The sequence below is a fragment of the Paenibacillus sp. FSL R10-2736 genome, from assembly GCF_038000245.1.
Taxonomy (GTDB): domain Bacteria; phylum Bacillota; class Bacilli; order Paenibacillales; family Paenibacillaceae; genus Paenibacillus_AQ; species Paenibacillus_AQ phytohabitans.
Genome location: NZ_JBBOBN010000001.1, coordinates 2,823,871 through 2,881,541, shown reverse-complemented (window position 1 = coordinate 2,881,541; position 57,671 = coordinate 2,823,871). Strand labels below are relative to the sequence as shown.

The window sequence follows — 57,671 nt, the reverse complement described above, 5'->3', positions numbered from 1 at the left end:
ATGGGACAGCTCATCAATATCAATTCCGCGGGCGGCGATATCTGTAGCCACCAGCACACGTGTCGCGCCACTCTTGAAGTTTCTCAGCGCATTCTGGCGGTCATTCTGCGATTTGTTGCCGTGAATGGCCTGAGCGGTAATATTGATCCGGGTCAGATCGCGGGTTACCCGGTCAGCTCCACGTTTGGTGCGGGTGAAGACGAGCGCGGACACGATCGAAGGATCCTGCAGCAGACGGTTCAGCTGATTCTGCTTATTGCCGTTCTCCAGCAAATAAATCGATTGCTCGATTCTGTCTACGGTCGAAGATACCGGAGTAATCTCAATTTTCACCGGGTCCACCAGCAATGTCTTCACCAGCTGAGAGATCTCTGCCGGCATCGTTGCCGAGAAGAACAGCGTTTGCTTCTTGGCTGGCATCTTGGCAATAATCCGCTTCACGTCATGAATGAAGCCCATGTCCAGCATGCGGTCCGCTTCATCCAGCACGAGAATCTGCACATGCTGCAGATCCACATGTCTCTGGCTGATCAGATCGATCAGTCTGCCCGGTGTAGCAATCAGAATATCTGCGCCCTGGCTAAGCGCTCGTTCCTGGGCCTTCTGGGATACCCCTCCGACAATCGCTGTCGAGCGGATCGTTGTGAACTTGCTGTACGCCTGAATATTCTCGGAGATCTGCAGAGCTAGCTCTCTGGTCGGGGTCAGAATCAGGGAACGGATACGTTTCGCTCCGCCGGTTCTGGCCGGCTGCTGACTGAGCAGCTGAATAATCGGCAATGAAAAAGCTGCGGTTTTCCCGGTACCCGTCTGGGCGCAGCCCAGAATATCTCTGCCGGCCAAGGCCGCAGGGATGGATTCCTCCTGAATTGGAGTCGGGGATGTATAGTTTTCCAGGCTCAGTGCCTTGAGAATCGGGGGAATCAAGTTCAAATCGTTAAATGTCATTTTATCTCCTTAATTTTGAGTACATATATTAGCAAGCCATTAATCACTGTATATATCATCTGCGGCGTCTCCACATAGCGCTCGTCAAAGTCATAACACATAATGATAACACGTTTAGCCATTAAAAAGAAGCGATACTTTCATCGCTCCTCTTCAAAACCAATATTTATCTGTTACAACCGGACTTTTTTCAGCTGTTCTTTAATGCTTTTCACCGGGTCGCCGAGGAATATCCGGGTGTAGTGTATCTCACTCCCTTTATTCGACAAAAGCACAAAAAAAGCAGAGGATTTCTCCCCTGCCCGTTGCCTTGCAATAATATTATAAGACTAATCTACGATTTCTGCAGTATCGCCGTTATTGGCACCTGCAGCGTTAGCTTCGTCGGTGTCGATATGCATATCAAGCTTGAAATTGTCGGATACACGGGCGATTACGTTCTCCAGCACCAGGCCGCGTTCGCCGCCAAGGCGTACCTTCAGGAGCTGCTTGTCGGCAATGCCCCAAGCTTCTGCTTCAGAAGTGTGGAAGTGGATGTGACGGGCTGCCACAATGACACCTGTCTCCAGTTCAACTTCACCGGCTGGACCTTTGATAGTAATGCCTGGTGTTCCTTCAATATGGCCGGATTCACGTACAGGTGCCTTCACGCCGAGGCTGAATGCGTCTGTGCGCGATACTTCCAGCTGGGAAGCCGGACGGGCCGGGCCGAGAATTCTCACTTTGTCGAACTTACCTTTGGTACCGATTACTGCTACTTGCTCATTTGCTGCGAATTGTCCTGGTTGGGAAAGGGGTTTGAACTCAGTCAATTGGTAACCTGCGCCAAACAATGCTTCCACATGCTCCTGCGTAAGGTGAATATGTCGGGCCGACACACCTACGGATACAGTCTTGCTCATTTTTAAGTCACTCCTTGTATTTTCTCTAGTATCTGTACAAGCCACTGAACATTATACATCTTATTACCCATAAAAAAAAAGACCCTCATCACAATGAGCGCCTTTTTTTCGACATTTTACGATCCGATAAACGGATTGTCATAGTTTTGCCATTTTATAACCCCTCTGGTGGGGACAGCGGATTCGATCCCGCAGAAGAAGGCAGATGCGTTCTTAGGAAAGTCAGCGCATTCCCGCTCAACCAGCCTTTCACCTCATCCTCGGGATAGTACCTCAGCAGCAAGTCGGTAAACTCCGCATATTTGCCCGGATGCTCAAGGCCCTCGACCCACATCTCAATGCCGTCAAAATCTGAGCCGAACATGAGCTGCTTCGAGCCTCCCAGCGCGCAGACATGTTCAATATGCCTCCGCATATCATCAATTTTCGCCCTTCCCCCGTCACGTACAAACCAGGGGACAAAGGTTAATCCCATCCGCCCGTCCACCGCAATCAGCGCCTGGATCTGCCCGTCGCTCAAATTGCGGGGATGGCCGCAGATGGCCGCGCTATTGGAATGTGAAGCTATGAACGGGCGTTTACTACGTTCCGCCAGCTCCCAGAAGCCTGCCGGTGCCAGATGGGACACATCCAGCAGCATGCCGCTTCCATTGCACCACTCGATCAGCTGCCTCCCCTTCTCCGTGAAACCGCCGTTGCGCTGCTCCAGCACACCATCCGCAGCCCAGTTAGCGTAATTCCAGGTTACCCCCAGAAAACGTACTCCCAGCTCAAAGCACAGCTGTGCATAGAACAGATTGCCCTCCAGACCGTCCACGCCCTCCAGAGAGAGCATCCCGAAGGCAGGACCTGTAAGTATCTGTTCATCTGCCTCTTCCTTCCAGCGGAGCCACTGCAGGCCCCCTGGGCCAACTACCTTCTGCCGGAATAATTCAATTTGCCCGAGAACATCCTCAAACTTCGCTCTCCCGCGGTCCGCCGACAAATAAACCGCAAAAACCTGAAGTTCGACATTCCCCTCCACCAGCCGCTCCGCTGTCACGTCCAGACGGGGGTCATTCTTGAAATCTATCTCCGGACTGGCCTGTAGCTTGCTTAAGGCATCGCAGTGGAAATCCGCCACTCTCAGCTTCTTGACACTCACTGTAAAGATCATCTCCCTTCTCTTGAAGAACAGAATAACGGTGGAATCTCTTATTTATAAGTGTATGCCACAGCATCAGGGATGAGACGGGACAGTAAGTGGAAGCGGCTACAAAGCATATACATTCTTATATCAAAATAACCCCACAAAGTGGGGCACCCCAAAAATACAAAAACCTGTTTACAGTGTAAACAGGCTCAATCTAAAAAGGTCATATAATTATCTGGGTTCAACAATAAGTTTGATCGCCGTCCGGTCTTCCCCATCAATCACTATATCCGTAAAAGCCGGGATACAGATCAAGTCGACTCCGCTAGGTGCGACAAATCCCCGGGCGATGGCAACTGCTTTGACTGCCTGGTTCAGTGCTCCTGCTCCAATAGCTTGTAGCTCGGCCGATCCACGTTCGCGAAGAACACCTGCTAGTGCGCCAGCAACGGAATTTGGATTGGATTTAGCTGATACTTTTAATACATCCATAGTAAGTACCTCCCCTGGGAAAATGATGGTGTTCTTCTTCCACTACAGTAGATGTTATTCGCGAGAGAAGATTTAATTCCTTCTTTTTGCGGACCTCTCTGGAGAAATTAGTTCAAAAGATACTCTTTTTCGATATAATAAATATCACACTTTACCCAAAACAAGCGACTTTTCCCGAAAACCCTGATTCTTTGTAAATCCTCTAGCTCATCACCCATTCATCTTCACGCAGCCGGATCTTCTCCAGTCGTGTCGCCTTACCCGTAGCTTCATCAAGTTCTGCAAATAAACCGTGCAGCTGCCATTTGCCTTCGTCGACTACAAACCGGGAGGGAAGCTGAGTTGTAAATTTATAGATGATCGCATCCTTTTCCATACCCAGAATTCCTTCTCTTGAACCAACCATGCCCGCATCTGTCAAATAAGCCGTGCCTCCAGGCAGGATCACATCGTCATTGCTCTGTACATGAGTGTGCGTGCCTACAACGATTGAGGCGAGGCCATCCATGAAATAGCCCATTGCTATTTTTTCGGAGGTGGCTTCAGCATGGAAATCAACCAGAATACATTTATGCTCTCTGCGCAGCTCTTCCACAATCTCCTCGCCAATGCGGAAAGGATCATCAATCGCCGGAAGGAAGGTGCGGCCCTGCAGGTTCACAATTGCCAGCTGTTTGCCGTTGCCTTTAACGACTGTGTACCCTCTGCCCGGAGTGCCCGGCGGAAAATTAGCCGGACGGATGATCCGCGGCTCGTCATCAATGAACTCAAAGATATCCTTGTTGTCCCAGGTGTGATTGCCCATCGTAATCCCGTGCACACCCCAGTTGAAAAATTCATTGGCTATAGCCGCTGTGATCCCTCTTCCGGCTGCTGCATTCTCACCATTGGCAATAATAATATGCGGCTGATATTTACTTTTCAGAGATGGCAGCATTTCACGCAGTGCCTTTCTGCCCGTATTGCCAACGATGTCACCGATAAATAAAACTTTAATGATTTTCTCCTCCTAAAAGTTTAGTAAGCATCAGCTTCTTGGATTTTCACTTCGTACAAAACTCGCATCGAAAGCATACTCTTAAGTTTTGTAAGCATCAGCTTTTGGAATACTCCTCGTACAAAACTTATTTATAAGTTTAATTTCACCGATTCTGCATGGTTCCAAACTCAGGGCTTACCCGCCTGACTATGGTTCAACTCATGCGTCCGCTAGCGGTATGCAAGAAAAAAGGCCCCGCAGGGGGGCCGATTTCCTTGCTTATTTAGCGTATTCTACAGCACGTGTCTCACGAATAACGGTAACCTTGATATGACCCGGATAATCCAGCTCACTCTCAATCATCTTCGTAATGTCACGGGCCAGACGGAAAGCTTCCGCATCATCAATCTTCTCAGGCTGTACCATTACGCGGACCTCGCGGCCTGCTTGTATAGCATAGGATTTCTCAACGCCTTCGAAGGACTCGGAGATCTCCTCCAGCTTCTCCAGACGTTTGATGTACGTTTCCAGGGTTTCGCGGCGTGCGCCGGGACGTGCAGCCGACAATGCATCAGCAGCTCCGACCAGCATAGCAATCACCGAGGTAGCTTCGACATCTCCATGATGGGACGCGATACTGTTGATAACCACCGGATGTTCTTTGTACTTTTTCGCCAGTTCGACGCCGATTTCAACATGCGAGCCTTCTACTTCATGATCAAGCGCTTTGCCGATATCATGCAGCAGTCCGGCACGTTTTGCAAGCACGATGTCTTCCCCAAGCTCACCGGCCATAAGTCCAGTCAAATAAGCAACCTCCATGGAGTGCTTAAGTACGTTTTGACCGTAGCTCGTACGGAATTTCAGACGGCCCAGAATTTTGATCAGATCCGGATGCAGACCATGAACGCCAACCTCGAAGGTAGCTTGTTCACCGTATTCACGAATCCGCTCATCCACTTCTTTGCGGGATTTCTCCACCATTTCTTCAATCCGTGCCGGATGGATACGTCCATCAGCCACCAGTTTCTCAAGTGCTGTACGGGCCACCTCACGGCGGATCGGATCAAATCCTGACAGTATAACCGCTTCCGGCGTATCATCAATAATGAGATCAATCCCCGTAAGAGTTTCCAGGGCGCGGATGTTACGGCCTTCGCGGCCAATAATCCGGCCTTTCATCTCTTCATTCGGCAATGTAACAACAGAAACCGTGGTTTCTGCCACATGATCAGCTGCACAGCGTTGAATAGCCAGTGTAATAATCTCGCGGGCTTTCTTGTCCGCTTCTTCCTTGGCCTGCTGTTCTATTTCCTTAATCATCTGAGCAGTTTCATGGCGAACTTCCTGTTCTACATTGCTGAGAATGATACTTCTGGCATCATCGATGCTCAGATTGGAGATACGTTCCAGCTCAGTAACTTGATTCTTGTAAATAACATCAATCTGCTGTTGGGTTTCATCAATTCGTTTCTCTTTGTTAGCTACTTGTTCTTCTTTTCGTTCAAGCGATTCCATTTTTTTATCCAGCGATTCTTCCTTTTGCAGCAAACGTCTCTCTTGCCGTTGGATTTCATTCCGACGTTCACGAGTTTCTTTCTCAGCTTCGGTACGGATTCTATGAACTTCGTCCTTAGCCTCGAGTACCGTTTCCTTCTTCAGCGCCTCCGCCTCTTTCTTCGCGTTCTCCACGATGACTACGGCTTCTTTCTCTGCGCTTGAAATCTTAGCTTCTGCAAGGGATTTACGAATAAAATAACCGAATCCAAAGAATGCTGCAGCTACAACGAGAACGATAATGACCCAGATCACTGTTTCCATCTGTTCACCTCCTCGTTGATATCCTCCAAGGCTTACCCTTGGGTATTTGTGCAGTTGTTAAACTATCCGTTCATCACCATACAAAAAACCGGTAATACACCGATTGCCATACTGCACATGCTGCACATGCACACTGCCCGCCTTATCCGGCGATTACATTTCATATGAGTTGTACGCGAACCGGATCATAAGAGTCTGCTTTTTGGGAAGGAAAAAGGATTCTTAGTTTATGCCGATTCATGTTATATTTTATTATTTATAAAAAGACATTGTCAAGAGAGTCGATAAACGCATTAAAGTCAAGAGAATCAATCCAGATCGAAAATCTCCTCTTCTTCCCCCGCAGAATCCTCTTCCGCACGTAGAATCTGGATCACCTGGCGTACCATTTCACCGGAGAATCCTCTGCGCATCAGAAAGGCTCCCGTCTTGCGCCGCTTCTCATTTATATCTCCCCGGAGCAAATTCCATTTCTTCCGCCCGGTCTGCAGTGCGCTCTCCATTTCCTGCTCAGGGGTGATCTGATCCAGTGCTTCAGAGATCAGCGATTTATCAATCCCCTTCTCGCGAAGCTCCTGGCGGATCCACATTTTGCCCTTACGCTGGTTCGTTATGCGCTGTTCCGCCCACTGCTTGGCATACAGGGGGTCATCCAGAAGCCGCTCCTCCTGCAGCCGCAGCAGAACTTCGGCAATAACAGTCTCCCCTATTTCCTTCTCCCGTAAACGGCGGGCCATTTCCTGTGCCGTTCTGGGCTTGCGTTCCAGGTATTTCAGACCTTCTACATAGGCCCGCTGGCGTTCATCGGCAGCAACAATTTCCTCCAGATCCGCCTTCACAAACGAGCTTCCGGAAATCATCCGGTATTTAATCATGACATCTTCATGAACAGTCACGTTATAGGCACCGAAATGAATCAAATAACGGTAGTTCGACTTCTTCAGACGCTCTACACGCGTAATTACCAGTTCCTCATCTTCGGGAAAATCGGCCAGAATCTGTACATCCTGTTCATCCGGCTCAGAATCCAATTGTATCACCATAACTGTCACTCACCTCGTTAACATAGACATAATGCCCGATTAATTTACGAAAAAGCGCCCTGCTCATTCATCACAGGGCGCCTTATATCTTATCTTCATTATTATAATTAAATTGCTAAGGACCTGCAGCTTACATTATTCAATCTCAAGCAACAATTTCTCTTCTTCCTCTTGCTCTGCAACCACATCAGCTTCTGTTGGTGCAGCTACCAGAGTAGATAAGTTACTTGCTTCGCGGATCTTATTCTCAATCAACAGAGCAATATCCTGATGTTCTTTCAGGAACTGCTTAGAGTTCTCACGGCCTTGGCCAAGACGCTCGCCCTCATAAGAATACCAGGCGCCGCTCTTGTTGACGATATCCATCTCAGTACCGATATCCACAAGGCTTCCCTCTCTGGAAATTCCTTCGCCGTACATGATATCCACATCCGCTTGCTTAAACGGAGGCGCTACCTTGTTCTTCACGACTTTGATCTTGGTGCGGTTACCCACAACATCGTTCCCCATCTTAATGCTCTCTACCCGGCGTACATCGAGACGAACGGAGGAGTAGAATTTCAGAGCGCGTCCACCCGGAGTGGTCTCAGGGTTACCAAACATAACTCCGATCTTCTCACGAAGCTGGTTAATGAAGATGGCAATCGTGTTGGATTTGTTAATGGCACCCGAAAGCTTACGCAATGCCTGGGACATCAGACGGGCCTGCAAACCTACGTGGGAATCTCCCATGTCGCCTTCGATTTCGGCCTTCGGTACCAATGCTGCAACGGAGTCCACAACGATGATGTCTACAGCTCCACTGCGAACGAGAGCTTCAGCAATTTCCAGTGCCTGTTCGCCCGTATCCGGCTGGGATAGCAGCAATTCATCAATGTTAACGCCAAGCGCATTCGCATACTTAGGGTCAAGGGCATGCTCCGCATCGATGAAAGCAGCTTGTCCGCCAAGCTTCTGTACTTCTGCGATAGCATGAAGTGCAACGGTCGTCTTACCGGATGATTCCGGTCCGTATACTTCAATAATGCGTCCTTTGGGAAGTCCGCCAATACCTAGTGCAATATCAAGTGCCAAAGATCCGCTAGGTACAACTTCCACTTTCATGTGAGTGGATTCTCCCAGTTTCATGATCGAACCTTTACCGAATTGTTTTTCTATTTGACGAAGCGCCATATCAAGCGCTGCACGACGATCTGACAATCAGACCACTTCCTTCACTGTTTATAGTATTATAATAACGTGTTTTGGAGGTCTTGCCAAGCTTTTTTTCGAACATACATTCGTTTTTTTTGTCTCCCGGGTTAATACTCCCTTTTATTGTAAGCCTCCTTCCGGATGATAGACACACAAGCTTAATCCTCAAAAGGTCTCACGCGGTGGATCATAGAGGTCACGCCAGCGGGGAATATAAACAAAGAACCGCAGCAGAGAATTTCTATGCCACGGTTCTTCCGTATGAACAAATTATATACCGGCCCGGTTGATTATTGCAAGGCCGATCCTTCAAGCGGGGTTGCCACCTTGCGTTCCTCCAGCCGGCGCCAGAGGCGGTACAGCAAAGCCTTGACTGTACGCAGGCGGATATTCTCGCGGGTTCCCTTGAGATTCAGCTCGTATACCTCCGTCTTCCGGCCGCGTTCGGCCAGTCCGACGAACACAAGCCCCACAGGCTTCCGTTCGGAATAGCCCGGCCCGGCTACACCGGTAACAGACAAGCCAAAGTCACTATCCCCGATCATCCGCACCTGCTCTGCCAGCACTTCGGCTACCTCACGGCTGACCGCACCGGGTGCATCAGGACCCTCCAGCATAGCTGCAGGCACATTCAGCAGCTTCTTCTTCAAATCGTTCGAATAACAGACGATTCCACCGGCGAACATGGATGCACTGCCCGGGATGTTCGTAATGCTCTCCATCAGCAGTCCGCCCGTGCAGCTCTCAGCAGCACTAAGCGTCAGGCCTGCATCCGCCATCCAGTCGACAATCAGCTGTTCCAGCGGCACATCAATATTGGCATACAGATTCTCCGGCAGAATATCGGCAATCTTCTTCTCCAGCACATCAAGCTTAACCATAGCCTCACGCTCAGACGGAGCTTTGGTGGAAATACGCACTGTCACTTCGCCTTCCTTGGCGTAAGGAGCAATCGTAGGATCGCTCTGGCCGCGGATCAGGTCAATCAGCTTGTCCTCCAGCAATGATTCGCCAATGCCTGCAAACTTAAGCATCTTGGAGTAGATCGGCATTTCGCTGGTCAGTGCATGCTGCTGCAGCCAAGGCTTGGCTTTATCTGTGAACATCGGCTTCATCTCCCGGGGAGGACCCGGCAGTACGATGTAATACTTGTTATCTTCTGCAAAAGCAATACCTACCGCAAGGCCGATTTCATTAGACAACGGTGTCGTTCCTTCAATCACCAGCGCCTGCTTGCGGTTATTCTCGGTCATGACAATCTTGCGGTCATCGAAGAAGCGCTGCACATGATCCATAGCAAGCTGGTCGATATGAAGGGTACGGCCAAGCGCAGCAGCAAGTGCATCTTTGGTCAGATCATCCTCCGTCGGTCCGATTCCGCCGGTGAACAATATAATATCCGCACGGTTCCGTGCAATCTCAATTGCTTCCAGAAGACGGTTCTTGTTGTCCCCGACTACGGTCTGAAAATATACATCAATCCCTAACGCAGCCAGCTCTATTGAAAGAAACTGGGCATTGCTGTTAACTATCTGTCCAAGCAAAAGTTCTGTTCCAACGGCAATAATTTCCGCTTTCATAGCTGGCGTTCTCCTCCTGATTGTAGAAATCATGCAAAATTCAAGCAGCTTGGCAAACTTCAGGCATTATGAAGCTGCAGCAAGTCCTTGTTCTTCACGAAATAATCAATACCCGAATAGATGGTGATAATCGCTGCAGCCCAAATCGCAATATCATCCACCGGGATGCTGACGAACTGGAACGGGAAATTGTTAAGCAGAAGCAGCGAAATCGCGACAATCTGAGTGACTGTCTTTATCTTGCCCCATTTGCTCGCGGCCACTACTTTACCTTCAAGCAATGCCACCTGGCGCAGGCCGGTCACAGCAAATTCACGGCTGATGATGACAATGGCAATCCAGGAATCACATCTTCCCAGCTCTACCAGCGAGATCAATACTGCAGAGACCAGCAGCTTGTCTGCAAGCGGGTCCAGCAGTTTGCCGAGATTGGTGACCATGTTATACTTTCTGGCTATGTACCCGTCTATTCCATCTGTACTGGCGGCAAGCAGGAAAATAACAGCTGCAATCAAATGATTAATTGAAAGCTGAAATGAGCCCCAATGTATCGGTTCCGGATAGAAGCTGAAATCCACCAGCAGAAAAAACATCATAATCGGGATAAGACAAATACGTGCTAGCGTGATGCGGTTGGGCAAATTCACTGAAGTTCCTCCCCTGATCCATACGAATCCGATATTCCACAATTTTCTTCAAAACTGCTTTAGCTAGTATATTATAGCCATAAATAAGTGTCAAAAAAACATAAAACACCCCGCAAAGTAAGGTGCGTATACACTGCGGGGTACGTAAGCTTACTTTAAATTGTTAAACTGCAGATCGAGCGGCAAATCAGCTTTGCGCAGGAGCTGGATAATTTGCTGGAGGTCATCGCGGCTTTTACCGGTAACACGGATCTGATCCCCTTGAATGGTGCTCTTCACCTTTAGTTTGGAGTCACGGATCAAGATATTAATCTTCTTCGCGTTCTCCTGATCAATTCCCTGCTTCAGGCCCAGACGCTGGCGTACAGTGCCCAGTGAGGCGGGTTCTACTTTGCCAAAATCCATATTTTTCAGTGTAATTCCTCGCTTAACCATTTTCGACTGCAGGATATCAATAACCGCATTTAGCTTGTATTCATCCTCTGAAGCGATGATCAGCGCATCTTTTTCCAGCTTTAGACTGCTTTTGCTGTTCTTGAAATCGAAGCGGTTATCAATTTCCTTCTCCGTCTGATGGACCGCATTGGTCAATTCCTGCATATCCATTTTGGATACAATGTCGAATGAACTTTCCGAACTCATGATTCCACGTCCTTTGCTTACATTTAGTCTGTTCCTATTATATGAGAAAGGGACTCCTAAGTCTAATACTGGAAAGAAAAGCACCACAGGCATTACAAAACAACCCCACAAAGTGGGGCCCTGGCTTCCAGAGATAGAACGTAAAAGAGATAGAGCGTATAACTATGTATTAAGGATTACATTATAAAAAACACGTCTCCCGAAGCAAACTCCGGGAGACGCTCACATCCAGGTATTATCTGCTGCGTGCAGGAGCCCGGAACATATCCAGAATCCCGAGCACAATATGTGCCAGTCCGAAGCCCAGAATACCATAGCCCCAGGCACTCGGTGTCAGATAATAACCGAGGAGACTGACAATAATGCCAAGTCCTGTTACGATCCAGCTGACGGTCATGAGAGAATACACCTCACTTTGGAGTAAGAACTGTAAATCATTCCTAGGTTCTCCAATCCGCCGAAACCTATACATTGGATTTGCTATTCGGTTGTGGCACTCTCACCGTCAGAAGCAGCATTAGCTGCATCATCAGTGCCGGAGGCAGAAGTTCCGTCATCCAGCTCCAGGAGCAGCCGGGACGATGTTTTGCCATCGGTAATAACTTGTCCGTTTACTGAAATTGTGGTAGCCGGGGAGTAGCCGGATTTGATGTACATTCCTGCACTTCCGAGCGTAAAGCTCATATTATCGCCAGCCTTAGTGTTCCCGAAGCTTAGCTTCTCCCCCTTGGAGTTCTCGCCCTGGTAGACTTCAAGCCAGCTGACTCCCGTCGCGGCAATCTCTACCTGAACCGAGCTTCCCGCAGGTGCCGTAACCTTATAGATTGTCGTTTTGCCCGACTTGCGGTCCTCTGTAACCGTTATGGACTGCGTGGACGGAGTCGGGGAAGGCACCGGAGTAGCAGTTGGTGCAACAGTCGCATTTGCTCCAGTATCCGTAGTAGCTGTAGCTGCTGCACCGCCGCCGGCCGCTGTGGCTGAAGGCTGAACCTTCGCCGGATCTTGCGTAGCGGCAGTCAAACTCCCCGAATCCGTTTTGTCCGCCTCTTCTTTATTCATCGTTGAAGATGCATACAGATAGATGACCACAAGGATTAAGACAGGAAAGGTCCACATCAGCAAGGTAGGCAGCCACTTGGCATTCCGTTCGGTTTCAGGCTTGCGGCTCCGCTTCTGGATCACTGTCTCCATGGTGGTATCGACGGGAGCCGCAGGCACATTGCCGTGCTCCTCCATCAGTTCATCCGGGTTTACCCCGACCGCTTCAGCATAGGTTTTGATAAAGGCCCGGACATAGAAACTTCCCGGAAGCACTTTATAATCACCTGCTTCGATGGCTTCCAAATATTTTTTGCGGATCTTTGTTACTTCCTGGACATCATCAAGACTCATCCCTTTTTGCAGACGCGCCTCCTTCAAATGCCGGCCCAGTTCCGACATACCATCACCCCCTAAAAATATAGTATATATTAAAGATCATCACTGTAGCTTGTCGTAAACGACTCGTACAATATCTCTTCGTTCGGCGTATTGCGCAGCTCGATAATGATATCGAAATCATCAAAGGTGTATTCGGATTCCCGCACAAAAATATCCGGATGCTCAATCACCTTGGTGCTCGGCATGCTCATGACATTCTGCAGCAGGTTGTAATGCTTCTCATTTGAACGGATGGTACTTACGATTCCGTCAATGATAAATACATTGTTCGGGTTCAGCTCATCATCCGCCAATTGGCTCCGTACCGTCTGTCGCAGCAGCGTAGACGAGACAAAAGTCCAGCGCTTCATGGCGCATACACTGCCGGCAATAATAGATTCTGTCTTGCCTACACGCGGCATGCCTCGTAGACCTATAACCTGATTCCCTTCCCGCTTAAACAATTCACCGAGGAAATCCACCAGCAGTCCGAGCTCATCGCGGGTGAAGCGGAAGGTCTTGCGGTCATCCGAATCGCGGTCAATATATCGTCCATGACGGACGGCAAGCTTATCCACAAGGCGCGGAGAACGCAGTGCCGTTACCGTTATATTATCAACTTTTTTGAGCATTTCGCCCATCAGCATGATCTTCTCATCGTCACTGGTTTCCAGCAACATCCCGCGGGTTTTGCCTTCAACACCGTTAATGGTCAGGATATTAACTTCCAGCATTCCCAGCATTGAAGCGATATCTCCAAGGAGACCGGGTCTGTTCTTATGTATCTTGTACTCCATATACCACTGTTTATATTCCACTTTAGCGCACCTCATAGATTCCTTTTCCCTGCATGTCACTTTCGCTACACGGGTCATGTTAATGATATATAAAAAAATTTTGAAAGGCAAGGACACTGTTGTAATAATTGCAGAAAAGCTCCCGCAAGGGGAGCTTCTTCCGCATGCTTATGCGTTTTTCTTTGCCAGTTTGACCATGAGTCCAGCAATGGTATGCTTCTCATCATCCGTTCCGACATCCCAGAGCTCTTTGATGGCCCGGTTGGAATAGTTGCCCGGATCGACCTTCTTATCGAGGAATTCCCCGATTTCAAAAGCCAGCTTGGTGATGGTCTCGTCGCTCATCCCCATTTTTTCGGCCTGAATGACCCGGTCTCCCAGAAAGCTTTTCCAGGTATCAAAGTTCTTCACTACGGAATCTGTTGACATCTTAAATCCTCCTCAAGTTGTAATGATATTGAGATTTAAAAGCAACAGTTATAATATGTCTCAAGCCGGAAGTTCTTATGCTGGAGCATTTCTCCAGAACTCATGCTGCCTGGCCTTAAGTAATCCAGCCGCCGTTCGGACTGATGATCTGGCCGGTAATATAGCCCGATTCAGGCAGCGCCAGAAAATAAACCAGCGATGAGATATCTTCAGGAGAAGCAAGCCTCCCCGCAGGGATCTCATCCTCCAGCATCTTCACCTCATCCGCCTGCAGATTGGCCAGCATGGCCGTGTGGACCGCTCCCGGTGCAACGGCATTGACTGTAACCTTGGAAGGTGCCAGCTCCTTCGCCAGCGCCTTGGTGAAAGCATTCACTCCGCCCTTGCTGGCCGAATACGCCACTTCACAGGAAGCGCCCGAAATCCCCCATACGGAAGAAACATTAATAATCCGCCCGTAACGCTGGGAGACCATATAAGGCATGAAAATCTGGCTGCACATAAAGGTGCCCTTCAGATTCACCGCCATAATATCGTCCCACTCTTCCTCCGTTACATCGGCCAGCATGCCATAATGCGCCTTCCCGGCATTGTTGACCAGGATATCCGGCATCATGCCGCTGGCCTCAAGCCGCTCGGCCATACGCACAAGCTGGCTGCGGTCCTTCATATCCGCAGCCACAGTCATCACCTTTGCCCCCAGCGCCATACACCGCCGGGCAACATCATTCGCCGCTTCATGCGAATTCATATAATGAATCACAATGTTCATGCCTACCGAAGCAAATCGCTCGGCGATGGCTCCTCCGATTCCCCCGCTGCCTCCGGTAATGAGCACTGTCATTTCGCCAATCGCTTTGCTGCCCTCTCCCGGTAATGCCATTAAGGACTCACCACAAGCGACACAGCCAGCTGCTCCCAGTCCACATGATTACGCAGCCGGTCATTCACTTCCTCCAGCGTGATCGATTCATAGAGGGGAAGCACTTCGAACAGATCTCCGCCGCGGAACTGGTAACGGGTGAACTCATGGGCAATGCTCTCCGGCGAATTCAGCATACGCAGATAGCCGCCGATTTTCTTTTTGCGGGCACGCTCGAAATCCTTCTCTGCGAAGCCCGTCTCCTGGATATGACCAACCTCTTCTTTGATCCGGTCAAGCAGCAGGCCCGGATCTTTGGTATCGCCGCCGATTGCCGAGAACGCATATTGCGGGGAGCTGTTGAATTCATGGCCGAAGCTGTCCGAGATCAGCTCCTCATCATAGAGCTTCTGATACAGCGCCGTACTGCTGCCGAGCAGCAGATCCAGCATCAGTCTGGTGGTCAGATCACGGCGAACTGCCGCCTCACCCGTGAGGCCATCCACCTTTTCCTTGAACCCGAACATCATTTTGGGAATGGAGACCGCGAGCCGGCTCTCCACATGCTTCGATGCAACCTCATGCGGCTCCTGCTCGAAGATACGGGTGATTTCACCCTGCTTCTCATAATTTTTACCCTTTTGATTGTTGCGGATCAGTTCAAATACCTTCTCAGGATCGACACCGCCGACAATGAACAGCAGCATATTACTGGGATGGTAGAAGGAGTTGTAACAGGTATACAGCGTTTCTTTGGTGATGGTAGCAATCGACTCGATAGTTCCGGCAATGTCAATATGAACCGGATGTTTGGCATACATCGCTTCGATCAGTCCGAAATACACACGCCAGTCCGGGTTATCCGCATACATGTTAATCTCCTGGCCGATGATCCCTTTTTCCTTCTCGACATTCTCATCCGTGAAATAAGGACGCTGCACAAAATCAACGAGGGTACTGAGATTCTGCTCAATGTTCTCCGTCGCCGAGAAAAGGTATACCGTCTGGTCAAAGCTGGTGAATGCATTCGCAGATGCGCCGTTGGAAGCAAAGGTGGCAAAGATATCGCCTTCGGGCTCTTCGAACATTTTGTGCTCCAGGAAGTGGGCAATACCGTCAGGCACGGTGGTTTCTTCCCCGCCCGCTACCTTAAAGTGATTATCTACAGAACCGTATTTGGTCGCAAAGGTAGCGTAGGTTTTGAGAAAAGACGGCTTCGGCAGCACATACACCTGCAGACCGTTATCCATAACCTCATGATACAGTGTTTCTTGAAGTCTTTCGTAATGGAGCTTTTCCACCGCTATTCCTCCTTCCCTGTCAGGAAATAAATCGTATCAAGCTGGAAGGTGTCAGCCGCAGCCTTCACTTCTTCCGCTCCTATGTGGTCAACCTGGTCCATCAGTTCCTGTGCAGAACGGTCCTTGCCGGATATCTGGCGGTTGAAATCAAACGAGATCATCTCAAATGCGGAATCCTGAATTTCGGACAAAAGGTTGCGGATCATTGCTTTGGTCTGGCTCAGCTCCAGATCACTGATATTGCCGGCCTTCAGCTCATCCAGCTGCTTGCGGATAATATCAACGGCCTTGCCGTAATTCTGGGTCTCGATTCCCGCTTGAATCGTCCCGATGCCCTTATGCCCGTCATAGCGTGAGGAAGCATAATAGGCCAGGCTCTCTTTCTCGCGCACGTTGACGAACAGCTTCGAATGCGGATATCCGCCGAGGATGCCGTTGTACATGAGCGCTGAAGCGTATCTGTCATCCTTGTACGTGATTGAGGTGCGCAGACCCATATTCAGCTTGCCTTGATTGACATCCAGCTTCTCCTCCACCGTCCGTACTTCCGTAACCGTTACCGGGGTGAAGTCTGAGGTGTACGGCGCAGATTCGGAATGTTGAGCGCGGCCGAAATTGGCAATGACCAGCTTCTCCACTTCTTCCGGTGTAGTATCACCTACCACGTACAGATCAAGGGTCGCTCCATTCAGCCAGGAATTATAGGACTGGTACAGCGATTCAGGGGTGATCGTATCCAGATCGGCTCTTTGTCCGAGCGGATGCAGACGGTATGGTTCAAGGCGGCACATTTCCTCAATGCAGCGTTCTGCCGCGTAACGGATTTTATCGTTCACAATCGCTTCCAGCTTCTTGCGGACGGTCTCGCGTTCAGTCGCCACATAAGACGCGCGGAAGCTTCCGTCCTCCAGCAAAGGCCGGGTCAATACTTCTCCGAGAAAAGCAAAAGATTCTCCAAGCAGGCTCTCCTTGCTCTGTACGAAGGAATCATTGATCGTGTCCATCCGGAACTGCACGATCTGATAATCGCCGCGTTTGTAGATGTCGAAGCCGAAACCTGCACCATAAAGCTCCTCCAGACGTTCGCGGAACTGGGTGGTTTCAGGGTATGAGGCTGTGCCCCGGCGGAGCACAAAAGGTACCAGCGCTGTAGGGGTGACGGTATTTTCGTCAAGCGGAACGCCGGCATAAAGTGAGATGGCGAACGTCTTGAACGCCTTGGTAGGCAGAACGTGTATGCGCATGCCTGCGGCGCTGCCATGTTGAAATCCATTATTTGTCAAGTCCAAAACTCCTTTGCGGCGTGGGTAGATGCTATACAACAAGTTTATGAAGTATTATCCATTCTAAACCATTCCAAAGTAAGGAAGCAACCGGAAGACAGCGTACCGGTTGCTCTAAGAAAAGATTTATACGGACGCTGTCATGCTGCCATTAATGCCTTGCTGTGCAAAAACATTCCTTCAGCTACATACAGAAAATATGCTCACCGATCGTCTTCACCTGCGGCCGGCTCCAGATCCATTTGGAAGTGGCTGTCTTGGGATTGAAATAATAGAGGCAGCCGCCGGAAGGGTCCCAGCCGTTAAGCGCCTGCTGCACTGCCTTGCGTGCCTGTTCATTAGGCTCCAGATAAATTTGTCCGTCAGCTACAGCCGTAAAGGCTCCGGGTTGAAAAATCACACCCGAAGGCGTGTTGGGAAAGCTCGGCGATTTAACCCGGTTGAGAATAACCGCCGCCACCGCTACCTGTCCTTCAAACGGCTCCCCGCGTGATTCACCGTAAACGGCATTAGCCATGATTTTCAGATCATTTTCGGACAGCCCCATCGTATTGCCGGAAGACAGCTCAGCTGTATTCGTTTTGGCTGTATCATTCTTTTTTGCCGCCGTTCCGGATGATGTATCTTTTTTGGCGGTAGAAGTTTTAGGTTCCGTAGGTTTCCAGGCTGTTGTTGCATTGTACAGTTTGAGCTTTGTTTTGGCACCAACGACTCCGTCGGATTTCAAGCCGAATTTCCACTGGAACCAGGTGACGGCATTTTTGGTTTTGGCTCCGAACTGGCTGTCAATGGGACCGGCATAATAGCCAAGATGCTTAAGTCTCCCCTGCAGCTCATACACATCCTGTCCGGAAGATCCAAGCTTCAGCGGCGTTGTGCCAAAAGCGGGTAATGCTTCTTCCCCTTCGTCAGGAATTTCCGTTATAACCGGCGCTGCTGCATACGATTGGGCGTACATCACGCCACGATCTTCAAAGAATACGCCGGCAAATGGTGCGGCGGCCAAGGCAAGGGTTAGTGCGGCAAAGATCCACTGCTTATGTTTTGTCATGGGGGTTCGCTCTACCTTTCTCTTGTAAGTTCTGCATGAATGGCTAAAGTTATTATGACGACTCACAAGACATCCTATGCATTACCGTAAGACTGGCAAGAGCAAATCCATTGCAACTGAGAACGATTATCAACTATACTTGGGTTATGAACCAACAGGAGTTGAGAAGAATCATGAATCTGAAGGACCATATCATACTGTGGAACCACGCTTTAATAGAAGTTATTGATATCCGCAAGGCCTCTTTCACTTCGGGAGAACCTCCGCTGCTGTACCGCCTTCCAGCCAGTACATATATGTATGTCGTACGCGGCAGTGCAACTGTGCTTATAGATGAGATTTCATTTGAAATCAGCGGCTCCAGTGTCATTCATGGCGGCAAAGGCATGATGATCAAAGTGCTCAAGACACAGGAAATCCTGGATTATTACTTAATTTTGTACAGATCCACACTCACCCTCCCCGGACGGCGGAATCTCACAGCACTTATGGAGCGCAGCCGGCCTTTTAGCAAAATTTACAATTTCACTCCAGGCAATCCGCTTCCACTGTACGAGATCCTGATCCAGATGTATGGCGAATGGCAGCAAGGCGGCGTACTCGAGCATCTGCATGCCAAAGCCTTGTTCTATCAATGGGTCCATGAGCTGCTCCGTCAGCTCCATGCGCAGGATATTCAGCCCCTCAAAGCGGATTCGCTGGACCAGGCAGTACGCTACATGCACGACAGTTACAGCAAACCATTCACGCTGGATGCACTCGCCGGCACACTCGGGATGAGCCCGAGAACCTTGTCGAGGCTTTTCCGGATGAGGCTTCAGACCAGTCCTGCCCAGTATATGATACAGATCCGTATGGACAAAGCCCGGGAGCTGCTGCTGAATACAGAGTCCACACTGCATGATATTGCGCTTGCCGTCGGCTACCCGGATGCATATCATTTCGGCAAAATGTTCAAAAAGCATTTCGGCACCTCGCCGGTAAGGTACAAAAATTCCCTGCTAACCGTGTCAAACTGGCCGGAAATACCATCCGCTGTGTCCGCTTATGACATTGCCTGGGAAGACACTCTCCGATATATTGATGATGATAATCATTATCAATATAACCCAAAAGGAGCGTCACCCATGTTCAGAACGGCTAAACCATCCCTAATGCTCACCTTGTTGTTATGCTTCACCATAGTGTTAAGCGCGTGTTCCGCAGGAGGTGCCAACAACACTACAGCGGGCAATGCCAGCAACTCAGGAGCCGCTTCGCCTGCTGCGACTGCAGCCGCTACAACATCCCCTGATAACACTGCAGCCGAGGCCCAGACCCGGACCATCTCCACCGTCAAAGGAGACGTAGAGGTTCCAGCCGATCCCCAGCGTGTGGTAGTACTGTATCTGCTGGGCGATGTCCTCGCACTTGGTATCAAACCCATAGGTGTATCTGATGTATCCGAAGGCGCAGCCTTTGAGAATGAATTGAAGGATGTACAGAAACTGGGCACCTGGTTTGAGGCTAGTCCTGAGGCTGTACTCTCGCTGGATCCCGATCTGATCATTGTTCCTTCTGAGGAGACCTATGCAGCACTGCATGACATCGCACCGACAGTGCTGGTCCCTTATGAGAAGATGACGACCGATGAGCGGGTAAGGTTCATTGGACATATTTTCGGCAAGGAAGAACAGGCTACCGGCCTTTTGAACAGCTTCAATGCCAAAGTGGAGGACAGTAAGCAGAAGCTGCAGGAAGCAGGAATTCTCGGTTCAACGGTCTCCATCATGGAAGGCGGCGCAGACCGCAGCATGGTAGTGGTCATGAGCAAACAGTATGGCCGGGGTTCACAGGTCATTTATGAATATCTCGGAATGAAGGCGCCTGAGATTCTCCAGCAAAAAATTGATTCCAAGAGCGATATGGGCGGTGATTCCGTATCCTTTGAAGTTCTGGCCGATTACAGTGGAGATTATATCTTCCGTTCTTCCTACGATGGGATGGCTGATCTGACTGCCGATCCGCTCTGGAACAGCATTCCGGCAGTCAAAGAAGGCCGCCTGATGGAGATTGACTTCGGATTATCCTATTACAGCGATATCTATTCGCTGAACGCACAGCTTGATTTCATTGTGGACAGCCTGCTTGCAGCCCCCCGGGTCAAGTAATTGTAGATCAATCACAAATTGCCTAACTTAAAAAAGATGACCCGTATCTACTTCTACGGGTCATCTTTTTTGGGTTATGAACTGATTCTGTTATGCTGATACTGTTCGAGGGACATCAGCACCTCACGGGGCTTGCTGCCCTCGTAAGGCCCGATCACGCTTCTTGCCTCCATGGCATCGATTAACCGTGCAGCACGGGTGTAACCGACCCGCATGCGCCGCTGAAGCAGCGACACCGAGGCTTGCTTGGCTTCCAGCACAATCTGGACGGCTTGTTCATATAATTCATCCTGCGGATCCTGATCCTCCGATAGGGTATCATCCACTTCAGGAACAAGGGATTCATCATAATTCGCTTCACCTTGGCTGCTTACATACTGTACAATTGTTTCGACCTCCTGATCGCTCATGAAGGCCCCCTGGACACGAATCGGCTTGGAAGCTCCCATTGGCAGGAACAGCATATCCCCCCGTCCCAGCAGCTTCTCTGCACCCGGCATATCCAGAATGGTCCGTGAATCCACATTCGAAGATACTCCAAATGCAATCCGCGAAGGAATATTCGCCTTAATCAGTCCGGTAATGACGTCCACGGAAGGACGCTGTGTGGCGATGATCAGATGAATACCCGCCGCCCGCGCCATCTGGGCAAGCCGGCAGATCGCATCCTCGACATCATTCGCCGCCACCATCATCAGATCGGCAAGCTCGTCCACAATTACTACAATGTAGGGCAATACCGCTGCCGGATTATCTTTCATTAATGTATTATAGCCTTCCATATTACGCGTGCCTGACTTGGAGAACAGCTCATACCGCTTCTCCATCTCCACCACTATCTTCTTCAAGGCAAGACTGGCCCGCTTGGGATCGGTAACCACCGGCGCAAGCAGATGCGGAATGCCGTTATATACATTCAGCTCAACCATCTTAGGGTCAACCATGAGAAACTTCACTTCATTAGGCTTCGCCTTATACAGGATACTGGTAATAATGCCGTTAATGCAGACGGATTTACCGGAACCGGTAGCCCCCGCTACCAGCAGATGGGGCATCTTGGCCAGATTGCCTATGATCGTCTGACCGGAGATATCCCGTCCGAACGCAATCGACAACCGTGACTCTGCCTCCTGAAAAATCTGCGTCTCCATTACTTCACGCATGGTTACAATTGAGACCTCGGAGTTCGGCACTTCAATACCGATGGCTGACTTGCCCGGAATCGGCGCTTCCATCCGGATATCCTTGGCTGCCAGCGCCAGCGCGATATCATCGGTAAGATTGACAATCCGGCTGACCTTCACGCCGATATCCGGCTGAATCTCGTACCGGGTAACAGCCGGTCCCCGGACAACCTCAAGCACCTTCGCCCGGACACCGAAGCTCTCGAGTGTAGCTTCCAGCTTACGGGCCGTCTGCATGTAGTCATTCTGGTCTCCGGCCTTGGCTCCGTTATTAGGCTTGGCCAGCAGCCGGAAGGATGGAAGCTTGTACGGCTTGGGCGGCGGCGGTGGCGGAATTGCCGGAACCACTTCACCATTCTCTGCCGTTCCCAGCAGCCCTTCCAGCTCTACAGGAAGTCCGTCCTCTGCAGCTTCATCCGCAAGTGCAGGATGTCCGGCAGCAGCAGGGAGAGCCTCATCGCCCGCTCCTGTAACAGCACCGCCGCGTGCAGCCGGCGAGAACTCGCTCCACTCCTCCCGGTCCTCCGCATTCAGACCTTCCGAGCGGATGTGCTCGAAGAAGTCGCGGATGATCGGTGTAACCGGCTCAAGATCTTCTTCGGGGAATTCATCCTCACCGAAATCCTCCGGCGGCATTCCCCTGCCTGCCGCAAGCCCGGATATTATCGGACCGTTCCGCGGTTCTGTCAGGATTACATCCGGCAGTTCCCCGTCATCATATTCTTCCGTCCCGGGCTGCTGCTGATTACGGGCGGAGCCGCTGAACCAGCCGGCCACTCTTCCCAGCAGGTTCGGCTGTGCACGTCTAGGCAGCTGATTATTGTTCTCTTCTTCATCGTCTTCGTAGTAGTCATCATCATCTGCCGGCTGCGGTGCAGCAGGTGTGCTGTTTCTTGCAGCTCTGGGCACTACCGGAACCGCTGCAGGGCGGTTGGCTGATCTGAGCTTTATTCCTTCCACCAGCTTAACCGCTCTTACCCGGAGCAGCGTAAACAGCTCCACATACGACAGATTGGTAATCAGCATGAAGCTGATCGCCAGCAGAACAATCATAAGCAGCTTGGCGCCCAGATTGCCGAACAGCCACAGGAGAGCTGCATACTCCAGCGCTCCGATGTACCCTCCGCTGATGTCCTTGCCGAGCATGTACACGCTGCTCTCACCAGCGCCCGGAGACAGGGAACCCGAGAGGTCATTATGTATTTGGGCCAGCACATTGCCCGGATGCAGCATTCCGATCGGTCCCAGCTTCTGCTGCATAGCCGAAATCGTACTCATCAGGCACATGGACAGCAGCAGCAACAGCCCGCCGGTATACCGGCTGTTCCAGGTGGACGGCCATTTACGGTGAATCATGACCATCAGTCCATAGAAAATGCCGGCCAGCGGCAGCACAAAATAGAATCTGCCGAGTAAGTATCCCGCCATACTTGAAAGAGAGCGCCCTACAGCCGCTTCACCTGACAAAGCAATGACGGAGATCGTAATAAGCAGAATTCCATAGATTTCATATTTTAAAACGCTGCCCAGCAGCGCTTTTTTCTTTTTCTTTTTTCTTTTTTTAGCCACGCCAGCCACCCCCACAACATTATACCATATAATGGCGTGGCGTACCTATGTTCTCTTTTGTCAGAAAATGCATCTATAGGCAGTATGTTCGCATTTATTTGTCTAATTGAATGACCGATCCGGGGGACAGGGCTGCGTCCAGATACCTGTGCAGCGGACACTGAAGCAGCCTGACAATCCGCGCCTGACCGCCTTCAAGCGGTTCGACCTGCATCAGCATCCCTTGATAGCTGACCTCCTGCACCGGCAGCGCATAATTAAGTGCACCCTCAAATACCTGCTCCATCGGCAGAATCGTATAAAAGGTCATTGAGTCAGTCCTCCCGGCGGCAGATGATCAGGCGAAAGCGAAACGTTTCCCGCAATCATTTGGTTCAGATGGGCCAGAGCAGCTCCTATACCGCCCACCTCATCCATAAGACCATATTTCACGGCATCCTGTCCGCCGACAGCGGTACCGATGTCACGGTTCAGCTCTCCGGTTTTGAACATCAGGTCTTTAAATTGCGTCTCTGTAATGCGGGAATGCGAAGTTACAAATTTAACCATCCGCTCCTGCATCCGCTCCATATATTCGAAGGTTTGCGGCACTCCAATCACGAGGCCATTCATGCGGATCGGATGAATCGTCATCGTTGCACTCTCGGCAATAATGGAATAGCTGGAGGATACCGCGATCGGGACGCCAATGCTATGGCCGCCGCCGATTACCACAGTCACAGTTGGCTTGGACAAGGAGGCAATCATCTCGGCAATAGCCAGCCCGGCCTCCACATCCCCTCCGACGGTGTTCAGGATAATCAGCAGCCCTTTGATATTCTTATTCTGCTCGGCGGCAACAAGCTGGGGAATGATGTGTTCATATTTCGTAGTTTTATTATGCGGCGGCAATACGAAATGTCCTTCGATCTGGCCAATAATCGTCATGCAGAAAATATCCGGCTCCCCTGTAGGAACCGCCGTTTGCCCCAGCTCCTTCAGCACCCCCACTGGTCCGGGCAGCACAGGTTCACTGACTCCGGGTTTGATTTCTCCAGGCATAATCTCTTCGTTCTTGCCGCTGTTCATGCTTGCTTCTGTGAAGTCCATTGTGCGCAGCTCTCCCTTTCTGCTTACAGCACCCATCCGCTGCAGCCATACTATCTCCTGGTAGTATGACATTCCGGGGGACTCCCTTATGCAAATCCGGTTATAAAATATCAGTCTGTGTTTGTTCAAGTTAATAGGGATCTGCTACGGCACCAAGCACTGCCCCCCGGATATAGGGTTGTCCATTCAAGCTCTTCAGACCTGCGGCAGAGCCGGTGACAACAACTCCCAGAATCCGGACATCTGCGGCGTCAGGCTCAGTCTTATCCTTTTTGAGGTACCGGCTGATCCGGCTGTATTCGCTATAGTAATTGTCTTTATGCTCCAGCCCGGATTGAAGCAATCCCAGAAAATCCACCGGCGATACCTCACCGCCATTATCATTGTGTCCGGTGCCGAACCCATAAATGCCTGAGGAAGATGACACAGGCTGCGGACTTATCATTACGCCATCCCAACCCTCGTGGGATTTCAGATAGAACCCGGAACTTTCGTCATACGTATCCACCCAATACCATACAGGTCTGGCCTCTTTAGGAAGCATTCTTTTCACCTCCTCGAAGGAATAGGGTTGATCAAAAGACAGCGCCATCTCAGCCAATTCATCCGGTTCCATCGCGGTAAGCAGGTTAAGGTCATTGAGGATTGAACTGTCGTATTCCACGCCCGGAATGTAATAGGCCATCTCCTTTTGCCCATTGTGCGGGTTATACTGCCGTCTGAACGCCTGGCTGTCCGGATTTCCCGGGGGCGCTGACTCCTGCAGATTGGTTGTTCCCCCATAAGCTCCGGTAGCAAACGGAAACCACCACTCGTTATAATTGAACCATTTCTCATTCCACGGAACAGGTACGCCTTCAATGATCTTATAAGTGTTCATTTCCAGCACTCCAGATAAGAATCCGCGGTTGTCTCTATAGCTGGACATATATTCATTGGGACTGCTAATCATCAGATATTTCCATTCACTCATCTTTGTCTCAGCGGAGCGGTGGGCCACCAGCTGTGCCGCACCGAAAAATATCGCGGTCAATGTAATAAGGGTAACCAGCAGCGAAATAACAATACTGCGGATTAAGCTTTTGCGTTTAGCTTTTTTCAGTGTTTGGGCCAAATTCTGATCCTCTTGTCCATCCCATGGGGCTGTCATTCAGCCTCACCTCCGTAAATGTGTTGAAACTGCTGCCTGGCACGGTACAGAGAAGCCTTCACTGTACCTTCTGAGACTCCCAAGAGCGCAGCAATTTGCTTATAGGAGAACTCCATTTCATACTTCAGCAGAATCAGCTGGCGGTTCGCCGGGTTCATCCTGCTGAGGATCTTCTCAATAAGTATTTTTTGCTCCTGCTGCAGCAGCATGGACTCCGGCAGTTCGCTCTCCGGCGCTTCATAATCGTGAATTTCTTCGGAATACCGGAACCGGGCCTGCCTCCGGCACAGATCATAATAGCTGTTAATCGCTACCTTATAGAGCCAGGCACTGAACTTATGGCCGTCAATCCCGTCAACATACAGTAAGGCTTTGTATATTGTATCCTGTACGATGTCTTCCGCATCTGCATTTCCGGCACCCAGCCGGATTAAATATCTGCGTATTTCTGCCATTTTGGATTGGAGCAGCTGCTCTTTGTTTCCAGCCCCCACTTTCACACCCCCTTGGCAGTATAACGATTGAGCTCCTTAAATGTTGTGTCCGCCGGCAAAAAAATCTTATAGCTGCACAAAAAGCCCCTCCTCCCCAGGAAACCGTCCAATATTTCCGGGGAGAAGGGGCTATTGCCCTGCATATATTCTAAATGAAGCTTTGAATTATACTTCCATGATGATCGGCAGGATCATCGGTCTGCGGCGTGTCTGCTCGTAGAGGAAACGGCCAAGCGAGTCTTTGACACTGGTCTTCAGAGAAGCCCACTCATTGACCTTCTCGCTCATCAGACGCTGCAGCGTACCGGATACAATCCGGTTAGCTTCGTCCAGGAGACCTTCAGACTCCCGCACGTAGACAAATCCGCGGGAAATGATATCCGGTCCGGAGACAATAGCTCCATTCTGCTTGCTGAGTGTTACCACTACAACCAGAATTCCGTCCTGGGACAAGAGCTTACGGTCACGCAGTACGATATTGCCGACATCGCCGACACCAAGTCCGTCAATGAGCACGTTGCCTGCAGTAACCTTGCCGGCTCTGCGTGCTGCTCCTCCGGAAATTTCAATCACTTCGCCAAGCTCCGTGATGAAGATGTTGCTTGGTTCTACACCAACGGACTCTGCAAGAATTGCATGTCTGCGCTGCATACGGAACTCACCGTGAATCGGAATGAAGAATTTCGGCTTCATCAGGTTGAGCATCAGCTTCAGCTCTTCCTGGCTGCCGTGACCGGATACGTGAACACCGGAGTTGGAGCCGCTGTAAATTACATTGGCGCCAAGACGGAAGAGTTCATCAATGGTACGGCCTACATACTTCTCATTACCCGGTACTGGTGTAGCTGCAATAATAACAGTATCGCCTGGCATAATGTCTACCTTGCGGTGACTGGAGCGCGCCATACGGGTCAGCGCGGACATTGGTTCGCCCTGGCTGCCTGTACAAAGCACAACTACACGGTTGCCGGCCATTCTGTTCATTTCTTCCGGTTCAATCAGCATACCGTCAGGAATGTACAGATAACCGAGCTCGGAAGCAATGGAAACTACGTTAACCATACTGCGCCCGATGACAGTAATCTTGCGGCCTGTTGATTCTGCTGCATTCACCACCTGCTGGATACGGTGCACATTGGAAGCAAAGGTTGCTACAACTACACGCTGTTCAGCTTTACGGAAAATATCTTCCAGAACAATGCCGACATTCTTCTCCGAAGGTGTAAAGCCCGGCTTCTCGGCATTGGTACTGTCAGACAGCAGTGCAAGCACACCCTTCGATCCGATTTCGGCCATTCGGTGCAGATTCGCAAATTGACCGTTAACTGGCGTGTGGTCGAATTTGAAGTCACCTGTGTGGACAACATTGCCTTCCGGAGTCTCGATGCATACACCGACGGAATCAGGAATACTGTGGTTAGTTCTGAAGAACGTTACCTTAAGCGAGGTACCCAGCTCAATTTCCGAATCTTCGTTGATCAGAATCCGTTTGGTTTCGCCCAGCAGGTTCGCTTCCTTGAGCTTGTTATCCACAAGGCCAAGTGTAAGTCTTGTTCCATAGACTGGAACATTCAGGTTCTTAAGCACATAAGACAATCCGCCAATGTGATCCTCATGTCCGTGGGTAAGCACAATCCCTCTTACTTTGTCACGGTTCTCAGTCAGGTACGAGATGTCAGGTATTACAATATCAATACCGAGCATATCTTCTTCCGGGAATTTCAGACCGGCATCCACGACTACAATGTCGTTGCCGTACTGAATAACGTACATGTTTTTTCCGATCTCGCCGACTCCGCCTAATGCGAATATCGACAATTTATCGTTGTTGTTTTTTTTCGACAAATGAATCTAACCCTCCTATGATGTTGGACGTCATACTTTTATTTGTAAACAATGAGCTTCAATTATTTCAGCGGCGCTGTAGAATTTCTTCAAATTGCTGTTAACTTTCCTTATTCGACAAAGAAATTCCGTTAAGTCTGTATAATTGCGCAAGGCGAAACTCCCGAACCGGGCAGTAATATCGTCTTGAAGCGGGCAAACGCCGTCAAAATTTCATCACCGCGCCCCTCGCGCGAAAATCCGGCATGTTTAGCACAGACTTATCCAAGGACCTATCCTGTCTCACAATGTAAAATTACATTGACGGAAGATTACCGCATATTTTATTTTAACCGCACCGAATCACTTAAGGACATTATACATGATTTTTTTGGCAAAAGACAAGTCATCCTGATCCTAGTCCTATTCTTTCCTTAACAAACAGCCATTATTTGAGGAAAAGACAAGCAAAAAAGCGGTTTATGGCTTGCGTTTTTTTACATAGTCTTTATACGGATCTGACAAAATAAAAAACCGCCCGCTCTGTAGAGCGGACGGTTAGCGATATATATCTGCTTAAGAATACTGGGTTGATACCTACTTAAGCAAAGCTGCAATAAAGGCCGCTTCCTCATCTGTCGGAGAAACCAGCGGCAGCCGGACTGAACCTACGTCGATCCCGCGCAGACCCAGCGCATATTTCACCGCCGAAGGATTCGGCAGCGGCTGCGGGCATTCGAACAACCCCTTGAACACAGGAAACAGCGTCCGGTGGAGCTCACCGGCACGGCGGACATTCCCGGAAGTGAAGGCTTCGATCATCTCCAGCATCTGCGCCCCGACAATGTGGCTGGCTACGCTGATAATACCGTGGCCGCCCACAGCAAGCGTGGCCAGACCCGCAGAATCATCCCCTGAGTAGACATGGAAATCATCCGGGCAGGCCGAGGCAATCAGGGTGATCTGATCCACCGAGACGCATTCCTTCGTAGCGACAATGTTCGGAATCTCGGCCAGACGCAGTGTGGTTGCGACACTTAGGCTCACCGTAGTGCGGCTTGGTACATTGTATAAGATGCAAGGCAGCGAAGTCTCAGCGGCAATGGACGAGAAATGCCGGTAGAGCCCTTCCTGATTAGGTTTGTTGTAATAAGGGACGACCAGAAGCACACCGTCCACGCCGATTTTCTCGGCTTCCTTCGTGAGCTCGATGGAATGTCTGGTACTGTTGCTGCCGGTTCCGGCGATGATTTTGCAGCGTCCGCCTGCCTGCTTTTTGACAAAAGAAAACAGCTTCAGCTTCTCATCATCGGTTAAGGTAGGCGATTCACCCGTTGTTCCGCAGACTACCAGCGCAGCGGACTTCTGTTCTTCTATCAAGTAATCGACAAGCCTTGAAGTTGCTTCCCAGTTGATTTCTCCGTCCCCGTCAAACGGGGTTACCATTGCGGTTATTAGTCTTCCGAAATCCACTTTGAATTCCTCCTTGTCAGCGGTGCAATTCAAACTTGGCATGCAGGGCGCGAACCGACTGCACCATATCTTCCTTCTTCACCAGAACCCAAATCGTTGTATTGGAGTCTGCGGATTGCAGAATCTGAATATTTTGCGAGCTGAGCGCTTCAACAATACGGGCCATGATTCCCGGCACCCCATTGATGCCTCCGCCGATAACGGATACCTTCGCACAGCCGGACAAGCTCCTAGGACGCAGCCCCAGCTCCTGCAGCACAGAGATTGCCTTCTCCGATTTGTCATCAAACACAGTGTACAGAGCCTCGGATGGAGTCACATTAATGAAGTCTACGCTGATCCCGTTATCCGCCATGCTTTTGAAAATCTGCAGCTGTACGCCTGTTCCGTTGCCGTCCGGACATTCCACGGAGATCTGTGTAATGTTGCTGACATACGCAACGCCCGTGACAAAACGGTCAACGACTCCGTGCGAAACATCGCTGAAGCCTTCAGGATGGGTAACAAGCGTCCCTTCTGCTTCGGAGAACGTTGACCGTACACGTACCGGAATCTGAGCCTGCATAGCGATTTCTACAGCCCGGGGATGAATTACCTTGGCTCCCTGATAGGCCATATTGCAGATTTCCGTATAACTGACATAAGTTAGCTGCTTGGCATCTTCGACAATCCGCGGATCAGCGGTCAGAATGCCGTCAACATCGGTATAAATATCCACCATATCCGCACGCAGTGCAGCACCGAGCGCTGTAGCCGAAGTATCGCTTCCTCCTCGGCCAAGGGTTGTGAAATCACCGGCTTCGGTTTGACCCTGGAACCCGGTTACTATTACTACTTTATGCTCACGCAGTTCACGTAGAATGCGTTCTGTCCGCACATCCAGAATTCTTGCGTTGCCGTAGCTGCTGTCTGTTACAAATCCCGCCTGCGCCCCCGTAAGCACGGTAGAACGGATTCCTTCCTGCTCCAGCAGTCCGCACAGATTGGCCGCCGAGATAATCTCCCCGCAGCACATCAGCAGATCACGCTCGCGGTCGGGCAGCGAGTTCCCGCTTTGAGCCGCCAGATCCAGCAGTGTATCTGTAGCATAAGGCTCACCTTTGCGGCCCATTGCCGAGACTACAACCACAAGGCTGAACCCGCTGGCCAGCTCCCGTTTGACATGACGGATTACATGTTCTCTGGCCACCGGTGTGGAGAGCGAGGTTCCGCCGAATTTTTGCACCAAAATACCCATTTATAATTCCTCCATTACTTCTCTAAGCAAGCGCTGATAAATACGCAGAATAGCTGTTACCTTCATAGAGAACGGCTCTTGCTGCGCTGGGTGCATACCTTGAAATACTGAATACAAGTGTTAATCTCTAACGGTTCATTCATTGCCTAGCGTATGCAGAACCTCGTCCGAAATCGACTGCAGCAATGCGCCAGCCATAATCTTCCCTGCACTTGCCGGTGCGACAATTCCTGGAAGGCCCGGAGCCAGGATTGCCTTAATCCCGCGCTTCTCCGCGTACCGGAAATCACAGCCGCCCGGAGCCGAAGCCAGGTCGATAATTACGCAATGCCCGGGCAGACACGATAGAACCTCCGCCGTAAGCATCATACCGGGAATAGTATTGAAGATCAGATCAGCCTCTTCCACATGAAGCTGCAATGCTCCGGTCATAAAAGGCTTCCAGCCCATCTCTTCTGCGCGGGCATAATGCTCCTGCTTCCTGACCCCCACGGATACCCTGGCTCCAAGGCCTTGCAGGGTTCTAGCCATCGTGAAACCGGTTCTGCCCATGCCCAGCACCAATGAATTGGAGCCATGTATGGTGAAATCGGTATTCTGAATAGCTATTACCAGCGCGCCTTCCGCTGTAGGGATAGAATTGTATATCGCCACATCATCCCTGTCCAGCAGCTCCACTAGCTTCAGTGAATGCCTGGAACACAAGGCGCGCAAATAATCTTTGGCCATACCAGTATATACTATACAATCTGCCCGCAGCGCCGCGATATGTTCATCCAGCAGCTGCAGCGGACCGGAGGAATACAGCGCGTTAAGCTTTCCTTCCTCATCGCATCCTGCCACGGGCAGCACCAGTACATCGGCTGTGCCGAGCAGTTCTGCGTTCATCGGTTCCAGACTCACCCCCGGAACCGGAGTCTCCCACTGGTCGAACCCCGCGGCACTTACCGCCGCACTCATCTCTACGCATCTGCGGATCACTTCGAGCTGTCTTGCGTCCCCGCCCAGGAATACGATCCTGATGCCAGTAAGCATAAGGAAGATGCCCCTTTCCTCAACCCTGATCAATGCTCCAGCCTTAACCTGCTGAATAAAGTGTTGAACCGCCCTCAGGATGAGGACGGCAGATATGTTACGTATGTGCTTGGCTGCTGTGAAGAGCCGTAATGCTATGCTGAATGAAACCGTTCGATAATCATAGGCTGCAGCTGGCTGCCTTGCAGGGCTGCATAACAAGCCTCAGGAATAAGGTCCATCCGGGCGACAAGCGAGTTAGGCTTTGCAACCGGATTATCCTGGCCGAATGGCACAAAATAAATATTCTTAGTTACCAGCAGCTTAGCTATATTCGCCGCATTCAGGCCCAGGCCATCGTTGGTGGAGATCGCCAGCACCAGCGGACGCCCGTTGCGCATCTGCGATTTGGCAGCCATCAGCACCGGACTGTCCGTCATGGCATTCGCCAGTTTGCTTGTTGTGTTCCCTGTGCAGGGAGCAATCGTAAGTACATCCAGCAGCTTCGAAGGACCCAGCGGTTCCGCTTCAACAATTGTAGAAATGATATCATTCCCCGTTATATCTTTCAACTGTTTTAACCAATTTTCCGATGTGCCAAAGCGCGTATCCGTGTTCAGCACAGATGCCGATACAATCGGCACCACGTTGGCGCCGCCATCCATGAACCGCTGAATCTGCGGCATTACCTCGGCAAAGGTGCAGTGAGAGCCGGTAATTGCATAACCAACTGTTTTTCCATGCCAATCCATTTATTCGTCCCCCCTGATTGAAGTCTCGCCTGATAACGACTGTACCAGTGCATTAGCCATAATGATTCCGGCGCTCTTGGGGGCCACAATACCGGGAAGTCCCGGTGCCAGCATCGCCTTGATCCCGCGCTTCTCGGCATAGCGGAAATCGCACCCGCCCGGTGCGGAAGCCAGATCGATGATCACGCAGTGCCGCTGAAGACGCGATAGAACCTGTGCGTTAATAATCATGCTCGGAATGGTATTGAAGATCAGATCCGCTTCCGGTACGTGAAGCAGCAGATCTCCGGTCATAAACGGCTTCCAGCCCATTTCCTCTGCCCTTGCGTAATGCTCCTGTTTCCTTACACCAACTTTTACACTTGCACCCATGCCTTGCAGTGCCCTGGCCATGGTGAATCCCGTCCTGCCCATTCCGAGCACCATGGAGGTAGAACCATGGATGGTGAAATCGGTATTCTGTATGGCCATAACCAGTGCACCCTCAGCTGTGGGGATTGAATTGTAAATGGCCACATCGTCCCGGTTCAGCAGCTCCACCAGCTTGAGTGAATGTCTGGCACACAGGCCGCGCAAATAGCTTTTGGCCATGCCGGTATACACGATAGCCCGGGACGGCAGCGCAGCAATATGCTCTTCCAGCAGTTGCAGGCGTTCTGAAGCGAATACCGCATTAATATAACCCTCATCATCGCAGCCGACAGCCGGCAGCACCAGCACATCTGCGCTGCTGAGTAATTCTGCCGACATTTGTTCCAGGTTAACCCCCGGGCTTGGGGCATCCCACTTGTCGAACCCGGCAGCGCTTACCGACCCATCCATTTCCACACATTTCCGAATCACTTCAATTTGTCTCGCGTCCCCGCCCAGGAACACGATCCTGATGCCAGTAAGCATAGGGATGACGCTCCTTTCCACATACACATTCGACTATAGAGCATCTTATGCCGTGTGGTGCGGATGGGTGAAGAGCGGAGATGAATTCCAGCCAGCGCCGAAATAAATCACTGAGTTTCTGCAATATTCAATCTGTAATCAACTAAAATAATAAATTCATCCGGGCTGATCCCAGCCGTGATCCGGCTAATGCAATTAGCCCTGATATCGAAGCCTATACAACGGTTCAGGATATTATCGATTGCCGGGATGCCCCGCGGGAGAAGCAGTATGAGATAGCTGTGCAAGACAGACTAACGGCTCAGCCAAATAGAAGCTAAATCATCTATGCATATGACAAAATTTAAAAAAAGCTTGCGGTTACGCACCAGGAAGGTGCAGTTCCGCAAGCTTTTTAAATTAATCATAAATATTGATCGCGCTAATTATTTACCCGTATGTCCAAAGCCGCCGGCGCCGCGCTCCGTTTCAGAGAGCTCACCGACTTCCACCAGCGTTACAGATGGCACAGCCTGGAATACCATTTGGGCAATCCGCTCATTCCGGGCAATCGCAAACGGCTCCTGACCCAGGTTGATCAGCAGCACCTTAATCTCACCACGGTAATCCGCATCGATGGTACCCGGGGTATTCAGGCAGGTGATGCCGTGCTTCAGGGCCAGGCCGCTGCGCGGACGGATCTGCGCCTCCAGCCCGTCCGGCATGGCCAGGGAGATTCCAGTGGGGATTAATGCACGCTCGCCCGGAGCAAGCACCACAGCCTCTGCTACAGCGGCATACAGGTCATACCCTGAGGCCTGTTCGGACATTTTGCAGGGCAGCTGCACATCCTCATTCCCGGGAAGCTTGTTAATTTGAACGTAATAAGACAAGATCATCTCTCCTAACATTGGCTATCGCTTTATCTGTTGAGCCTACCATAGCCAGAGACAACGGCTGTGCGAACATAAAGTCCAGCAGCGCATTGATATCCTCCATGGTCACGGCCCCTATTTTGGCAATCATCTCATCGAGGGTATCCTGCCGTCCAAGCATCAGCTCGTTTTTGCCCATCCGGTTCATCCGGCTGCTGGTGCTTTCCAGACTCAGAATCAGACTGCCTTTCAGCTGCTCCTTGCCTTTGCGGAGTTCATCCTCACTCAGGCCGTTCACAGCAAGATCGTGCAGCATTTCTTTGATCAGCTCGGTAACCTCTTTGGTCTGCTTCGGCGCTGTGCCGGCATATACGGTGAACAAGCCGCTGTCGGCCTGGGCACTATGATACGAAAATACTGAGTACGCCAGACCGCGCTTCTCACGGATTTCCTGGAACAGCCGCGAGCTCATGCCGCCGCCGAAGGCATTGTTTAAGAGAGCCATGGGATACTGCAGCGGGCCGCCGCTCTTCACACCGGGCAAGGAGATGCAGATGTGATTCTGCTCTGTTTTCTTCTTGTGGAAGACCAGCTCCCCCTGATAATCCGGTTCAGTCAGCGAAGGCGATTCACCGTGATTCGCGAACGAGCCAAAATGCTGCTCCAGCAGTTCAATCAGCCCGTCATTAATATTTCCGGCTACGCTGATTACCGTATTCTCGATCGTATACTGCTCTTTCATGTATGCACGCAGGTCATCCGGCGTCATTTCCAGCAGACGTTCCTTGAGTCCGAGTATCGTGTAAGCCAGCGGGTGTTCGCCGTAGGCAGCGGCACACATCAGCTCATGGACCAGATCATCCGGCGTGTCCTCGCACATGGAGATTTCCTCCAGAATGACATTCTTCTCCTTGGCCAGCTCTTCGGCATCCATCCGTGAACGGAAAAACATATCCGCAAGCACATCCACAGCAATCGGCAGATGCTCATCCAGCACTTTGGCATAATAGCATGTATATTCCTTCGAGGTAAACGCGTTGACGTTGCCGCCAATCGCATCAAACTGTTCGGCGATCTCCTTCGCGCTGTACCGGTCAGTTCCCTTGAAGAGCATATGCTCGATGAAATGGGAAATCCCGTTGTTCAGCGGGTTCTCATTGCGTGAGCCCGTCTTGACCCAGATTCCGAAGGATACGGATCTTCCGGTCGGGATTTTCTCGGTAACCACCCGAAGTCCGTTCGATAATAATATTTTGTCCAATGTAAAATCCTCCTGGCACAGCCCCTGTATCTGTCTGTATTTATTATTCGCGCCTCTTATCCTATCAGAAATAGTCCGTTCACTCAACTTCCGAAGGTGTAATACGCTCTGTTGAGAGTGTCTGACTGACGGTTCCCAGCTGCAGACCCTTGGCTCTAATCCCGCGGATCATTCCCCTCAGCGCCTGGGAAGAGGAGTCTGTAGGGTGCATCAGTACCAGGGTTCCGGGCTCCGCTTTGCTGCTGATCTTGGCAATAACCGAATCCGGAGAAGGATGTCGCCAATCGACCGTATCAAGCGTCCATAAGACCGTTTTTAGTCCCAGCGAAGCTGCAATCTCCACCGTCTGCTGATTAAAATCACCTGAAGGCGGAGCAAACCATTTGTTGGTTACCCCCAGGCTATCCTTCAGCAGCTTCTGTGTCTTCTCAATCTCGGCCGTTGCCCGCGCGCGGCTGAGTGTACTCATGTTGGGATGGGTGTAGGCATGGTTCTCCACTTCATGTCCGCGCTTCAGCATTTCGGCTGCAAGCTCCTTGTTATGACTAAGCCAGCTTCCATCCAGAAAAAAGGTTACCTTGACCTTCTCCGCATCCAGAATATCCAGCATCGGCACAATATACTCGTTCCCCCACGCTACATTAATCATCAGCGACACCATCGGTTTGGCCGGATTGCCCCGGTAGATCGGCTGCGCTCCCAGATCACTCAGCGATACCTTCGGCTCTGTCTGGCGGTACACCAGTTTAAGGCTGTCCGCCGGCCCCCGCAAAAGCGCGTTCCGGTAGGTTGCCTCCACATCCACCTCAAGTCCGTTGTACCCCGGTATGGCTTTCCACACCCGGTCAACGACAGCATCAACAGGCTGCGCATTCAGCTCCGCTGCCTTGCCGGCAATCTGTGCGCGCAATTCATCGTTCGTTTGCTTTGGCACATAGCTCAGCACGGCCTTATCGGCCTGCGGCTTAAGCCCGGCAATCATCTCTTTGACCGGTCCATTCGTGCTGCCGATCCCGATTACTACTGCGATGCAGGCCAGCACAAGCGCTGCTTTGTCCGTCTTCATGACGTCTTTCCTCCCCGGCAGAAACGGTCTGATCCGTCCCGGCACAAGGGTAGAAGTGCAAGGACGCTTTGTCCCAGCCTATGTATGAAAAGCGCCGAATATGCATAAACGCATAGAGTGCAGCCCACTGCCATATACAATCCGCACCTGAGTACTGCCGATTAATTGCTAGAAAAAAAGAGCCAGAACGGTAAAGCTTCTGTCTCTTCTTCATACATTTAATTAGATTACCGGAAAACCGCAGGCGAGGCTATTTCTTACGCCTTCGCTCCGCTTTCCGAAGTCAGCACAGCTTTGCGCGACAGATTGACGCGGCCCTGCTGATCGATTTCGGTTACCTTAACGGTAATGGTATCGCCGATGGCAACAACATCTTCCACTTTAGCCACACGTTCTGTGGACAGCTGGGAAATATGAACGAGGCCGTCTTTACCCGGAATCAGTTCAACGAATGCGCCGAACTTCTCGATACGTCTAACTGTACCGACATAAATTTCGCCGACCTGTACTTCACGCACAATACCTTCGATAATGCCACGGGCCTTCTGGATCATCTCTTCGTTGGAGGAGCCGATGAAGACACGGCCATCCTGTTCGATGTCGATCTTTACGCCGGTTTCTTCAATGATTTTGTTAATAATCTTACCGCCAGCACCGATAACATCGCGGATTTTGTCCGGATTGATGTTGATGATAATGATTTTTGGAGCATATTTGGACAGGCTTGTTCTTGGTGCAGAGATCGCTTCATTCATTTTACCCAAGATGAACATACGTCCTTCTTTGGCCTGCTGGAGCGCATCCTGCAGAATTTTACGGTCGATGCCGTCGATTTTGATATCCATCTGAATCGCCGTTACGCCTTCCGCTGTTCCCGCTACCTTAAAGTCCATATCGCCGAGGTGATCTTCCATACCCTGAATATCTGTCAGGATGGAGACATGCTCTCCGTCTTTGATCAGACCCATAGCAACACCTGCAACCGGCGCCTTGATGGGCACCCCTGCATCCATCATCGCCAGGATACTGGCACAGATGCTCGCCTGGGAAGTCGAACCATTGGATTCGATGGCTTCCGATACCAGACGGATGGTGTACGGGAATTCAGTTTCACTTGGAATCACTTTGGACAATGCGCGTTCACCCAGTGCGCCGTGGCCGATTTCGCGGCGTCCCGGTGCTCTCAGCGGACGGGCTTCCCCTACGCTGAACGGAGGGAAGTTGTAATGATGCATAAAGCGCTTGGTTTCAGCCGGATCGATTCCGTCAAGAATCTGTACATCCCCCAGCGCGCCCAGTGTACAAACGCTAAGGATCTGTGTTTGTCCGCGTGTGAACAGACCGGAACCGTGTGTACGCGGCAGCAGCGCTGTATCGCATTCAATCGGACGAATCTCATCCAGCTTACGGCCATCCGGACGTACCTTATCATGCGTGATCAGACGTCTTACTTCGTCCTTCACGATATCATGCAGCACTTCCTTAACATCTTTAAGAAGTTCTGGTGTCTCTATGTATTTCTCTGCGAAATACTCCACCGTTTCATTATTAACCAGATCGATAGCATCCTGACGGGCATGCTTCTCGGCAATCTTCACGGCGTCAACCAGACGGCTCTCTGCGTAAGCGCGAACCTGTGCGTTTACATCAGCGTTAACCGCATGCAGCTTCACAGCCATCTTTTCTTTGCCGGCAACGGCGACGAGTTGCTCGATTACAGCTACGATCTTGCGGACTTCATCATGTCCGAACATGATCGCTTCAAGCATAACATCTTCAGTGACTTCATTGGCTTCAGCTTCCACCATCATGATGGCGTCCTTAGTACCGGCTACAACGACATAGATATCGCTGATTGCCTGCTGGGCTACATCAGGGTTGATGATGAATTCACCATTAATACGGCCTACAGCTACGCCCCCGATTGGACCGTTGAAAGGCACATCGGAAATACTCAGAGCAGCAGAAGTACCGATCATAGCTGCGATATCAGGCGCACAGTCCTGATCCACGCTCATAACCAGGTTCAAGACTTGCACGTCATTGCGGAACCCTTCCGGGAACAATGGACGAATCGGCCGGTCGGTCAGACGGCTCGACAGGATCGCCTTTTCACTTGGACGTCCTTCACGCTTGATGAATCCGCCCGGGATTTTACCCACTGCGTACAATCTTTCTTCATAGTTCACCGTAAGCGGGAAGAAATCCAGATCTTTAGGCTCACTGGATGCTGTAACCGTACACAATACTGAAGTATCTCCGTACCGCACCATAACGGCTGCGTTCGCTTGTTTGGCCAGACGGCCTGTTTCCAGCACAAGGCGTCTTCCGCCCAGCTGCATTTCCACACGTTGTTCCATAAAACCCCTCCTTGAATGATAGTAATTTTGTTCTGTATGTTCTACAAGCAAAAACGGCTTGTCCTCCATGAGGTGATCTAGCCGTTTTTTGCGAATAATATCCACTTATCTACTGTAAAAGTTTACCCTAAATTTTCAAAAAGCAACCCGGCTGTCCCGCTGTCGCTCGTAAGAAGGACATACGGTATACAACCAGGCTGCTTTAGGGTTGATCTTATGGAATATTAACGACGCAATCCCAGTTTTTCGATCAGGGCGCTGTAACGTCTGATGTCTTTGTTCTTCAAATACGCCAGCAGTTTACGACGTTGTCCAACCATCTTCAGCAGTCCGCGACGGGAATGATGATCCTTCTTGTGCGTACGCAAGTGGTCAGTCAAATTAACGATGTTCTCCGTAAGGATAGCAACTTGCACCTCAGGGGATCCAGTATCGGATTCGTGAGTTTTGTGCTCGTCGATCAATTGGTGTTTACGTTCTTGAGTCAATGCCATCCTGTTCACCTCCTTCATTATAATCGCCAGTAGCCTCGTCACCGTCGGTGAGAACAAGCAACCAAGCTAAGGTTATGCTGCTGTCATTCCAGCAACGTTAATCAGTATAGCACCTTCAAAGACAAAAGTAAACGGCATGTCCGGGAAAGATTAGGAATGATATCCCAGAAGCCCTTTGGCTGTCTCGGCATCTGCGCCGATCTGGGCGATTAAGGCCTGGATGGACTCAAACTTGCGTTCAGAACGGATAAAGGATACCAGCTCTACCTTAAGCTCCTGCCCGTAAATATCTCCCGCAAAATCAAACAGATGCACTTCGAAGCTTGGAGTAATCATCCCGTCATGAAACGTAGGCTTCACGCCGACATTCATCACACCGTACAATACATCTTCCTTGTAAAATACCTTGACGGCATACACGCCTTTGGCCGGAATGACATAGCGGTCTTCGAGCTGCAGGTTCGCCGTTGGAAACCCGATGGTCCGGCCCCGCTTCTCTCCATGTCCTACAATTCCGCGCAGGTGATAACAACGTCCAAACCAGGCATTGGCTTTATCCAGTTCCCCGGTCAGCAGGCACTTGCGGATGCCGGAGCTGCTGACCTTCTCCCCTTCGAGAAGAAACGGGGAGACCGTTTCTACATTCATAACACCCTGCCCCAGCTCCCGAAGCGTATCCGCATCACCTTCGCCCTTGTAGCCGAACCGGAAGTCGAAACCGACAACGGCGGTTACAATCTGCAGCGGCAGCAGCATTACAGAGACAAAGTCCACCGGGCTAACCCGGGAGAGTTCTTCATTAAATGCAATAATATATAAAATATCAACGCCCATCCCGGCAAGCAGCTCCTGCTTGTCCCTGGAAGGTGTCAAATATCCTTCATAGTCACCCTTACCCATAACATCCTTAGGATGGGGATAAAAGGTCATGACAGCTGCAGGTACACCTGCCTGGCGGGCAAGAGCTACAGCAGATGTTATTACGCTGGCATGTCCGCGGTGCAGTCCGTCGAACTGCCCCAGGGCAACTACTTGAGGCTGCGCCCACTCTGCTGCCGTCTCCGGCAACATAGGATAGCTTAAGGTTACGGTTCTCACGCTGTTTCTCACCTACATTCACAAATAAATTAAAGTTTAAGCCTGTGCAAACACTTTAACAGGAGCAATCGCACCGGTAGCTTCTAAAGCATAGATGCCCAGAAACTCCCCTTGCAGATCATAGAGCCTGAAATCTCCGCTGCCCTTCACTTCAGGTGCCACAAAGCGGAGTGACAGACGCTGCCCTTGCAGGGCGGCTTTCTTCTTCTCCTCGGCTACTGTATGTCTGGGCAAATGCGAAATCGCCTCATCGGCGGCAATTAAATGCTCTTCCAGCGTACCAGCTTCCTTATGTTCGGCAATTTGCTCCAGGGTCAGGCAATGACTGGCAGATATCCCAGCCGACATGGTCCGTTCCAGCTTCACCATCACACCCGGCACTCCAAGCGCACGCCCGATATCCACGCATAGGGTACGGATGTACGTTCCTTTGGAGCATAATACCCGGAACGTAATATCGGGATAATTGCCGCTCCAGACCATATCCTGCATTTCAATCTCATAAATTTCCACTTCACGGCTTTTACGTTCCACCGTCTTGCCTTCTCTGGCCAGCTCGTACAGGCGCTTACCATCCACCTTCACTGCGGAATACATCGGAGGAACCTGTGAAATCACGCCTTTGAAGGAATTCAGCACAGCCAGCACTTCAGCTTCCGTAACCTGAACCTCTTCAACTGATTCCGTAATCGTCCCTGTTAAATCCTCAGTATCACTGGCAAGTCCCAGCCGCAGCGTAGCAACATACTCCTTGGGAAGCTCCTGGATGTACTCAACCACCCGCGTGGCCCGTCCCAGGCACAGGGGCAGCACTCCGGTCACCTGGGGATCAAGTGTACCGGTATGTCCTATCCGCTTCATGCCTAGAATCCGACGCGCCTTGGCCACAACATCATGTGAAGTGAACCCTGCCGGCTTATATACGGCCAGAACACCTGTAAGTTCACTCATAGATGACGTTTAACCTCCTCAAGCACCTGCACTACCGCCTCTTCAAGACTTCCGTTAATGCGGGCACCCGCAGCACGTGTATGCCCGCCGCCGCCAAAGACCTGCGCCAGCGCTGCGACATCGACCTTACCTGCTGAACGCAGGCTGGCCTTCACCGCATGCTCATCGATTACCTTGAACAGAATGCCTACTTCAACACCGCGGATATTACGCGGATAATTGACAATCCCTTCAAGATCCTCGTTGGCCGCATTACAATCCAGCATATCCTGCGGTGTGACGTACACCCAGGCAATATCCCCTTCAGGACTGAGCTGCAGTGTACTAAGTGCCCGGTTGAGCACCTTCACCTGCGGGAGAGTCATCTCTTCAAGCAGGGTCTCAGCCAGTTCAGGTCCATTCACGCCTAGTGCCAGCAGTTCGGATACAGCTGCCATCACTTTAGGAGAAGTGTTGTTATAACGGAAACCGCCGGTATCTGTTAAGAGTCCGGTATAAATGGCCGTGGCAATATCGATATCCCATTCCACCTCAAACGTCTTCAGCAGGTCGAACAGAATCTCTGCTGTCGCAGCCGCATCCGGCTTGATGAGCGTTACGGCACCGTACCCATTATTGGTGGGATGATGATCTATATTTACGATAAGTGCATCACTGGTGAAATGACGCTGGGTAAGTCCTACACGCTGAAAATCCGCACAGTCGACACAAATGACATTGCTGTACTGGCGCGGCAGTTCGCCCGCAGCAGACAGATTGACAATTTGATCGGCATGCCATAAATATTCCATACGCTGCGGAATCTGGCCCTCGTTCAGCATACAATATTTTTTGCCCAGACATGAGAGAAGCCAGCCCACCGCGAGGGTGGAGCTGACTGCATCTCCGTCCGGCTGAACATGCGACACTACAAGATAATCGTCGTTTTCCAGCAGAAACTTACGGGTCTGCTGGAGACTTTGTTCATAGCTCTGCATTCGCCGTCTCCTTTATGTTCCGTAGCTCTATTCGGTTTTGCCGATTTCTCCGAGCAGCTTCTCAATATGACTTCCGTAAGCAACGGATTCGTCAATCTTGAAGATAAGCTCTGGAGTATGGCGCAGGCGGATTGCTTTGCCAAGCTCCGAGCGGAGAAAGCCGTTAGCTTTCTCAATCGCCTTGAGCGAGTCTGACTTCTGCTCCTCGTCCCCGAATACGCTCAGGTATACCTTGGCCTGTGACAAATCATTTGTCACATCTACGCCAGTTACAGTTACGAACCCGACGCGCGGGTCCTTCAGTCCGCTTTGGATGAGCTGGCTCAGTTCTTTCTTAATCTGTTCGCCAACACGTCCGGCTCTGATTTTAGACATCTATATTCACCTCTTCGCTTAGCGCTCTACCGTTTCCATAATGAACGCTTCGATAATGTCGCCTTCAACGACATCATTATAGCGTTCCAAAGTTATGCCGCATTCATAACCCTGCGCCACTTCTTTAGCATCATCTTTGAAACGTTTCAAGGTGTCGATCTTGCCTGTGAAGACAACGATACCGCTGCGGATCAGGCGCATTTCAGCGTTGCGGGCAATTTTGCCGGAAGTAACCATACAACCTGCGATGGTACCCACTTTGCTGATTTTGAACACATTGCGCACTTCAGCATGGCCGATAACATTCTCTTTGTAGATGGGATCAAGCATCCCCTTCATGGCACTTTCAATTTCTTCGATTACATTGTAGATGATGTTATGCAGACGCACATCCACTTTCTCCTGCTCTGCTGCAGCTTTCGTCTGGGTATCCGGACGAACATTGAAGCCGATAACAATAGCGTTGGATGCTGCTGCCAAGGTAATGTCGGATTCCGTAATCGCTCCGGCACCGCTGTGAAGGATCTTCACGCGAACACCTTCAACTTCGATCTTGGCCAGGGAGCCTTTCAGCGCCTCTACCGAACCTTGTACGTCACCCTTGATAATCACGTTGAGATCTTTGATCTCTCCGTCCTTGATGTGCTTGAACAGATCATCCAATGTTACACGGGTGTTCGTGTTCAGCTCAGACTGGCGCTGCGTAGTCGAACGTCTGTCCGCAATCGCACGGGCCTTGCGCTCATCTTCAAAGGCCATAAACGGATCGCCCGCCTGCGGCACTTCAGTCAAACCGGTAATTTCCACTGGTGTGGAAGGTCCCGCTTCTTTGATTTTGCGTCCCTTGTCATTGACCATGGCACGTACGCGTCCGAAGCAGTTACCTGCTACAAAGGCGTCGCCGACTTTCAGCGTACCGTTCTGTACGAGAATACGGGCAACCGGTCCACGGTTTTTGTCAAGCTCAGCTTCTATAACAGTACCGCGTGCCCGTTTGTCCGGGTTCGCTTTGTACTCATTTACTTCAGCAACGAGCAGAATCATTTCCAGCAGCTCTTCCAGGTTGATGCGCTGTTTGGCCGACAGGTTGACGAAGATCGTATCGCCGCCCCACTCTTCCGGAACCAGCTCATAGCTTGTAAGCTCCTGCTTCACCTTATCAGGGTCCGCACCTGGCTTGTCGATCTTGTTAACTGCAACAATGATCGGAAGTCCGGCCGCCTTGGCATGGTTGATCGCTTCTACCGTCTGCGGCATAACACCGTCATCGGCAGCTACAACGATAATCGTCATATCCGTAACCTGGGCACCACGGGCACGCATAGCGGTGAACGCTTCATGGCCAGGTGTATCAAGGAACGTGATTTTCTTGTGGTTGATTTCGACTTGGTAAGCACCGATGTGCTGCGTAATTCCGCCTGCTTCTCCGCCAGTTACGTTCGTGGAACGGATGGCATCGAGCAAGGTTGTTTTACCATGGTCAACGTGACCCATGATCGTTACAACCGGAGGACGGGACTGCAGATCATCGTCGGAATCATTCTCTTCCACGGTTTCGAAGCTGTCTTCATCTACCGGGATCTTCACTTCTACTTCTACACCGAACTCGCCGGCCAGAAGAAGGATCGTGTCGATGTCAAGCTCCTGATTGATCGTGGCCATAACGCCCATCGAGATCAGCTTCTTAATCACTTCCGAAGCATCCTTGTGAAGCAGCTTCGCGGTCTCACCAACCGTCATGCTGCCGCGGACAATAATCTTCTTCGGTGTGTTGTCAATCTTCTCACGGTGTACCATCGGCTGGTTTCTGCCGCGGTTGTTCTTGCCGCCACGGCCGCGGAAGTTGCCGCCTTTGCCGTCATCAAAACGTTTCTGGCCGCTGTTATTGTTCGGTCTGCCGCCAGTAGCATTCTTCTTCGGACCTCTGTCACCGCCACGGGAGAAATCTCCGCCTGCGTTGCCTTGACCCTGCGGGCGGTCGCCCGTGCGTGGTGCAGTACCTTGACCTTGTGGACGGTCACCTGTACGGGGCGCGCCGCCTTGACCTTGCGGACGGCTGCCAGTGGTGGAGCTGCCCTGCGGACGGCTGCCGCCGGTGGAGCTGCCTTGCGGGCGGCTGCCAGTGGTGGAGCTGCCTTGCGGACGGCTGCCGCCGGTGGAGCTGCCTTGTGGACGGCTGCCAGTGGTGGAGCTGCCCTGCGGACGGCTGCCGCCAGTGGAGCTGCCTTGCGGACGGCTGCCGCCGGTGGAGCTGCCTTGCGGGCGGCTGCCAGTGGTGGAGCTGCCTTGTGGGCGGCTACCAGTGGAGCTGCCTTGCGGGCGTGAATTTTGCGCTGTACCTGTTGTTTGTGTTCTGCGGGAATCTTGTCCGCTTTGGGGCCTTGGGGACGTCGTCGATTGGTTGTTGTTTTGGTTACTGTTCATACCTACCTGCTTTTCCGGTTGATTTTTGTTGGCATTCTGAGCACTTTGGGGTTCGGCTGTTACCGCGCCGGTGGTTACCGGACGGCTGCTGGTGCCGGTGTCCCGCTTGGCTGCAGCGTTTGACTTGATGTCCTTGAAGAACTGTTCAACTTTGTTCACGGAGCCATTCTCCATGACACTCATATGATTATTCACAGGGACATTCAAACGCTTCAGAATTGTAATGATTTCTTTACTGCTCATGTTCAGAGACTTCGCGTATTCATACACGCGCAGTTTATCCTTATTGTCTTCTTTAGTCAATAACTCCACCTCCGACAGTATCTCCAAGCGTTCTGGAGATCATTTCCGCGAATCCTTTATCCGTAACGGCCAGCACTACGCGCTGGTCTTTACCAATACTTGCACCGAGTTCATCCCGGTGAAATGCGATTACTAGTGGAATATCGTAGGTCCCGCACTTATCGCGGAACTTCTTTTGGGTATTATCTGAAGCGTCACCTGCCAGGACGACCAGCCTCGCCTCTGAAGACCGCACTGCCTTAAGCACAGCCTCGTCGCCGGTGACAATCTTGCCTGCTCTCATCGCAAGCCCTAAATAAGAAAGAGTCTTACTCATTGTCCTCACTATCCTTCGCTGCCAAAAATTGCTCCTCCACGGATGCAAAATCCCGGGCAAGCTGGGCATAGATTTCAGGACTCACTTGACATTTCAATGCTCGGTCAAGTGCTTTGGTCTTTTGTGCCAGCTTAAAGTATTCCAGTTTACCGCAGATATAAGCGCCACGGCCCGACTTCTTGCCCGTCAGGTCAATGAGCACTTCGCCCTCAGGCGTTCTCACCACGCGAATCAGCTCTTTTTTGGGCATCATCTCTTGGCTGGCAACGCATTTGCGCAGCGGCACCTTTCTTTGCTTCATAGTAGCGCCTCCCGTCAGTCAGCAGATTCATTAATCGATGGAGACGGAATCCTGATGCATTTCATCATTAGAAGTTCTGGGTCTGCCGTATTCCTGCTCTGCCTGAGTCTCACTCTTGATATCAATTTTCCAGCCGGTCAGCTTAGCAGCAAGACGGGCATTCTGCCCCTTGATGCCGATCGCCAGCGACAATTGATAATCAGGAACGATGACACGCGCCATTTTCTCAGCTTCAAAGACCTGAACTTCAAGTACTTTGGACGGGCTGAGCGCATTGGCCACATACTCCTGCACAAGCTCGGAATACCTTACGATATCAATCTTCTCGCCGCGAAGTTCGGTTACGATGGTCTGAACACGTGTACCTCTAGGGCCTACGCAGGAACCAACGGGATCGACTTCGGGATTACGCGAGAACACGGCGATTTTGGAACGGAAGCCGGCTTCGCGGGCAACGGAACGAATCTCAACTACTCCGTCAAAAATCTCCGGTACTTCCAGCTCGAACAGACGCTTCAGCAGACCCGGATGACTGCGGGACAGCATGATCTGCGGTCCTTTAGTCGTATTCTCCACCTTGGTGATATAAGCCTTGATACGCTCGCTCTGCTTGAACTTCTCGCCCGGCATAAGCTCGCCCAGCGGCAGAACCGCCTCGATTTTACCAAGATCCACATAAATGTTGCGCATATCCTGACGCTGGACAAGGCCGGTAACAATATCATCTTCCTTGTCAATAAAAGCGTTATAGATAAGTCCGCGTTCCGCTTCGCGGATACGCTGTGTAACAACCTGCTTGGCAGTCTGGGCAGCAATGCGCCCGAAATCACGCGGTGTAACCTCGAGTTCGGCAATATCCTCCAACTGGAAATGCGGGTTGATCTCCCGGGCTCCCGGCAGAGAAATCTCTGTCCGTGAGTCCAGAACCTCCTCCACAATCAGCTTGCGGGCAAAAACCTTGATTACGCCTGTGTTGCGGTTCATATCCACACGCACATTCTGCGCCGCATTGAAATTGCGTTTATAGCTGGAGATCAGCGCAGCTTCGATGGCTTCAAACAGCACATCCTTGCTGATGCCTTTCTCCCTTTCCAGTTCATTCATAGCTTCGATAAACTCCATACTCATGAAATTCCGGTCCCCCTTTCAAGACGTTAAAAAATAATGGCCAATCTCGCACTGGCGACCTTGGCGTACGGTACTAGATGTTCTTTTTTGCCCGCGGAGATGAGCAGTTCCTCGTTCTCGAACGAGAGCAAACGACCTTCGAATTCTTTGAGTCCTTGAATCGGCTCATACACCGTTACATATACATCCTTGCCAACCGCTTTGGCAACATCCGCAGCTTTCTTGAGCGGACGTTCAGCTCCGGGCGAGGAAACCTCAAGGAAATAAGCTTCGGGAAACGGATCATTCTCATCCAGCTTCTGGCTGATATATTCGCTGATGGTGCCGCAGTCATCAATATCGATGCCACCTTCTTTATCTACGAATACGCGCAGGAACCAATTGGAGCCTTCTTTCACGTATTCAACGTCCACCAGTTCGAAACCATTGTCCTCGAGATAGGACCCAAGCAGCTGCTCTACCGTCTGTTTAATTTTGGATTTGGGTGTGCTCAAAAGAAGATTACCTCCACGAACTTGTCTTTTGCTATATACCAAAGATAAAGAGTGGGTTTCCCCACTCTTTACACAACGGACTTATCTCATTATTACCAAAAAAATTATACCATAGTGAGTCTGCACTGACAAGTACCAGCCCTTGACTCCCTTATTTCAAAGCATGATTTGCAGCGAAATTTAGAATAATGACAGCTGGTTGCTCTCCGGCAGACCGCGGAAGCAGCCCATTCCGTTCAGCAGCTCAATCACCGTTTTACTGGCTTTGGATTTCTGCTGGAAGTCCTCAATGGAGAGGAATTCGCCGGCATCCTTGGCTGCCGCAATATTGATCGCGGCATTGTCGCCAATACCCGCAAGCGAAGAGAACGGCGGAATCAGGCTGGTGCCGTCAACCGTGAATTTGGTGGCATCGGAACGGTACAGATCGATATTTTTGAAGGTGAAGCCGCGGGCAGTCATCTCCAGTGCCATTTCCAGAACCGGAAGCATCGCTTTTTCCTTCGGCAGCGCCTGGAAGCCTTTTTGCTCGATCTCTACGATCTGGCGCCCAATAGCCTCATATCCCTTGCAGCAGAGATCAATATCAAAATCAGCGGCACGGACAGAGAAGTAAGTCGCATAATATTCAATCGGATAATACAGCTTGAAGAAGGCGGTCCGCACTGCAGAGATGACATACGCTGCCGCATGCGCCTTCGGGAACATGTACTGGATTTTGAGACAGGAATCAATGTACCACTGCGGCACCTTGCATTTCTTCATCTCTTCGATCCACTCGGGAGGAAGCCCCTTCCCTTTACGCACACTTTCCGTAATTTTGAAGGCCAGGCTGGCATCCATATCCGCCTTATAAATCAGGTAGAGCATGATATCATCACGGCAGCCGATAACCGTCTTGATGTTGCAGGTATTGTTCTTGATGAGCTCCTGGGCATTCCCCAGCCACACGCCGGTCCCGTGGGACAAGCCTGAAATCTGCAGCAAGTCGGCAAAGCTGGAAGGCTTGGCTTCTACGAGCATCTGGCGGACAAACTTCGTCCCCATTTCCGGCACTCCGTAGGTGGCTACAGGGGTCCGGATCTGATCCGGTCTTACCCCGAGCGCATCTGTGGAGTTGAACATGCTCATCACCTTCGGATCATTCATCGGAATGGTGGTCGGGTCCACGCCGGTCAGATCCTGCAGCATGCGCATCATGGTCGGATCATCATGGCCCAGAATATCAAGCTTCAACAGGTTGGCATCGAAGGCATGATAGTCAAAATGGGTTGTTTTCCACTCAGCCGTAACATCATCCGCCGGGAACTGCACCGGGGTAATATCTTCAATCTCCATATAATCCGGCAAAACAACGATACCGCCGGGATGCTGCCCCGTACTGCGCTTCACACCCGTGCAGCCGGCCGCCAGACGGCCTATCTCGGCTCCGCGCCAGCGTTTCTGGTGATGCTCTTCATATTTCTTCGTGAACCCGAAGGCGGTCTTCTCAGCTACGGTACCGATGGTGCCTGCCCGGAATACATTGTCAGGTCCAAACATCGTTTTGGTAAAATTGTGGGCATTCGGCTGATACTCCCCGGAGAAGTTAAGGTCGATATCGGGAACCTTATCCCCCTTGAAGCCCAGGAACGTCTCAAACGGGATATCCTGGCCTTCCCCCTTCAGGTTACCGCCGCAGTCCGGACAGGCCTTATCCGGCAGGTCGAAACCGCTCGGCACGCTGCCGTCAAGGAACCATTCACTATGCCTGCACTCCGAATTCGTGCAGATATAGTGGGCCGGCAGCGGATTAACCTCAGAAATACCAAGGAACGTTGCAACAACAGACGACCCTACCGATCCACGCGAGCCGACGAGATATCCATCCTGGTTCGACTTTTTAACGAGCCGTTCCGAGATCAGATAGTTGGCAGAGAAGCCGTATTTAATAATCGGCGCAAGCTCCTTCTCCAGACGGGCTACTACAACCTCCGGCAATTCCTCGCCGTAAATTGATTTGGCTGTCTCATAGCAGGTATTGCGGATCTCATCATCCGCTCCTTCAATAATCGGGGTGAACAGCTCGCTCGGGAACAGATCATATTCCTCGAAACGTTCGGCCAGCTCCACGGTATTGGTGACCACGACCTCCATCGCTTTTTCCGGGCCCAGGAACTCAAATTCCGTAAGCATTTCCTCGGTGGTCCTGAAATGGGCATCTGGTTTACGCTGGTCCTTCAGCGGACTGAAGCCGGTAATCCCGTGAATTGTAATATCACGGAACAGCTTGTCACGCGGCTCCAGGTAATGCACGTTGCCGGTGGCAATGACAGGCTTGTTCATCTGGTCGCCGATTTCACATATCTTGCGCACAACACCGCGTAAATCCTCGGCGCTGGCCACGAAGCCTTTATCCACCAGATGCATGTACATGGTCAGCGGCTGAATCTCCAGAACGTCATAGAACTGGGCGACCTCAATGGCCTCCTCCACCGTCTTGTTCAGCACCGCTTCAAAGAACTCGCCGCGCTCACAGCCGGAGATGACAATCAGCCCGTCCCGGTGCTCCTCAAGCTTCGATTTGGGGATACAGGGTACCCGTTTATAATACTCCGTGTGCGACATGGAGATCAGCTTGTAGAGATTCTTTTTGCCGGTCGGATTCAGTGCATAAATGCCGCAGTGAAACGGCCGTACATTCGAGAGGTCATTGCCTACATAATCATTCAGCCGGTCAAGCCGGGTTAACCCTTTCATCTTCTCCGCATCCGCGAGCAATCCATTGAGGATACCGCCCAGGGCAATCGTATCGTCCACCGCCCGGTGATGGCTCTCCAGCAGCACTTTGTACTTGTCAGCGAGTGTATTGAGCCGGTGGTTCTTCATGGTCGGGAATAGCAAACGCGCAAGCTCCAGCGTATCCAGTGAAGGATTCGGCAGCTGCGGCTGGCCCAGCTTCTTCAGGGAAGCCTGAATGAACCCCATATCAAACCGAGCATTATGGGCTACCAGAATGCTGTCACCTACAAACTGGACGAACTCCTTAAGTACAGGTTCCAGATCAGGAGCGTCTTTGACCATTTCATCGGTAATGTTGGTCAGCTGCTGGATATGGTAAGGAATCTTTTCATGCGGATTAACGAAGGTTGTATAACGGTCCAGCTCTTTGCCTTCGCACATTTTAATTGCTGCAAGCTCTGTAATATTGTTGCGCGTGATCGACAGACCGGTGGTTTCGATGTCAAATACGACATAGGTTGCTGTTTTGAGCTCCAGGGGCTGTGCATTCTCCACGATGTTTACAGCATCATTTACGACGTTGGCTTCCACACCATAGAGCATTTTGAGCTTATGCTTATGTGCAGCATGGTTCGCATCCGGGAAGCTCTGGACATTACCGTGATCCGTAACAGCCAGTGCCGGGTGTCCCCATTTCGCAGCGGTTTTGACATAATCGGTGATGGTTGCCACTGCATCCATCGTACTCATTGTGGTATGCAGATGGAATTCCACCCGCTTCTGCTTGGCATTGTCCTTACGCGCCGGCGGTGCAGAGACTTCCGACAAATCCGACGGGATCATCACCAGTTCCGGAATTTGCATGAAGCGGTCGTATTCAACTTTGCCGCGTGCCCGCACCCACTTACCGTTGGCCAGCTGCCCCATCACTTTCAGGTCTTCCTTGGTCTTCGCAAACATCTTCATCTGCAGAGAGTCGGTGAAGTCAGTAATGCAGAAGGTATATAGCGTGTTGCCGTTACGCAGCTCTTTGGTGTCGAGTCCAAAAATCGTGCCTTGAATCGTAATCTTCTTCTCTTCATCCTGGATGTCCAGAATCGATACGGCTTGTTCTTTGATCTCATACCCGATCTGAAGCTTAATTACCTCATTCGGATCACCGGGCTCCTCAGGCTCGTCCGGTTCACTGGCCATCATCATCATCTCTACCAGTTCACGCTGTTCCTGCTGGAGCTTCTGCTGGAATTCCTCGTAGGCATCCGCTTTGTTCTCATTCTCGGCAATCTGCAGCTTCACCTTAAGGGTAAGCCCGAAATATTTATCATAATATTTAATAATGGCTGCTTCGATGCCCTTTTTACGGGCCAGTTCAAGAGACATGGAATCGCTCAGGCTAAGCAAAAGCGTACCGTCCTGCAGATCCTGACTGGAGCGCGTCAGCCATCCGTTAACGGATGGAATCTCACGCTGGACCCACTCGAGGAACATTCCCCAGTACTCCTGTACAATATCCGCTCTATTGATTGTGTCATCATATAGGAACAAGAAGCTGACTTTGGCAATATGCTGCAGCTTCTCACGCATTCTAAGGACAAAGGTACGGTAGGTCTGGGCCGGAACCAGGCTGTCTTTCGCAATTACAATATGCCAGTCACGGTTTCCGCGGCTGATTTCCACACGTTCGATCTGCCCGTCCAAAAAGTAGGGATCAATGATGGCCGGCGGAATTTCCCCCTGCTTCATTAACAGCTCGAACCTTTTTCTTCTCTCCACGCTTTGCTCCATGGTTTCCCCACCTAACTCGGCAATAATTGGCTATATCCTTACTATAATTCTATTATAGTAAGAAAAGCTTCCGGTTCAAAAAGCATTGGGTAATTGCGGCCCGCCGACTCCTCTCGCCAGAAGCTAATATAAAGGATCAAATAAAAATTGAAGTTGCCGCTTAATACGCTTTGGCGAATACAACTGTATGCAGGGCCGGCTCACCGCAGCAAATACAAGTCTCTTTCGTTTCGGACGGATTGAACGGAATATTTCGGCTGCCTGCGCCTGTTTCTTCCTTCACCTTGGATTCACATTCCTCCGAGCCGCACCAGCCTGCAAGTGCAAAGCCGCGCTTCTCTTCCATGGATTCCTTCATTTGCTCTAAGGTATCTACAGAATAGAAATGATCCTCACGGAACTTCAGAGCCCGCTCGAACATTTCCTGGTGAACCTGCTCCAGCATAGCCTTCACTTCTTCAACCAGATTCTCCTGCTGGATAATCTTCTTCTCTCCGCTGATCCGGGATACGATTACGCAGACTCCGTTCTCCATATCACGCGGTCCAAGCTCCAGACGTACCGGTACACCGCGCATTTCGTATTCATTGAACTTCCAGCCCGGTGTAACATCAGCGCGGTCGTCTACACGTACGCGGATTCCGGCACTCTTCAGCTCTTTGAACAGTTCATCTGTGCGCCCGATCACTGCTTCACGGGTCTTAGGCGGCCCGATCGGAATCATAATGACCTGAGTAGGCGCTACCTTCGGCGGCAAAGCCAGTCCGCGGTCATCCCCATGCACCATGATCAGTGAGCCGATTAGACGTGTTGTAGAGCCCCATGAGGTTGTATGTGCATATTCAAGTACATTATCACGGCTTAAGTATTGGATATCAAAAGCAACTGCGAACTTGGTACCCAGATAATGCGAGGTAGCCGCCTGCACAGCCCGTCCATCTTTCATCATTGCTTCAATGGAATACGTATCTACCGCACCAGCGAACCGCTCGGATGGTGTCTTCTGTCCGGTAACCACAGGAATCGCCAGAAAAGTCTCTACGAAATCACGGTAGTTATCCAGCATCTTCATCGTTTCTTCACGCGCTTCCGTCTCATTCTCATGAGCGGTATGGCCTTCCTGCCAGAGGAATTCCGTAGTGCGGATGAACGGCAATGTACGCTTTTCCCAGCGGACTACGTTAGCCCATTGGTTAATCAGCACCGGAAGGTCACGGTAGGACTGAATCCATTTGGAATACATGTGGCCGAACATGGTTTCGGAAGTAGGGCGGATTGCCAGACGTTCTTCCAGCACATCGCCACCAGCTTCAGTCACCCAAGGCAGCTCCGGATTGAAGCCCTCAACATGTTCTTTCTCCTTCTGGAAAAAGCTCTCCGGAATAAACAGCGGGAAGTAGGCATTGCGGTGTCCGGTTTCCTTGAGGCGGCGGTTCATCTCCTCCTGGATATGTTCCCAGATCTCGTAGCCATCCGGTTTGAACACAATACAGCCGCGGACCGGAGAATAATCCATCAGGTCCGCTTTTTTGATCACATCAATATACCAGCGTGAGAAATCTTCGCCCTGCGGCGTGATTTCCGTAACGAACTGCTTGTCTTTTGCCATGTAAAGAGATCCTCCTAAAATTCGCCCCGCAAAGCGCCGGATAACAAGTGAAGCTGTCAAGCACTTTGCGGGACCCCAAAAGAATGTAATGTGAACGAATCAGCCGCTTATGAGGCGTAATATATCATTATAAGTCACAGCAATCATCACCAGGAACAGCAGCGCAAAGCCTACGAAATGGACCATGCCTTCGCGGTTCGGGTCCACCGGCTTACCGCGCAGCGCCTCCACGCCGAGAAACACGAGCCGGCTTCCGTCAAGTGCAGGAATCGGCAGCAGGTTGAAGATCCCGAGATACAGGCTGAGAATAGCCGCCCAATAAGTCAAATATTGAATCCCCTGCTGGGCAATCTGCCCGGTCAGCTGGAAGGTTCCCACAGGTCCCGAGATATCATCCATATTGAACTTGTTGATCAGCTGCTTGAAGCCGATGAAGATCAGCTTCGTGGTATCCACCATGGCAGTCCCTGACTTGGTGATAGTCTCACCAACCCCGGCCTTGCGAGTAGGAAGCTCCGGAGTGATCCCGACTTTGCCGCCTTCCTCCCCTTCCATACTGCGGGGAATCATAGCTACATTAAGCGTTTCATCGCCGCGCTGCAGTGTCCATTTCATCTCTTTGCCTTTGGACGCGGAGGTGAGCGAGATCATCTTCTGGTAATCTCCACCGATAGTTTCGCCGTTAACGGCTACAACAATGTCGCCTTTCTGCAGACCGGCTTCCTGGGCCGGCATTCCTTCGCTTACATCGCCGATCTTCACATAGGTCGGATTCTCCACTTGGATACCGGCCATTTGCAGATGAAGTGCGAACAGCACAAAAGCCAGAATGAAGTTCATCACCGGACCGGCCAAAATTGCCACCGCGCGCTGACCTACGCTTTTACTGCCGAACTGGCGATCTTTGGGCGCGATCTGCGTCTGCTGGCTTCCCTTAATCATCATCGCCTGTGGATGTACGTCGTATGTGGTTACTTCACCATCCACATCGAGACGGATCTTCAGCTCATTCTCAAGATCCGTGAATTGCGCTTCACCGCGGATAACATTTCTGCGTGTATCAAGTGAATCCAGGTAAATATTCTTCACCTTATTATCCTGGCCCAGTCTGACCGCAATGGTCTGTCCGGGACCGATCTCAATCATTTCCGGATCCTCTCCGGCCATCCGGGCATATCCCCCAAACGGCAGCAGGCGAAGCGTGAACTGGGTTTCATTGCGTTTATAAGAAAACAGTTTCGGACCGAAACCGATAGCAAATTCCCTCACAAGAATTCCGGCGCGTTTGGCAAAATAATAATGTCCCCATTCATGGACGGTCACCAGAACAAAGAACATAAATACCGTCAAAAAAACGACTCTTACCATCTCCATTGCGAAACATTCCCCCCTTTAGGTGTAAGACCGAAGTATGTCCTCTTAATTTATCATTATTCCAAGGTAAGGCACAAGAGAATCAACAGTCCACCCCTATTTTTCAGGGCATAACAAATATTTTCGGAATACAAAATGCGCATTGTCCTCTTACAGCACAGCCGCAAGTTCCCGGGTCACCGTATCACAGTGCTGAATCTGCTCCAGATTCGGATGAGCCGCATTCTCATGGCGCTGAAGGACTTCATCAATAATCTCGTCAATCCGCAGGAACGGAATCTCGCCGCGCAGGAAGCGGGCAACGGCAATCTCATTCGCTGCATTGAAGGCAGTTGTAGCCGTACCTCCCATGGTGCCGCAGTCGATAGCCAGCTTCAGCGCAGGGAAGCGCTCATAGTCCATCTCACGGAAAGTGAGACTGGCTACTTTGGCCAGCGACAGCCGCTCAGCAGGCGACTGCCAGCGGTCCGGATAAGTGAGCGCATATTGAATCGGAACCCGCATATCCGGCGTTCCCAGCTGCGCAATGATACTGCTGTCACGGAATTCCACATAGGAGTGAATAATGCTCTCCGGATGCAGCAGCACATTAATCTGTTCATACGGGAGGGCAAACAGATGATGCGCTTCGATTACTTCCAGCCCTTTATTAACCATGGTTGCCGAATCAATCGTAATCTTAGCCCCCATGCTCCAATTCGGGTGGCGCAGCGCATCCTCTACAGTAACATTCTTAAGCTGTGAACGCGTATAATCACGGAAAGATCCGCCGGATGCTGTAATGGTAATCGAGGCCACATCTTCGCGGTTCTCACCGTTTAAGCATTGAAAAATAGCCGAATGCTCGCTGTCAACCGGCAGCAGCTTAACGCCTTTGCGGTCCGCCAGTTCTGTAACCAGGTGTCCGGCGGTCACCAGCGTTTCCTTGTTGGCCAGTCCAATATGTCTGCCGGCTTCAATAGCCGCCATTGTAGACTGCAGACCCACGCTGCCCACAAGGGCAGTCACAACAGTCTCTGCGTCACCGCCGGCGGCAATCTCCACCAGACCTTCACGTCCGCTGTAGAGCTCTACGCCGGCAGGCAGACTGGATCTGATCTCCGCAGCAAGCTCCGGTGTAGACACAGAAACGCGGCGCGGATGGAAGCGGCGGACCTGCTCCAGCAGCAGCCGGGTATTCGATCCCGCTGCCAGCCCGTCCACTACAAAGGCTTCCGGATGCATGGCCACGACATCGAGTGTCTGGGTGCCGACTGAACCCGTAGAGCCGAGAATACTGATTCTTTTCACAGTTGAAACCTTCTTCCTGTCGTTAATAGTAAGGCATCAGCATTACGATATGTACGAAAGGAAATACGATAATCCAGCTGTCACAGCGGTCCAGGATGCCTCCATGACCAGGCAGCAACGAGCCTGAATCCTTAATACCGTACACCCGTTTATAAGCAGACTGTACAAGATCTCCGAGCTGACCCAGAACGGCGCAGGAAACCCCGATAAGCAGTGCGCGTCCGATTGTCAGCAGATCAGGAACCAAAAGGGCAAAAACAATAGATATCACGGCTGAGATTAATACTCCGCCAAGGGCACCTTCGATAGTTTTATTAGGACTAATCGCCGGCCAGAGCTTATTACGTCCGAAGCTTCGGCCGACAAAATACGCTCCGGCATCACTTCCCCAGATGCAGCACAGCAGCAGAAACGTCCAGAGAAGCCCATGTCCATCTCCCGCACCGCGGGCGATAGCCATATAAGAGAAGCCCATCCCTATGTATACAATGCCGGTGAACATCAAAGCGGTGATCTTAATATCCAGCTTGTTCTTGCTGAAGACCGTAACCAGCAGAAATAACAGCATGAGCAGCCAGATTCCCTGCTCCCACGATAATAACTCGGAAGTCCCCAGCAGATTCCAGGGGATCATGAAGCATACTACGGACGCATAACCAAGTACAGCAGTCCCTCCGAAGGTTGCTGTACCTGTCATTTTTACAAATTCATAATAGCCGATGAGGGCCATGGCAGTCAGCAACAGCTGATACGGCCAGCCTCCCAAAAAGCACAAGCCCAAAAACAAGGCTCCGGCAACAATTCCGGTAATCAATCGCTGCTTCAAAGATTCCCATCTCCCATCAGGCTACTTCAATCCACCATAACGGCGTGTGCGGCGCTGATATTCCGCCACAGCCTGCATCAGATGTGTCTTGTCAAACTCCGGCCAGTACACATCTGTAAACCATAATTCACTGTAGGCAATCTGCCAGAGCATAAAGTTACTGAGGCGCATTTCGCCGCTCGTACGGATCAGCAGATCAGGGTCAGGCAGTCCGCCGGATAAGAGTCTGCTGTCAATCAGTGCTGAAGTAATCTCATCAGGTGTCAGAATACCTGCCTGGATATCCTTGCCCAAGCCGCGCATACAGTC

At 51.0% G+C, this 57,671-nt stretch carries 51 protein-coding genes (2 of these 51 only partly in view); 1 reads left to right on the top strand and 50 read right to left on the bottom strand.

The window, feature by feature from the left end; translation table 11 throughout:
• The 19 genes from NSQ73_RS12430 to sleB all read right to left on the bottom strand — a co-directional run.
• A protein-coding gene (locus NSQ73_RS12430) for a DEAD/DEAH box helicase (protein ID WP_340986643.1) crosses the window boundary here: on the bottom strand, positions 1 to 948 show its 5' portion. The gene continues 597 nt to the left of window position 1, outside the view; 948 of the gene's 1,545 nt are visible here — the first part of the coding sequence; its start codon is at positions 946 to 948; its stop codon lies off the left edge, out of view.
• Between the two features lie 329 nt (positions 949 to 1,277).
• Positions 1,278 to 1,850 carry a phosphate propanoyltransferase gene (pduL, locus tag NSQ73_RS12425; protein ID WP_039294751.1) on the bottom strand — a complete coding sequence of 191 codons (573 nt, stop codon included), beginning with the start codon at positions 1,848 to 1,850 and terminating at the stop codon, positions 1,278 to 1,280.
• Between the two features lie 154 nt (positions 1,851 to 2,004).
• Positions 2,005 to 3,006, bottom strand: coding sequence for a dipeptidase (locus tag NSQ73_RS12420; RefSeq protein ID WP_340986641.1), 1,002 nt, complete (start codon positions 3,004 to 3,006; stop codon positions 2,005 to 2,007).
• Positions 3,007 to 3,213: 207 nt separating this feature from the next.
• Positions 3,214 to 3,474, bottom strand: coding sequence for a stage V sporulation protein S (locus NSQ73_RS12415; RefSeq protein ID WP_019910496.1), 261 nt, complete (start codon positions 3,472 to 3,474; stop codon positions 3,214 to 3,216).
• Positions 3,475 to 3,676: 202 nt separating this feature from the next.
• On the bottom strand, positions 3,677 to 4,471 hold the full coding sequence (locus tag NSQ73_RS12410; RefSeq protein ID WP_039294761.1) for a TIGR00282 family metallophosphoesterase: 795 nt from the start codon (positions 4,469 to 4,471) through the stop codon (positions 3,677 to 3,679).
• Positions 4,472 to 4,732: 261 nt separating this feature from the next.
• Entirely contained in the window at positions 4,733 to 6,274 is a 1,542-nt protein-coding gene (gene rny, locus NSQ73_RS12405) for a ribonuclease Y (protein ID WP_039294762.1), read from the bottom strand.
• Positions 6,275 to 6,582: 308 nt separating this feature from the next.
• A complete protein-coding gene (locus NSQ73_RS12400; protein WP_076246899.1) occupies positions 6,583 to 7,317 on the bottom strand; it encodes a regulatory protein RecX in 735 nt (244 codons plus the stop codon).
• 135 nt (positions 7,318 to 7,452) lie between these two features.
• A complete protein-coding gene (gene recA / locus NSQ73_RS12395; RefSeq protein ID WP_042138075.1) occupies positions 7,453 to 8,517 on the bottom strand; it encodes a recombinase RecA in 1,065 nt (354 codons plus the stop codon).
• 284 nt (positions 8,518 to 8,801) lie between these two features.
• Positions 8,802 to 10,091, bottom strand: a complete 1,290-nt coding sequence (locus NSQ73_RS12390) for a competence/damage-inducible protein A (RefSeq protein WP_042138077.1) — start codon at positions 10,089 to 10,091, stop codon at positions 8,802 to 8,804.
• Positions 10,092 to 10,150: 59 nt separating this feature from the next.
• Positions 10,151 to 10,738, bottom strand: a complete 588-nt coding sequence (gene pgsA / locus NSQ73_RS12385; RefSeq protein ID WP_039294770.1) for a CDP-diacylglycerol--glycerol-3-phosphate 3-phosphatidyltransferase — start codon at positions 10,736 to 10,738, stop codon at positions 10,151 to 10,153.
• Between the two features lie 150 nt (positions 10,739 to 10,888).
• Positions 10,889 to 11,380, bottom strand: coding sequence for a YajQ family cyclic di-GMP-binding protein (locus tag NSQ73_RS12380; RefSeq protein WP_042138080.1), 492 nt, complete (start codon positions 11,378 to 11,380; stop codon positions 10,889 to 10,891).
• 235 nt (positions 11,381 to 11,615) lie between these two features.
• Entirely contained in the window at positions 11,616 to 11,777 is a 162-nt protein-coding gene (locus NSQ73_RS12375; protein ID WP_167347618.1) for a hypothetical protein, read from the bottom strand.
• A gap of 83 nt (positions 11,778 to 11,860) precedes the next feature.
• Entirely contained in the window at positions 11,861 to 12,820 is a 960-nt protein-coding gene (locus NSQ73_RS12370) for a RodZ domain-containing protein (protein WP_340986639.1), read from the bottom strand.
• Between the two features lie 29 nt (positions 12,821 to 12,849).
• On the bottom strand, positions 12,850 to 13,617 hold the full coding sequence (locus NSQ73_RS12365) for a DUF3388 domain-containing protein (RefSeq protein ID WP_042138084.1): 768 nt from the start codon (positions 13,615 to 13,617) through the stop codon (positions 12,850 to 12,852).
• A gap of 147 nt (positions 13,618 to 13,764) precedes the next feature.
• A complete protein-coding gene (locus NSQ73_RS12360; protein ID WP_036692667.1) occupies positions 13,765 to 14,025 on the bottom strand; it encodes a DUF3243 domain-containing protein in 261 nt (86 codons plus the stop codon).
• 115 nt (positions 14,026 to 14,140) lie between these two features.
• Positions 14,141 to 14,908, bottom strand: a complete 768-nt coding sequence (ymfI, locus tag NSQ73_RS12355) for an elongation factor P 5-aminopentanone reductase (protein WP_340986637.1) — start codon at positions 14,906 to 14,908, stop codon at positions 14,141 to 14,143.
• Positions 14,908 to 16,188 carry an EF-P 5-aminopentanol modification-associated protein YfmH gene (gene yfmH, locus NSQ73_RS12350; protein ID WP_340986636.1) on the bottom strand — a complete coding sequence of 427 codons (1,281 nt, stop codon included), beginning with the start codon at positions 16,186 to 16,188 and terminating at the stop codon, positions 14,908 to 14,910. Before yfmH ends, ymfI begins: the two co-directional genes overlap by 1 nt.
• 2 nt (positions 16,189 to 16,190) lie before the next feature.
• Positions 16,191 to 17,471, bottom strand: coding sequence for an EF-P 5-aminopentanol modification-associated protein YfmF (yfmF, locus tag NSQ73_RS12345; RefSeq protein ID WP_340986635.1), 1,281 nt, complete (start codon positions 17,469 to 17,471; stop codon positions 16,191 to 16,193).
• A gap of 184 nt (positions 17,472 to 17,655) precedes the next feature.
• Positions 17,656 to 18,522: a spore cortex-lytic enzyme gene (gene sleB, locus NSQ73_RS12340; protein WP_340986633.1), complete on the bottom strand. Its 867-nt coding sequence runs from the start codon at positions 18,520 to 18,522 to the stop codon at positions 17,656 to 17,658.
• A gap of 173 nt (positions 18,523 to 18,695) precedes the next feature.
• Between sleB and NSQ73_RS12335 the strand changes: the two genes are divergently transcribed.
• Positions 18,696 to 20,672: an AraC family transcriptional regulator gene (locus NSQ73_RS12335; RefSeq protein WP_340986632.1), complete on the top strand. Its 1,977-nt coding sequence runs from the start codon at positions 18,696 to 18,698 to the stop codon at positions 20,670 to 20,672.
• A gap of 74 nt (positions 20,673 to 20,746) precedes the next feature.
• Here the strand turns inward: NSQ73_RS12335 and NSQ73_RS12330 are convergent, their stop codons facing one another.
• The 31 genes from NSQ73_RS12330 to NSQ73_RS12180 form a co-directional block, all read right to left on the bottom strand.
• Positions 20,747 to 23,425 carry an FtsK/SpoIIIE family DNA translocase gene (locus NSQ73_RS12330; RefSeq protein ID WP_340986630.1) on the bottom strand — a complete coding sequence of 893 codons (2,679 nt, stop codon included), beginning with the start codon at positions 23,423 to 23,425 and terminating at the stop codon, positions 20,747 to 20,749.
• Between the two features lie 94 nt (positions 23,426 to 23,519).
• Complete coding sequence (locus tag NSQ73_RS12325; protein ID WP_340986628.1) at positions 23,520 to 23,735, bottom strand: YlzJ-like family protein; 216 nt, start codon at positions 23,733 to 23,735, stop codon at positions 23,520 to 23,522.
• The gene (locus tag NSQ73_RS12320; protein ID WP_256703992.1) at positions 23,732 to 24,466 is read right to left on the bottom strand and encodes a ClpP family protease; all 735 of its coding nucleotides are present in this window, start codon (positions 24,464 to 24,466) and stop codon (positions 23,732 to 23,734) included. The genes NSQ73_RS12325 and NSQ73_RS12320 overlap by 4 nt, the downstream gene beginning before the upstream one ends.
• Positions 24,467 to 24,644: 178 nt before the next feature.
• Complete coding sequence (locus NSQ73_RS12315; protein WP_340986626.1) at positions 24,645 to 25,664, bottom strand: anti-sigma factor; 1,020 nt, start codon at positions 25,662 to 25,664, stop codon at positions 24,645 to 24,647.
• Positions 25,661 to 26,158 carry an RNA polymerase sigma factor gene (locus NSQ73_RS12310; RefSeq protein ID WP_340986624.1) on the bottom strand — a complete coding sequence of 166 codons (498 nt, stop codon included), beginning with the start codon at positions 26,156 to 26,158 and terminating at the stop codon, positions 25,661 to 25,663. The genes NSQ73_RS12315 and NSQ73_RS12310 overlap by 4 nt, the downstream gene beginning before the upstream one ends.
• Positions 26,159 to 26,323: 165 nt before the next feature.
• Positions 26,324 to 28,003 carry a ribonuclease J gene (locus tag NSQ73_RS12305; protein ID WP_039294807.1) on the bottom strand — a complete coding sequence of 560 codons (1,680 nt, stop codon included), beginning with the start codon at positions 28,001 to 28,003 and terminating at the stop codon, positions 26,324 to 26,326.
• Positions 28,004 to 28,579: 576 nt separating this feature from the next.
• Complete coding sequence (dapA, locus tag NSQ73_RS12300; RefSeq protein ID WP_042138102.1) at positions 28,580 to 29,455, bottom strand: 4-hydroxy-tetrahydrodipicolinate synthase; 876 nt, start codon at positions 29,453 to 29,455, stop codon at positions 28,580 to 28,582.
• A 16-nt stretch (positions 29,456 to 29,471) separates the two neighbouring features.
• Positions 29,472 to 30,692 carry an aspartate kinase gene (dapG, locus tag NSQ73_RS12295; protein WP_039294812.1) on the bottom strand — a complete coding sequence of 407 codons (1,221 nt, stop codon included), beginning with the start codon at positions 30,690 to 30,692 and terminating at the stop codon, positions 29,472 to 29,474.
• 135 nt (positions 30,693 to 30,827) lie between these two features.
• Positions 30,828 to 31,727, bottom strand: coding sequence for a dipicolinate synthase subunit DpsA (dpsA, locus tag NSQ73_RS12290; RefSeq protein WP_340986622.1), 900 nt, complete (start codon positions 31,725 to 31,727; stop codon positions 30,828 to 30,830).
• Positions 31,728 to 31,861: 134 nt separating this feature from the next.
• Entirely contained in the window at positions 31,862 to 32,458 is a 597-nt protein-coding gene (locus NSQ73_RS12285; protein WP_039294817.1) for a dipicolinate synthase subunit B, read from the bottom strand.
• Positions 32,459 to 33,355, bottom strand: coding sequence for a dipicolinate synthase subunit DpsA (dpsA, locus tag NSQ73_RS12280; RefSeq protein ID WP_042138106.1), 897 nt, complete (start codon positions 33,353 to 33,355; stop codon positions 32,459 to 32,461).
• 425 nt (positions 33,356 to 33,780) lie between these two features.
• Complete coding sequence (gene dut, locus NSQ73_RS12275; protein ID WP_340986620.1) at positions 33,781 to 34,227, bottom strand: dUTP diphosphatase; 447 nt, start codon at positions 34,225 to 34,227, stop codon at positions 33,781 to 33,783.
• Positions 34,205 to 35,470 (bottom strand): M16 family metallopeptidase, encoded by a 1,266-nt coding sequence (locus NSQ73_RS12270; protein ID WP_042138111.1) that lies wholly within the window; start codon positions 35,468 to 35,470, stop codon positions 34,205 to 34,207. Before NSQ73_RS12270 ends, dut begins: the two co-directional genes overlap by 23 nt.
• A 79-nt stretch (positions 35,471 to 35,549) precedes the next feature.
• Entirely contained in the window at positions 35,550 to 36,536 is a 987-nt protein-coding gene (locus NSQ73_RS12265; RefSeq protein ID WP_340986619.1) for a polysaccharide deacetylase family protein, read from the bottom strand.
• 257 nt (positions 36,537 to 36,793) lie between these two features.
• The gene (gene pnp / locus NSQ73_RS12260; protein WP_039294832.1) at positions 36,794 to 38,896 is read right to left on the bottom strand and encodes a polyribonucleotide nucleotidyltransferase; all 2,103 of its coding nucleotides are present in this window, start codon (positions 38,894 to 38,896) and stop codon (positions 36,794 to 36,796) included.
• A gap of 224 nt (positions 38,897 to 39,120) precedes the next feature.
• Positions 39,121 to 39,390, bottom strand: a complete 270-nt coding sequence (gene rpsO / locus NSQ73_RS12255; protein ID WP_019910460.1) for a 30S ribosomal protein S15 — start codon at positions 39,388 to 39,390, stop codon at positions 39,121 to 39,123.
• Positions 39,391 to 39,540: 150 nt separating this feature from the next.
• Positions 39,541 to 40,488 (bottom strand): bifunctional riboflavin kinase/FAD synthetase, encoded by a 948-nt coding sequence (locus NSQ73_RS12250; protein ID WP_340986617.1) that lies wholly within the window; start codon positions 40,486 to 40,488, stop codon positions 39,541 to 39,543.
• Positions 40,489 to 40,524: 36 nt separating this feature from the next.
• Positions 40,525 to 41,439: a tRNA pseudouridine(55) synthase TruB gene (truB, locus tag NSQ73_RS12245; protein WP_076246917.1), complete on the bottom strand. Its 915-nt coding sequence runs from the start codon at positions 41,437 to 41,439 to the stop codon at positions 40,525 to 40,527.
• Entirely contained in the window at positions 41,436 to 42,416 is a 981-nt protein-coding gene (locus NSQ73_RS12240) for a DHH family phosphoesterase (protein WP_340986613.1), read from the bottom strand. Before NSQ73_RS12240 ends, truB begins: the two co-directional genes overlap by 4 nt.
• A gap of 27 nt (positions 42,417 to 42,443) precedes the next feature.
• Positions 42,444 to 42,791: a 30S ribosome-binding factor RbfA gene (gene rbfA, locus NSQ73_RS12235; RefSeq protein ID WP_039294844.1), complete on the bottom strand. Its 348-nt coding sequence runs from the start codon at positions 42,789 to 42,791 to the stop codon at positions 42,444 to 42,446.
• A gap of 18 nt (positions 42,792 to 42,809) precedes the next feature.
• Positions 42,810 to 45,518, bottom strand: a complete 2,709-nt coding sequence (gene infB / locus NSQ73_RS12230; RefSeq protein WP_340989260.1) for a translation initiation factor IF-2 — start codon at positions 45,516 to 45,518, stop codon at positions 42,810 to 42,812.
• Positions 45,511 to 45,834 carry a YlxQ family RNA-binding protein gene (locus NSQ73_RS12225; protein ID WP_039295273.1) on the bottom strand — a complete coding sequence of 108 codons (324 nt, stop codon included), beginning with the start codon at positions 45,832 to 45,834 and terminating at the stop codon, positions 45,511 to 45,513. Before NSQ73_RS12225 ends, infB begins: the two co-directional genes overlap by 8 nt.
• Complete coding sequence (gene rnpM / locus NSQ73_RS12220; RefSeq protein ID WP_036692616.1) at positions 45,827 to 46,135, bottom strand: RNase P modulator RnpM; 309 nt, start codon at positions 46,133 to 46,135, stop codon at positions 45,827 to 45,829. The genes NSQ73_RS12225 and rnpM overlap by 8 nt, the downstream gene beginning before the upstream one ends.
• A gap of 30 nt (positions 46,136 to 46,165) precedes the next feature.
• Positions 46,166 to 47,263 (bottom strand): transcription termination factor NusA, encoded by a 1,098-nt coding sequence (gene nusA, locus NSQ73_RS12215; protein WP_039295270.1) that lies wholly within the window; start codon positions 47,261 to 47,263, stop codon positions 46,166 to 46,168.
• Between the two features lie 26 nt (positions 47,264 to 47,289).
• Positions 47,290 to 47,757 (bottom strand): ribosome maturation factor RimP, encoded by a 468-nt coding sequence (gene rimP / locus NSQ73_RS12210; protein WP_171716069.1) that lies wholly within the window; start codon positions 47,755 to 47,757, stop codon positions 47,290 to 47,292.
• A 180-nt stretch (positions 47,758 to 47,937) separates the two neighbouring features.
• Positions 47,938 to 52,263 carry a PolC-type DNA polymerase III gene (locus tag NSQ73_RS12205; RefSeq protein ID WP_340986612.1) on the bottom strand — a complete coding sequence of 1,442 codons (4,326 nt, stop codon included), beginning with the start codon at positions 52,261 to 52,263 and terminating at the stop codon, positions 47,938 to 47,940.
• A gap of 160 nt (positions 52,264 to 52,423) precedes the next feature.
• Positions 52,424 to 53,872 (bottom strand): proline--tRNA ligase, encoded by a 1,449-nt coding sequence (gene proS, locus NSQ73_RS12200; protein WP_076246925.1) that lies wholly within the window; start codon positions 53,870 to 53,872, stop codon positions 52,424 to 52,426.
• 99 nt (positions 53,873 to 53,971) lie between these two features.
• A complete protein-coding gene (rseP, locus tag NSQ73_RS12195; protein ID WP_042138122.1) occupies positions 53,972 to 55,246 on the bottom strand; it encodes an RIP metalloprotease RseP in 1,275 nt (424 codons plus the stop codon).
• A gap of 150 nt (positions 55,247 to 55,396) precedes the next feature.
• Positions 55,397 to 56,536, bottom strand: a complete 1,140-nt coding sequence (locus tag NSQ73_RS12190; RefSeq protein WP_340986610.1) for a 1-deoxy-D-xylulose-5-phosphate reductoisomerase — start codon at positions 56,534 to 56,536, stop codon at positions 55,397 to 55,399.
• Between the two features lie 22 nt (positions 56,537 to 56,558).
• Positions 56,559 to 57,362 carry a phosphatidate cytidylyltransferase gene (locus NSQ73_RS12185; protein ID WP_039295255.1) on the bottom strand — a complete coding sequence of 268 codons (804 nt, stop codon included), beginning with the start codon at positions 57,360 to 57,362 and terminating at the stop codon, positions 56,559 to 56,561.
• 21 nt (positions 57,363 to 57,383) lie between these two features.
• Positions 57,384 to 57,671, bottom strand: partial view of an isoprenyl transferase gene (locus NSQ73_RS12180; protein ID WP_039295253.1) — the end only. 480 nt of this gene lie beyond the right edge of the window; 288 of the gene's 768 nt are visible here — the last part of the coding sequence; its start codon lies off the right edge, out of view — the gene reads right to left on this strand; its stop codon occupies positions 57,384 to 57,386.

Coding starts and splice junctions, on each gene's coding strand:
- NSQ73_RS12400 (WP_076246899.1), bottom strand. CDS start 7,317: ATGGTGATACAATTGGATTCTGAGCCGGATGAACAGGATGTACAGATT.
- rpsO (WP_019910460.1), bottom strand. CDS start 39,390: ATGGCATTGACTCAAGAACGTAAACACCAATTGATCGACGAGCACAAA.
- NSQ73_RS12205 (WP_340986612.1), bottom strand. CDS start 52,263: ATGGAGCAAAGCGTGGAGAGAAGAAAAAGGTTCGAGCTGTTAATGAAG.
- NSQ73_RS12375 (WP_167347618.1), bottom strand. CDS start 11,777: ATGACCGTCAGCTGGATCGTAACAGGACTTGGCATTATTGTCAGTCTC.
- NSQ73_RS12265 (WP_340986619.1), bottom strand. CDS start 36,536: ATGAAGACGGACAAAGCAGCGCTTGTGCTGGCCTGCATCGCAGTAGTA.
- NSQ73_RS12240 (WP_340986613.1), bottom strand. CDS start 42,416: ATGCAGAGCTATGAACAAAGTCTCCAGCAGACCCGTAAGTTTCTGCTG.
- pnp (WP_039294832.1), bottom strand. CDS start 38,896: ATGGAACAACGTGTGGAAATGCAGCTGGGCGGAAGACGCCTTGTGCTG.
- proS (WP_076246925.1), bottom strand. CDS start 53,872: ATGGCAAAAGACAAGCAGTTCGTTACGGAAATCACGCCGCAGGGCGAA.
- NSQ73_RS12370 (WP_340986639.1), bottom strand. CDS start 12,820: ATGTCGGAACTGGGCCGGCATTTGAAGGAGGCGCGTCTGCAAAAAGGG.
- dpsA (WP_042138106.1), bottom strand. CDS start 33,355: ATGCTTACTGGCATCAGGATCGTGTTCCTGGGCGGGGACGCGAGACAA.
- rnpM (WP_036692616.1), bottom strand. CDS start 46,135: ATGAAGCAAAGAAAGGTGCCGCTGCGCAAATGCGTTGCCAGCCAAGAG.
- ymfI (WP_340986637.1), bottom strand. CDS start 14,908: ATGGCATTACCGGGAGAGGGCAGCAAAGCGATTGGCGAAATGACAGTG.
- rbfA (WP_039294844.1), bottom strand. CDS start 42,791: ATGTCTAAAATCAGAGCCGGACGTGTTGGCGAACAGATTAAGAAAGAA.
- pduL (WP_039294751.1), bottom strand. CDS start 1,850: ATGAGCAAGACTGTATCCGTAGGTGTGTCGGCCCGACATATTCACCTT.
- NSQ73_RS12360 (WP_036692667.1), bottom strand. CDS start 14,025: ATGTCAACAGATTCCGTAGTGAAGAACTTTGATACCTGGAAAAGCTTT.
- dpsA (WP_340986622.1), bottom strand. CDS start 31,727: ATGCTTACTGGCATCAGGATCGTATTCCTGGGCGGGGACGCAAGACAG.
- NSQ73_RS12315 (WP_340986626.1), bottom strand. CDS start 25,664: ATGACAGCCCCATGGGATGGACAAGAGGATCAGAATTTGGCCCAAACA.
- NSQ73_RS12325 (WP_340986628.1), bottom strand. CDS start 23,735: ATGACCTTTTATACGATTCTGCCGATGGAGCAGGTATTTGAGGGTGCA.
- NSQ73_RS12320 (WP_256703992.1), bottom strand. CDS start 24,466: ATGCCTGGAGAAATCAAACCCGGAGTCAGTGAACCTGTGCTGCCCGGA.
- NSQ73_RS12415 (WP_019910496.1), bottom strand. CDS start 3,474: ATGGATGTATTAAAAGTATCAGCTAAATCCAATCCAAATTCCGTTGCT.
- NSQ73_RS12390 (WP_042138077.1), bottom strand. CDS start 10,091: ATGAAAGCGGAAATTATTGCCGTTGGAACAGAACTTTTGCTTGGACAG.
- NSQ73_RS12335 (WP_340986632.1), top strand. CDS start 18,696: ATGAATCTGAAGGACCATATCATACTGTGGAACCACGCTTTAATAGAA.
- nusA (WP_039295270.1), bottom strand. CDS start 47,263: ATGAGTATGGAGTTTATCGAAGCTATGAATGAACTGGAAAGGGAGAAA.
- sleB (WP_340986633.1), bottom strand. CDS start 18,522: ATGACAAAACATAAGCAGTGGATCTTTGCCGCACTAACCCTTGCCTTG.
- rny (WP_039294762.1), bottom strand. CDS start 6,274: ATGGAAACAGTGATCTGGGTCATTATCGTTCTCGTTGTAGCTGCAGCA.
- NSQ73_RS12420 (WP_340986641.1), bottom strand. CDS start 3,006: ATGATCTTTACAGTGAGTGTCAAGAAGCTGAGAGTGGCGGATTTCCAC.
- dapG (WP_039294812.1), bottom strand. CDS start 30,692: ATGGGTATTTTGGTGCAAAAATTCGGCGGAACCTCGCTCTCCACACCG.
- rseP (WP_042138122.1), bottom strand. CDS start 55,246: ATGGAGATGGTAAGAGTCGTTTTTTTGACGGTATTTATGTTCTTTGTT.
- NSQ73_RS12225 (WP_039295273.1), bottom strand. CDS start 45,834: ATGAGTAAGACTCTTTCTTATTTAGGGCTTGCGATGAGAGCAGGCAAG.
- truB (WP_076246917.1), bottom strand. CDS start 41,439: ATGAGTGAACTTACAGGTGTTCTGGCCGTATATAAGCCGGCAGGGTTC.
- NSQ73_RS12285 (WP_039294817.1), bottom strand. CDS start 32,458: ATGGATTGGCATGGAAAAACAGTTGGTTATGCAATTACCGGCTCTCAC.
- NSQ73_RS12380 (WP_042138080.1), bottom strand. CDS start 11,380: ATGAGTTCGGAAAGTTCATTCGACATTGTATCCAAAATGGATATGCAG.